Here is a 57,671-nt window from a genome sequence, read left to right as displayed (position 1 = left end):
TGATGGTACGTTAAATGAAAAAGCAGAAATTCTAATCGGCGAAGATCGTTTTATTGCGCGCAAAAAGATTGCGAAGCAATTGGACGAAATTGGTCAGTTGGAAAAAGTAGAAGATTACGTTTCGCAAGTCGGATTTTCTGAGCGTACGGACGCGGCCATCGAACCAAAACTATCCATGCAATGGTGGTTGAAGATGGAGAAATTAGCGAAACCTGCTTTGGATTACGTACAAGATGGCACGATCAAATTGATTCCAGACAAGTTCTTTGCTTCCTACAAGCACTGGATGGAGAACGTGAAGGATTGGTGTATTTCCCGTCAACTTTGGTGGGGACAGCGTATTCCGGCTTGGTACAATGCGCAAAACGAATGGGTTGTTGCGAAAACGCAAGAAGAAGCAATAGCCTCATTTGAAGCAAAAGGTCAATCTTCGGAAGGACTTCGTCAGGAAGATGATGTGTTAGATACCTGGTTTTCATCTGCACTATGGCCGATGTCGGTATTTGATGGCGTTCGCAATCCAGATAACGAAGAATTCAAATACTATTATCCAACGAACGATTTGGTTACCGCTCCTGAAATTTTATTCTTTTGGGTAGCTAGAATGATCATCGCTGGACACGATTACACACAGAAACCTCCGTTCCGCAATGTATATTTAACAGGAATTGTTCGTGACAAATTAGGTCGCAAAATGTCCAAATCATTGGGGAACTCGCCTGATCCGATTGAGCTGATGGAGCAATACGGAACAGACGGCGTTCGCGTGGGGATGTTGTTGTCGTCCCCTGCCGGAAATGATTTGATGTTCGATGTATCGTATTGTGAGCAAGGAAGAAATTTTGCGAATAAGGTTTGGAATGCATTTCGTTTAGTAAAAGGTTGGGAAGTAGTCGACAAACCGGCGACCGATGCGCAGAAAACAGCGGCGGTTTGGTTTGAAAATCGTTTTAACCAAGCCTTAGCGGAAATCGAAGAACATTTCTCGCATTACCGTTTGTCGGATGCGTTGATGACCACCTATAAATTAATTTGGGACGATTTCTGTGCGTGGTATTTGGAGCTGGTGAAACCTACTTACCAAACACCGATCGAAAAAGAAACGCTGGAAACGGTTAAAAATCTATTCCAACGTGTATTGACTTTGGCGCATCCATTTATGCCTTTCCTAACGGAAGAATTGTGGCATGATGAGTTATTTGGCGCACGCACAGCGGAAGATTGCATTATCGTAGCTGATTACCCAGCGTTGGGCGCAATTGATGAGCAATTGATTAAAGATTTTGCAGTGGTTCAACAAGTTATTTCCGAAGTTCGAAATATCCGCAATGCGAAAGGTATTTCTCCAAAAATCGCATTACCGCTAGCGATAAACGCAACGCACGTGAACTTCGAGTCATACAAAGAAAGTATCATCAAACTAGCAAACATCGAAGAGCTGACCTTTGTAAAAGAAAAAGTGAGCGGTGCAGTGAGTTTCCTTGCTGGTAAAGATGAATGCTATGTAGCCTTGGAAAACAATATCGACGTGGACGCGGAACGCGAACGCATCACCAAGGAAATTGCTTATCTGCAAGGTTTCTTAGTTTCGGTAGATAAAAAATTAGGCAACGAGCGCTTTATGCAAAATGCAAAACCGGAAGTGATCCAAAACGAACAAAACAAGAAAGACGACGCGCAAGCGAAGTTGTTAATCTTGGAAGAAAGTTTGGCGAGTTTGGGATAGGAATAAGCTCGGCTAGAAATAGAGAAAGGCTTGCAGGTATGCAGGCCTTTTCTGTTGTTGGTCGTAATAATAACGTTATCAAATTTGTAACCTTTAAAAAAACGTCTTTGTGAACCACGAAGTGCTTACCGAAGGTAACCCGAGGAACAAGGTTTTACACATTATGCGCGGAGGTACGATAACTGCCGAAGGCAGCTTCAAAGAAAACCAATCTAAAATAGCATATTTCTTTTACTAATGATATTGATTGCTAAGCTGGATGTTATTAGCAGTTGATTCACGGCTTTCCATATCGTTTCTCTTTCTAGAGAGAAACAATTATAAATTTATTATAAAGGCTTCGCTTTAAGAATAAGCAGGTACCGAAAGCACCTCTTTATAAACTCATTGCGCGGCTTATATTTTGGTGAAACGAAATTCGCATCCTAGTGTATATTATCGAAATACTTTGTATATTGTTCTCGCTAAAAGTGGTGCTATATTTAAGCGTTAAACCAAAATTCTACAAAATATGAATTCTTTAGACAAATTAATTCAAGCTATTCAACAAAGGAAAATAATCGAATTTGAGTACAACAAACCTGGAAAAACGCTTGGAAAAAGAATTGGAGAACCTTACGCTATTTTTATATTGACTTCAAAAGAAGGTAAAATAAGCACAAAAGTGCACGTAGTTCAAATTGAAGGTGTTTCAGACTCAAAAGATATCAATCCTTTTCCTGAATTTCGAATGTTCAATATTGAAGAACTTTCAAATGTAAATATTACTGACAAGACTTTTACTGAATTAAATCCAAAATATAATCCTGAATGGGAAGGTTACAAAGATGTTATAGAAAAAATTTAAAATGAGCACTCCATATCATCTAGAAATTTTCAGAGGAAATAACAAAAGATTATTTATAAACTATTCTGGTATATCAGAAGGTGTCGCTAATGAGTCGCTTAGATTTAATATTTATGCTACGAATGATTTTGGAACACCAATATTTACGGAACAACTTTCAATCGATGAAATAAGAAAATTATATAATCATCTTAGTGCTATTTCTGTAGTAACTGAGGGAGCAACCAAGTCATCGAAAATAATTGAAACTACAGAAGAAATTAATCTGCTAATTCAAAAATTAGAAGAATCTGACTTGGAAACAATCTCAATTTTATTACATCAATTCAAATCTGATGATAAAATAAAAGGTTTACTTTCCGCATTAGACAAAATTGAGATTGAACATTTACACGGAGCCTTTCATCACAAATATATGAAAGAGGAAATTTCATATCTTAAAAAACTTATTGAACTTGAATTAAACTATAATATAACGACTGAAATTGAAAATCATCCTGAACTAGTAAAATATAAGGCTGGTCAACCAGAAAAAATTTTCCAAAATTGGATAGAAAGCAACTTATGGGTTTTTGGAATTGAATATATTAAGCATCACGATGCTAGAAAAATAGCTCTATTTTCAGAAGGCGATTTACTTATGGAGTCATTAGATGGATATTTAGATTTGATTGAACTAAAACGTCCAAAACACACGCTTCTCAAGTTTGATGACAGTCACAAGTGTCATTATCCTCATAATGAACTTTCGTTAGTTCTTGGTCAATCGTTATTTTATATGCAAAAACTTTCAGAATATAAACTAAATGTTGAGAATGAGTATAAGACAAAAGTTTTGATGCCTCGTGTTAAAATAATCATTGGTAACACATCAGAATACGATGATAGCCAGTTACATTGTTTAAGAATGATAAATTCAGATTTAAACTCAATTCAAATAATAAGTTATTCTGATTTAGTTAAGTATGGTAATTTGCTAATTGAAAGTTACGAAAAATATAATACCTACAAAGAACATCATATTGGCGAAATGTCGGATAAAGTATTTAGTTAAAATTTCTTATTTACTTCCACCGTCCAGTGTAATGGAAACCTGACAGTTTAAAAGAAAATTATCCCCCACAAAAAAGCCTCGCCGATTTCCAATCAGCGAGGCTTTTTACATCAAATCAAGGTAATTACCTCGACGTAAAATACGCCAATAAGGCGACTAAAATACCGCCGATGATGATAATCCATTTGTTAACACCGCCGCCGTGGGCGCCTTCTTGACTTCTATATTTAAAATCTCTTTTATACTTATCTAAATCCATAATTCCCTCCTTTTCTATATGATGCTATAAACGCATCGATTCCATAAATATTATTCGTGATGATACGGTTCGCCGCGCATAATCGAAAATGCACGATATAATTGCTCCACGAAGAACAACCGAATCATTTGGTGGGAGAATGTCATCTTCGAAAGCGACAAAAGTCCGTTTGATCGTTGGTACACCGCATCGCTAAATCCATACGGACCGCCGACCACCAATACCAAATGCTGTATATTACTAACCATATTCTTATCCAATAGTTTGGAAAATTCCACGGACGTGTACTGTTTTCCTTTTTCGTCCAGCAACATCAACCAATCCGGATTCTCCACATGTTTGAGAATAAGCTCTCCCTCCTTCTCTTTCTGCTGATCTTGACTGAGGTTTTTACTATTCTTTATATCCGGGATAACGATGATATTGAATTTGATGTAATGCACCAGCCGTTTAACATACTTGGCAATTCCCTCCTCGATATATTTTTCATCCGTTTTGCCGACGCATATTAGCGTTACCTTCATATATCTAGTTGATCTCGACGGTGTACGGAATTCGCGCTTGAATACCTGTGTTTCGCATCAGCTTTCGCAATTCCTTCACATAATGAACATGCTCGCCCAATTCATCTTCCATAAACCACATCTTCACTTTCTCTTTCGACGAACTGAAAACCGATTCGAAAGGATCTTTTGCACGAGGATATTCGGACACTTTGTATTTATCCAACTTCGCCATCTTCGCTGCGCTCTTCACCGCATCATCCAAACTGGCTATGCGATCCACCAAACCCAACTCAATCGCTTGCGCACCTGTCCAAACGCGCCCTTGGCCAATGCTATCCACCTGCGCAATACTCAATCCACGACCATCCGCCACGCGTTGCATAAATTGCTGATAAATTCTATTTACACCACCTTGAACAATCGTTCTTTCCTGCGCATTCATTGGACGATCTATCCCCATATCGGCAAATTGTCCCGTTTTCACGGCATCAAAATGGATCCCCAATTTATTATTGAATAAATTCTGCAAGTTTGGAATCAAACCAAAGACGCCAATTGATCCGGTTAATGTTCCTGCATCCGCAAAAATCGAATCTGCCGCTGCCGAAATATAATACCCGCCGGAAGCTGCGTAATCGCCCATCGAAACCACCACTGGTTTTACTTTCTTAGCCAGCGTAACTTCGCGCCAAATAAGATCGGAAGCCAATGCAGAACCACCCGGAGAATTTACACGCAAAACAATCGCTTTCACCTTATCATCTTCGCGCAACTTACGCAGTTCGCGAGAAAGAGATTCGCCACCAATCTGATCGATATCCTGCGCATTTCCATCAATGATATCGCCGAAAGCATACAATACCGCTACGCGACTACCGCCGGAAGTTGATCCACTATCCGCAGATTTCTTGTAATCCAACAAGGAAATCGACGGCAAATCCTTCTTCTGATCAACGCCTACTTTTTGCTTTAATTTCGCTAAAAGCTCATCGCGATACAGCAAACTATCCACAAACCTTTCCTTCACGGCATCTTCCGGAAACTGAATAAGATATTCGTCGGCCGCTTGGCGAACGCGCTGTTCATCAATCGAACGCGCCGAAGCAATATCACGGACAAAACCGTCGTATAAACTATTTAAATAAGATTCTACCTGCGTACGATTGGCCGCACTCATTTCGTTCAAAATGAATGGCTCAACAGCACTTTTATAGGTTCCAACCTTTACAACCTGCATTTCTACGCCTAATTTATCCAACGCATCTTTCATAAACATAACCGAGCTCGACAAACCGCGAAAATCGACCGAACCCACCGGGCTGATGTACACCTCGTTGGCAATAGATGCTACGTAATACGCTTTCTGCGTCATCACATCGCTGTATGCAACGATAAATTTTCCGGATTCTTTGAACTCCTTTAACGATTCGCGAATAGCATGCAAAGACGCGAAACCCACATTTACAGCAGATACATTTAAGTAAATTCCCTTAATGTTATCATCCGTTTCGGCTGCCTTTATGCGGGAAATAATATCATTCAATCCCAACGATTTTACCGACGATGCACCCGGAATATTGAGGTCTTCAAAAGGCGAAGGAACGGTCTTCTCGGTGATCGCGTGATCCAGCGTTACTTGCAAAACGGAATTCGGAGAAACCGTGGTTTCCGAACTGGATCCAATCGATGAAATCGAAACCGTGATGATGCCAATTAGCAGAATGACCATCAAAATAGATGATATAATAATTCCCACTACCGTGGCAAATACATATTTAAAAAATTGTTTCATGAGTTATTGCGTCAATATCCTGTAAATCTAACTAGAAAAGCCGAAATTATGAAAGTGAAAATCATGGGGAATATTTTGTGGTCGGCACCAGCAAAATCGAATACTAATTATTTCCTTCTTAACTTTACTGGATTAGCAATTATGAATAGTGTATATATTCTTTTAGGGGCAAATTTAGGAGATCCACATCGGCAGCTGGAAAACGCTGTCGCAGAGATTGAAAAGCAGGTTGGCAAAATCGTCAAACGCTCCAGCATATACGAATCGGAAGCTTGGGGAGTTCGCGATCAACCAACGTTTTTAAATCAAGTTTTGGTGGTGGAAACAGCGCACAAACCACTTGAATGCTTGCACATTTGCCAGGATATCGAACAACGACTGGGTCGCGTTCGCGAACGCAAATGGGGCGCGCGCGTTATTGATATTGATCTTTTGTATTTTAATGATGAGGTGATGCAGAGCGATGAACTGACCATTCCGCATCCTTATATTCAAGAACGGAACTTTACTTTAATTCCCCTAAATGAAATTTCGCCGAATTATGTCCACCCCAAACTAAACCAAACCAATTACGCGCTGTTACAACAGAGTGCGGATCAATCCACCGTAAATATTCACCATGAGTAATCCAATCCACATCAACCTAAATACCATCAGCAAAAATATGCTTGGAAACGAGCAAATGATGAAGAATTTTGTCGGCATGTACCTGCAACACTGTCACACCGATTTTGAGAAATTGCGAGAAGCAGTTTTAGCCGAGAATCACGAAGAAATATCCGCTAAAGCACATCATATTAAACCGACGATGGCATACATTGGCGCAAGCGCGTTGGGTCAACAATTTCAGGATCTAGAAAATGCAGGAGAGGAAAAAGATGCAATTACTTCGATTACCGAAAAGTTTCATTTGTTAGATAGTGATTTCGCTGAAATGCTGGAAGAATTAAAAAGCCTTTACGACTCGTTGAGTTAGGAAACCGATTCACTTTTTTGTTTTGCAAAATGCAAAGCAGAAAACAGCACGTAACTTAGCAATATGATCGGCATAGCCGAAATTTGCCATATCACCAACAAAATTACTGCGGTTAATAAGAACAAGTATTTGTATTGATTGGATTGCCAAGAAAGATTGCTCACTTTCATGGAAAACAGCTTGATTTCTGAGATCAAAAGAAAACTGCTGATCACAGTGATAACCAACAACAGATAACCTTCCGTAAACAGATTCGGAAAGCGTTCAGCAATGTACGGAAGGGAGATAATCACAAACGTATTCATAGGCGTGTTAACACCAATAAAATCCGTATCCTGACGTGTATCGACGTTGAACTTCGCTAATCGCAAAGCAGAAAATGCAGTTACTAAATAGCCGGCATACGGAAGATATTCTGATGAGCTTACATCTTTTAAGAGCATAAACAGAATGGTTCCCGGAAGGAATCCAAAACTAATCACATCCGCCAGCGAATCCAGCTCCTTACCGATATTCGATCGCACATGAAGCAGGCGTGCGGCGGTTCCATCTAAGAAATCGAAAATGCCACAAGCGATCAAGCAATACAAAACCATTTGAAATTCGCCTTGAAAAGCGAAATGAATACCCACGCATCCGCTGAGCAAATTTAGTAAGGTGATTGTATTGGGAATATGTCGTTTCATATGTAAGTGATCTTTTTAAAAGGTCATATGGAATATTCATGTGTGTTTGTCTTTTGTTTAACATGAATATTTCATTGTTGCCTAAAAAATAAAAGCCACCTTCGAAGAACGAAGGTGGCTCAAAATTATGCATTTTAAACTAGCTATTCATGCTAATCAGAAACTCTTCGTTGGATTTTGTACCACGCATTTGGCTCAATAAGAATTCCATAGATTCCTGAGAATTCATATCTGCCAAGTGGTTGCGAAGAACCCATAAACGTTGTAGCTGATCGCGATCTACCAATAGATCGTCGCGACGTGTGCTGGACGCAGTAAGATCGATAGCAGGGAAAACGCGTTTGTTTGACAACTTACGATCAAGCTGCAACTCCATGTTACCCGTACCTTTAAACTCTTCGAAGATAACCTCGTCCATTTTTGAACCAGTATCTGTCAATGCTGTAGCTAAAATCGTCAACGATCCGCCATTCTCAATATTACGAGCCGCACCGAAGAAACGTTTTGGTTTGTGCAACGCATTCGCATCCACACCGCCAGATAAGATTTTACCCGATGCTGGCGCTACAGTATTATAAGCGCGTGCTAAACGAGTAATCGAATCCAATAGAACAACTACATCATGACCACATTCTACCATACGTTTTGCTTTCTCCAAAACAATGTTAGCAATTTTTACGTGGCGATCTGCAGGCTCATCAAAGGTCGACGAAATGACTTCCGCACGCACGCTTCTCGCCATATCAGTTACCTCTTCCGGACGTTCGTCGATCAATAAGATAATCAAATATACTTCCGGATGGTTTTTAGCAATCGCGTTTGCTACTTCCTTCAACAAGTTGGTTTTACCTGTTTTTGGTTGTGCTACGATCAAACCACGTTGGCCTTTACCAATCGGCGTAAACAAATCCATGATGCGGGTAGAATAGTTACCAGCTCCCATGTCTAAGTTCAATTTCTCATCCGGAAACAACGGCGTTAAATAATCGAAAGGAACGCGATCGCGAATCTCCGCAGGATTTTGTCCATTGATGGATTCAACACGAACCAATGGGAAATATTTCTCGCCTTCTTTCGGAGGACGGATAGATCCGCGAATGTTATCTCCCGTTTTCAAACCAAACAATTTGATTTGCGATTGGGAAACATAAATATCGTCAGGTGATGTTAGGTAATTATAATCGGAAGAACGCAAAAATCCGTAACCATCCGGCATAATTTCTAAAACGCCTTCATTAACAATCACGTTATCAAAATCGGTGGATACCGAAGCGGCTGCAGGTTTAGCAGGAGCTTCCGGTGCAGGCGATGCTTTTTCAACAGGTCTTTCTCGCTCGATTTGTGGTATATCGTCGGATGATTTGCGACCTACAGCTATTGGCTCTGGTGCCCCGACGGTTCTTGTGCGTTTACGAGGGCGATGCGCATCTTCATCAGACGCCTCTACTACCTCTTCCTTTTCTGTTTCTTTAGAATCCACAGCAATATCGGAAATCCGATCAATCAGCTCTTGCTTTCTTAATTTTTCTGTATCAGGGACCCCCAATACTTTAGCTATCTCGCGCAGTTCAGACACGAGCTTAGTGTTCAACTCTTTGATCTCCATTAATTTATATGTACAAAATACAGGATTATATTATCGAATTCTATCCTTCTTGATCAATAACACTCTTCAATATCTTTTTTGCTAGAACGTCGGAAAGGATGAAACTGTTTGAAATTTCTTTTTCCGGTAAGGATAAACTTAGAATTGCCACAAAGAAAATCATTCCATTTGAAATTTCAAAATTAAAAAAATTTTTTTTAACGTCCTTAACAACCATCTGTTGTGCAAACCATATTTTATGCATTGCTAAATCGAATAAACGCAATAAAATATCGCAATAACTCAATTTTATGTGTAAGTTTATCGGCGTCAAAAATATATTATGAGCAACAAACCTATACAAACGAACTACCCGGCATTATACACCCTGATCACGGTGTTTTTTTTCTGGGGTTTTATTGCAGCAGGGAACAGCATTTTTATCCCTTTTTGTAAAAATTATTTTCACTTAGATCAATTTCAATCTCAATTGATCGACTTTGCGTATTACACCGCATATTACACCGGCGCATTATTATTATTTATAGTTGGAACTGTAACCGGCAAAGATGTAGTCGGAAAATGGGGTTACAAGCGAAGTATTGTGTACGGCCTGTTATTCTCGGCGTTTGGTGCTGCCGCCATGATTGGAGCTGTTGAAATCAACGTTTATGCCGCGATGTTGATTGGTTTATTTATTGTTGCTTTAGGTTTCTCTTTACAACAAACCGCTGCGAATTCTTTCGCCGTTATTCTTGGTGACCCAAAAACTGGTGCTTCTCGCGTGAATTTGGGTGGTGGTATCAATTCATTAGGTACGACGATCGGACCCCTAATTATCGGCTTTGCCCTCTTCGGAACATTCGAAACCGTTTCTGATGCGGACATCGCTAACCTCCCACTCAGCAAAGTAGTTTATTTGTATATGGGCGTGGGTGCGTTATTTATTCTAGCAGCCGCGTTATTTCATTTCTCTAAAAAAGTTCCGGCGGGCTACAATTTGGAACCAATGGAATCAGCAAACAAAGCCCGAACAACCCTGATCGTGATGACAGCTTTATTATTCTGTGCATTTGCTCCGGTATTCTTAAGCTACAAAAGTGACGCAGCGTTACAAATCGAAAGTCTTCAAGAGCAGTTAAATTTGGAGTCTGTGGTTTCGGCTCAAGAATCGTTAAAAGAACAAATCGCAGCGTTGAGACATCCACTCGAGCTGACACGTATGGGTTGGCTATCTGCAGCACTTGTTGTCATTGTTGGCGGATTATTGTTCGCTTATAATCGTGCTAAGAAAAAGCCCGAAGGCTGGGGTGCGATGCAATATCCTCAACTGGTTTTGGGTATGCTTGCCCTATTTCTTTATGTTGGAATTGAGGTTGCTATTGGTAGTAATTTGGGTGAGTTATTGACACTAGAAGAATTTGGAAGTTTACAATCGTCAGAAATCACGCCTTATATCTCCATGTATTGGGGAAGTATGATGATTGGCCGTTGGGCTGGCGCACTTAGTGCATTCAACTTGTTAGATAATACGCGTAAAATTTTATTGATTATCGTTCCGCTTGTCGCCTTTACATTGATTATCGGTGTGAACAGCTTAGCCGGATTCGACATGTCGGTATTGTATTATTATGTAATTTGTGTATTAATCCAAATTGCTGCATCATTCTTAAGCAAAGACAAACCAATTCGTACACTTGTGATTTTCGGAACGTTCGGACTTACTGCGATGATTGTTGGTTTATTGACTTCAGGAACTGTTGCCATCTACGCATTTTTGACAGGTGGTTTAGCTTGTTCGATCATGTGGGGATCTATTTTCAGTCTTTCGATTGTAGGTTTAGGAAAGTACACCGAGCAGGGTTCAGCATTCTTGGTCATGATGATTTTGGGCGGTGGTATCTTGCCTCCAATTCAAGGTAAATTAGCGGATATCATTGGTATCCACAATTCCTATATTGTTCCGGTTTTCGGATTTCTTTACATTATCGCATTTGCTGTTTTGGTAAAAGGATTCTTAAAAAAACAAGGTATCGATATGGAAAAAATCGAAGTGGAAGGCAGCCACTAAAAACAATTACAAATTGTAAAAAGTACACTAAGTATTTTTTATTACGACATACTGTTAAAATGGCTCTAATGAAATATTTAGAGCCATTTTTTGTTTCTAATCCATTTTGCAAAAATGGATTTCAGCGATTAAATTCCTGAAATAATTACTGATTTAGTGATTAAAAATGTATTTTGCAAAAAACATTTACCTCACTTTACGTAGCGTAAACTCATTTTGTTTAAGATTACTAACACAAATACATAAATCAAAACATCGAAATAATGATTGTTATTGCAGATGGTGGTTCCACCAAGACAAACTGGTGTTTGTTAGACGATTCCAAGAAAAAAATTTACTTTAACACGGAGGGATACAATCCCTACTTCGTAGACAGCTCTTACATCGTTGCATCTTTAAAAAAAGGACTTCCAAACGATATTCCTTTTCAGGAAATTAAGGAAGTTTATTATTATGGCGCAGGCGTGCACAATGCCGAGAAAGCGCAAATTGTTTCCGATGCTATTCAAGTTGTTTTTCCTGGATCGAAAGTAGAAGTCGGTCACGATCTACTTGCGGCAGCACGCGCACTGCTAGGTTCCGAGCCCGGTTTTGCAGCTATCTTGGGCACAGGAACAAACAGCTGTATTTATGATGGAAATGAAATTACGCATAATATCGATTCTGCTGCTTACATTTTGGGCGACGAAGGTAGTGGAAGCTACATTGGTAAAAAACTATTAACTGATTTCATCCGCGGATTGATGCCGAAAGATGTTGCAGAAGTTTTCTTCAACACATACAAATTGACGCCGGACGAAATCATGGATAACGTGTACACAAAACCTTTGGCAAATCGTTTCTGCGCAAGCTTCAGCAAGTTCGTTTATGACAATAACGTTAACATTCAATATACGCGTTCCATTGTCGATGATGCCTTCGAAGCATTTTTCGCGAACTTAGTAAGTCAGTATCCCGATTATCAATCTTATTCTTTCAACTGTATTGGTTCAGTGGGTTACAATTTCCGCAATGTTTTATCGGAAAAGGCAGCGCAATACGGCATGAAAGTAGGTAAGATTTTACGCTCTCCAATTGACGATTTAGTGGATTTCCACATCAACAAAGGATAGTTCTTTCGATTACCTATCGAGGTTCAATAAAAAAGCCGACTTTCATTTTATGAAAGTCGGCTTTTTAGTATAAAGCTTTCTACGATCGAACGTTACTTACAAAAGAATATCTCCGCCAATTAACGGCAAATACAATTTCTTTCCCTGTGCACTAAATATCGCCGACGCAGCTTCCGTATCGATCGATATCGGCGGAAAGGTATTGTAATGCACGCCGATCACGTTTTTACAATTGATGAAGTTTGCCGCTTTAAGTGCATCTTCCACATCCATTGTATAATGTCCACCGATTGGCAAGAAAGCCCAATCCAGCTCCAAATCGGCAAGCAGCTTCATCTCCATCGTCAGCGCCGTATCGCCCGCGAAATAGATTTTTTTATCGCCCACAAAGAATACAAATCCTACTGCTACGCCTGCATAGTTTCCTTCCGGTGTGCTGTTCGTATGCAAAGCATACACCATTTTCACTTTACCAAATGGCAATTCCAAAGTGCCTCCAAAATTGAAATCAATAATTTTGTCTTCCGCAACACCCTGATTTTTCACCCAAGCGGCTGTTTCCACAATTGCAGCTACGGTGGCGTTGCTGTTTTTCTGGATATGCGCCATATCCGCTACATGATCTTGATGTGCATGGCTCAAAAAAATATAATCCGGTTTAATGCGATCAATATCAATTTCCTTAGCTAGCGGATTATAGGATATAAATGGGTCGAGAAGCACCTTCGTACCATTAAAATCAAATTCGACACAAGATTGTCCGTAATATGTTGCTTTCATAATAACAATTTGTGAGCTTAACCTTTACCAAATAGACCGCCCATACCACCCAGGTTACCTAGCACGTCCTGTGTAGCAGCTTGCATTTCGCTTTGGCTGATTTGTTCCGCTTGCGCAATCGCCTTATTTACCGCGACAACCAGCAGTTCTTCCAATTCTTCCCGATCCACAGATTCCATAAAAACCGGATCGATATTGATTTCCTTTACTTCTTTATTGGCAGTAGAAACCACCTTAATTTTTCCGCCTTCAGCTTCGCCAAAAACGGAAATATGATCTAATCTTTCTTTGATTTCTTGGGCCTTCTGTTGCGCCTGAAACAGTTTATCAAACATAGCTCTTCGTATAAAATATGATAGGATGAAATTATCAAATATCGAACCAATCACCAAAGTTATCTGCGATTTTAAAATGGCTTGTGTACCTTTGCCAAAATTCCGAACACGAGATAATATGGATACAAATCGCGAATACCAAAAGTTGCTGAATCATTTGAAGGAAACCAACGCACAAGCGCATGAGCATCTTGAGGAAGAGATTGACATCGTTTTTCATAAATTGAAATTTATTCCTTTGGAGTCGCGCCCTCGCGTAGCTGTGATAAGCAACATCCGTGATTTTAGTCAAGATTTTCGTGTAATTACACAAGAAGCCTTAGATATTGCCGGCGGTGTTTGGTTGAGCATGGAAGATTTGGCACAAGCGGATAAAGTGATCGTTGTTCAGCAAGATGCTTCTTTATACAATGATCTTCCCATCGCATTGCAAAGTTCCTTATTAGGCGAAACAGCAGCTATTTCACAGAACGAGCTATACATTATTCAGCAATCCGCTTTCGAAGGAGGAACAGCAAACGATTTTTTACGACAAGTCGAGATTTTTGCCGAGATCGTGCAACCTAAATATTTTATTTATGGTCACGAAGGCGAAGGATGGGTTCGTTTCGAACTATAATCTTTCAACGCAACCTTAATAAAAGATTCAGCCCGATTTTCAAGTCGAAAATCGGGCTGAATGATTATGAAAACCAATTGCAACTATGAGAATTTGCGTTGCAAAATGTTATATAACTTTTCCACCGTTTGTGGTTTGGTTGCCCAATTGTTTTTCAAAGCATAATTTGCTTGCAAGAATGCATCTGCTTCGGCCATATTATCAAAACGATTCAATAACTCAATCGCTTCTGTATACGCTAAGCTGTATCCATTAAACAGATCTTTAATGAATAGCAACTTGTCATTCAGATTCACAGCCGTTTTTAAATCTACGATCTGCTCGCCTTTGGAAGAAGGAGTTTTAAATTGATTCGCATTCGTCAATCCTTCACGGCGTTGTTGCTGGATCATTTCATTCAAGGTTAGCGGTCTGCTCGGCGCAGCAGGCTCCGCCTGCGTGGCTGGCGCTGGCGCCTGCGGCAGTTCTATCGTACGGCTTTCCTCCACTACAGGCCTCACGATCGCCTCCGGCTCCTTCTCTTCGCTAGCTTCCTCCTGCGTCGTCGTTCTCCACGCGCTCACAGGAATCACCTTCTCCGCTTCTTGCTCAGTTTCCTCTTGCTTTACCTTCGGCGTCGATTCGTCCGCCTCCGGTTTCGCCTGCTCAGCAATCGGCTCTTCCTCTGCTTCTTGATACTCCGATTCGCCCTCGGCTTCTTCTTCGATCGAGGCTTCTTCTTCCGCAACTGCTACCTCCTCTTGCTCATCCTTCGCGACATTTGGCGCTTCCGAAACGGCTTCCTCCAAGTTCTTGGTAGCTGGTTGTTGCACATCCTCAGAAGGCAAGCGGGCGGGGGTAAATACCGTTTCCACTTTCGTAACCGCTGGCGCAGATTCCAATACAGGCGCTGTCGCGAGTTGCGTCAGCAAATCCAAGTGCGCCGATAAATATTTTACTTTAGCGGCCAGCAAACCCAATGGCAACACCTGAAGTTCACCACCTTGCTCCTGCACCGAAGCATATTCCTCATTTACTTCGACGAGCAGCTCGCCAACTTTTGCTAAAACATCGTTCTTAGAATACGACATATTCGATCTATTTTCCTTGCTATTATTATTAAGATACAACCATCAAACACCTGAGTTTGACAAAAAGTTTATGCCAAAATTTAAAAAACTGACGCTGACTTGCTTGCCATCTTCCAACGGTTGTTATAGGTCAAAAATAACATTTAATTTCGATATTAGCACAGGGATAATACTTGTCGCATATCCCCCATATCTCTTACCATAATTACATATTGATCATGATGCTCTTCTCGGAACACAACTTTACACATCGCCATGCTCATCCAGTTGGAAGCATTGAGGTCATTACAGGTTCCATGTTTTCGGGAAAAACGGAGGAACTGATTCGAAGATTGCGTAGAGCACAGTTCGCAAAGCTTCCAGTTGAAATATTTAAACCGGAGATAGATGTTCGTTATGACGAGCAAGAAATTGTCTCGCATAATAGCAATCGTATTCCTTCTACGCCAGTTGGTCATTCATCGGCGATCTTGTTACTAAGTGCAGACACCAAAGTTGTAGGAATCGACGAGGCACAATTTTTTGACGACGAACTACCGAATGTTTGCGTGCAACTAGCGAATCGCGGGATCCGTGTCGTTGTAGCTGGATTGGATATGGATTTTAAAGCACAACCGTTCGGCCCCATCCCCGCCTTAATGGCGATTGCTGAGCATGTGACCAAAGTGCATGCGGTATGCGTTCGCTGCGGAGCACCTGCTGCCTACTCCTATCGTTTGAATGAGCGCGAAGAGCGCGTCATGCTTGGCGAAAAGGAAAGTTACGAACCGAGATGTCGTGCTTGCTACTACAATGGCACCAATGCGTAAAAATTAAGCCAATCATTACCACGCATTTAGAATGTAATTTGGCGTGTTTTGCAAATAATTTAATAAAAACACTTGACAGATAACGTTCGGCGTCCTATCTTTGTGGCACAATAAGAAAATCCTAACTGCGGAAGTGGCGTAATTGGTAGCCGCACCAGACTTAGGATCTGGCGCCGCAAGGCGTGGGGGTTCGAGTCCCTTCTTCCGCACTGGAGATCCTCCCGACCAACATACATCGGGAGGATTTTTTTTTAAATGCGATTTTATAACAACGCTATAAAAAAGAGTATGAATATTTCACACCAGAAAATCGACGAGATCAACGCGAGCATTACTGTTGACTTGGCACCTGAAGATTATAACCCTCAAGTAGATAAAGCCATTAAAGATCAGGCTAAAAAAGCTAAATTACCGGGATTTCGCCCTGGAATGGTTCCTACCAGTCACATCAAACGCACTTACGGAAAATCCATTTTATTTGACGAGGTTAATCGTTTGGTAAGTGAGCAAATCAACAACTACGTTACTGAACAAAAACTAGAAGTGTTAGGTCAACCTCTTCCAAAAGAAGAAAATGATGCCAACTACAACTGGGATTTCAATGATAACTTCTCATTCGAATATGAGATTGGTTTGGCTCCAGCTTTCGACGTGCCATTTTCTGCTGAAACAGAATTCGTAGCGTACGATATTACGGCAGACGATGCGACTTTAGAGGAGCGCGTGAAAAATCTTCGCAGAAGCTACGGAAAAATGATTAATCCGGAAGTTTCGGAAGAAGGCGACGTATTATACGCTGCTTTGAAACAAAACAAGGAAGATGGTATCGAAAAAACAACTTCTGTACGTACAGATTTAGTAGATAACGCATCGATCAAAAAATCTTTCATCGGATTGAAGAAAGATGATACCGTAACATTCGATATTAAAAAAGCATTTAAAGTGGCTGACTTAGCTCGTTTGTTGGGCGTGACGGAAGATGAAGCGAAAGATTTGGATGTAACGGAATTCGAATTGACGGTTAAAAACATCAACCGTTTAGAAGAAGCAGAATTGAATGAAGATTTCTTCAAAAAACTTTTCCCTGATGGCGATGTAACTACTGCAGAGCAATTCCAAGCAAAAGTGAAAGAAGAAGTAGAGAACTTGTTCAAGCAAAATTCTGATCAGAAATTGCGCAACGATATTTACGAGTTCGGTATGGATAAAGTGGAAGCTGCCTTCCCAGAGCCATTCTTGAAACGTTGGTTGAAAGCAACTAATCCAGAGATTTCTCAAGAAGAATTGGAAGAAGGATTCCAAGATTTCTTGAAAAACTTGAAATGGACATTGATCGAAAACCGCATCGTAACCGCTAACAACCTAGAAGTGAAATACGACGAGGTAGTTAACTTGGCAAAAGAGCGCATCTATTCGCAAATCAAGATGTACAACATCAATGAAGAGCCAACTGACGAGCAATTGAATCAATTCGCGATGCAATTATTGCAAGATAGAGAGCAAGCAAACCGTTTGTTCGAAGAATCTAAAGCATTAAAAGTATTCGATTACCTAAAAGGTGTGATCAAATTGAAATCGAAAAAAATCGATTACGCTAAATTTGAAAAATTAGATAAGTAAGCGTTTTCAACATGATTTAGAAAGGTCGGCATGCAAACATGTCGACCTTTTCTTATTTTAGCCGAATACCGCACGTTTAAATCTATTCTTATGAAGATTACCATTCGAAAGGCTAAGAGCGAGGATGCGCCGCACGTTGCTAACATTATGTTGGAAGCAATGCGAGAGATTATTTATACGCTTATTGGTTCAAAAAATGATGATTCAGCTATTCAATTCCTCACGCAATTTATTAGTTCGGAACACAATCAATATTCTTATGAAAACATTTGGGTAGCTATAGAAGATGATAGAATTCTTGGCGAAATTTGCTTGTATGACGGTGCCGACTTAGTGAAATTAAGAACACCTGTTTTATCTTATGTGAATGGCGACGATTCAAAAAGATTTGACTCAATCGAAGATGAAACAGCGTCAGGAGAGTTTTACATTGACACCATTGCGGTATCTCCAGCGGCACGAGGAAAAGGTGTTGGCCAACTATTACTACATCACGTTATCGAAATGTATGTGCTACAACGCAACTTAACTTTGGGCTTGTTGGTTGACAAAGGTAATCCAAAAGCAAAAAGCCTGTACTTACGCACAGGCTTTGTATATCGTGAGGATGTATTCTTTCTAGGTAAAGCGATGGAACATTTACAATTAAGCCCTTTCCAGTAAGGATATTAAAATATGATACAAACCGGAGCTGGTACATCAATGCGTGTTCCAGTGTCCGATAAATCGCCGGATATGGTATCACGTTGAAAAACTACGATCTGATTCGTTTTTTGATTAGCCACCAATACATAACGTCCATCTGGCGTAATATTGAAGTTTCGTGGTCCATCTCCCTGTACACCATATTGGTTTCTCCATTCCAATGTTCCGTTTGCTAAAATATCATATTGAACGATTAAATTGGCATCGCCTCGGTTCGTCGCATAGAGCGTCCTTCCGTCTGGCGAAACTTTCAATTCCGCTGCACCATGCTCTCCTTCAAAACCGTCACCAAAGATGGGAACAATTTGTTTCAATGCCCATTCTTCGCCTTCAAACTTAAAAACAGCAACCTGCCCAGTAATCTCCTGCAAGGAATACAACGTACTGCCGTCGCCTGAAAAAGCAACATGACGCGCTCCACCGCCTTCGAGTGTATACACCACAGTCTTCTCCTCAAGTTGCAATACGCCGTTACGGAGACCCGTACCATCATGGCTAGGCTTATAAACATGAATCTGATCACTTCCTAAATCAGATACGTAAGCCAATCCGTTATTAAAAAAAGCAGAATGAATATGTGATTGTTGTTGGCGATCCGTATTTGGTCCACTACCGTCGAATTCCATAAGATCGTGTAGCACCAAATGCTTTCTGTTATCTACCAAACTAAACAAGCCCAAAGAGCCACCGGAATAATTAGAAACCAACGCGATATTTCCGGCAGGATCCAAAGCAACATGACATGGATGATCGCCCAAAGTGGTCGATTTATCTACCAATGTTAATCCTTTGGGAGTGATCTCGAATAAAGAAATAGTAGCATCCTGACCGCCTCCTTCATTTACCGCTAGCAGACGATTTTCAAACCGAGCCAAAAAAGATGGATTTGGCGAATCCGTAACGGAAACAACCTGCGCTTGCCCAGTACCCGCATTGAACGTATAACGATATATACCCTGACTTTTCGTTCCATCTGTGTACGTGCCCACATACATATCGTAAACCTGACTCGTAGCAATTTGTGGCAACATAAGCGATGCTGTGATGAGGGTAATTAAATAGAAAACAATCTTCATCCTACAAGTAATTTACAGGAGTTTCTCCAATTAAAATTGATAACGAATAGAAAAGCCGAATGTATCGATGATTCGGAAACTATCCATTTGCAAAAAGTCGAAATAGGGCTTAATATCTAGCGATACCGCAAGCGGCGTTGTAGGCACATTGTACTCAATACCGGCAACCCCATCAACGCTTAATGCTAATTCGGAACGGCGAGGATGATGATTGATTGTCCCGTCGACCTGTTGCGAGCTGAACGCTTTGGTAGTGTACGAACCAATACTACCACCATAACCCCAATACCAGCTGAAATCATCGTTAATAGGTTTATGAAATTGATACAATCCCACTAAACGAAAACGGCTTGATGTGGAATTACTCTGTACACTCATTATTCCCTCAATCGCATTCACGTCGGACAGTGCATAACGGTAATTAATTCCCGTAGCACTACCAAACCGGAGACCGGCTGCGTGCTGTGTACGCAATTGTGCGGAAGCAGAGATTGATAAAATCAACCCTACAAATAGACTGAAATAAAATTTTGGGGCAAATGTCATAGTATGTATACTGTTATTATTGTGTTGCGATTATACGAATGTTTATAAACTGAAACGGCAAATTTAACCTTATTTTACATTTGACAGGTGTTAAAATAGGTTATTTCTGACATTATTTGCTAACTTCGGAAACAGTGATAAGCCAATAATTGTTATAAACCACAAACTGATTCTTTATTGTTATGAGCGACTTCAAGCGAATATTCGACATCATTCATTATTATAGGGACGAGCATGCTAAGCCCATTATGGTAGCTGGTAGACATGGAAATTCATGGAAAACATTTTCTACAGAAGAATTCATTGAAAACATGGATTTTGTGAGTAAAGGACTTCTTGCAAAGAACATCAATAAAGGCGATCGCATTGGTTTAATGTCGGGGAATCGTCCGGAATGGAATATGATAGATTTCGCTGTAAACCAAATTGGCGCAGCAATCGTTCCACTTTATCCGACTTTATCGACAAAAGATTTAGGATACATTATAAAGGACTCGGAAATCAAAGTGCTATTCGTCAGCAATAGTGAGCTTTTAGATAAAATTGAGGAAGCCGTCAGTGAGAGCGGATTGGAAATTGTGATTTTCACGATTGATGAAGTGCAAGGCCAAAGTTCGTTGAAGGATTTGATGCAGGTTGGTAAAGAAAATACGAGTGCTGACCTCAAAGCGCTTAACGATGCCGTCGAGGAAGATGATCTGCTGACCTTAATCTATACATCCGGTACAACCGGAACGCCAAAAGGAGTTTATTTATCACATAAAAATGTGATAAGCAATGTGAATGCGAGTAAACACCTGCTGCCGGACGGTTACAATAAATCGATCAGCTTTTTACCGCTGTCGCACATTTTCGAACGCATGGTGGTGTATTTGTGCTTTTCGAAAGGTGTACAGATTTGGTATGCAGAAAATTTGGACAATATCGTAGCAGATATCAACGAGGTAAAACCACAGTTCTTCACTACAGTTCCGCGGGTGTTGGAGAAGGTTTACGATAAGATTGTGGCGAAAGGAAAGGATCTGACTGGAATTAAAAAAGCACTATTCTTCTGGGCGCTTGATTTAGGACATCGTTATAAGGAGCCAAAGAAAAACTCCGCTTGGTACAATCTACAACTTAGCATTGCGCGCAAATTAATATTCTCCAAATGGAAAGAGGCTTTGGGCGGGAAAGTGGGCATCATCGTATCGGGTGGTGCAGCTTTACAGGAGCGTTTGGCACGTGTTTTTTGGGCGGCTGACATCCGTGTTTTGGAAGGATATGGTTTGACAGAAACATCTCCGGTTATCTCGGTTAATGCATCGGACGACGATGGGGTTCGTTTTGGCACCGTTGGTCGGGTTTTAGAGAATCTGGATGTTAAAATTGCCAAAGATGGCGAGATCATGGTAAAAGGTCCAAGCGTTACAAAAGGGTATTATAAAAACGAGGAAGCAACGCGCGAAGTTTTTGATGAGGATGGTTATTTTCACACGGGAGACATTGGCGAGTTATCCGATGACCATTTCTTACGTATTACTGATCGAAAAAAGGAAATGTTTAAAACGGCCGGTGGAAAATATGTCGCTCCGCAAGTTTTGGAAAACAAAATGATGGAGTCGCCGTTTATTGGGCAGGTAATGGTCATTGGCGAGGGAAGACGCTTTCCTAGTGCGCTGATTGTTCCAAATTTCGAAGAACTTGAAAAATGGGCGACGTTCAAAGGAATTTCTTTCAATTCTCGCGAAGATCTAGTTAAGCAACAAGAAGTAATCGAGAAATACGAGCAAATCAACAACACGGCAATGACCAAGTTCGGAAATTGGGAAAAAGTCAAGAAGCTCGTACTACTGGCAAAAGAGTGGACGATTGACAACGGAGAATTGACTCCGAAATTAAGTTTACGACGCAAAGTAATTCTTGATAAGTCCAAAAAGCTAATTGACGAAATCTACGCAGGCGAAGAGTAGCTTTAAAGATAAATTTAACGAACATTATCCAAACGAAAACGATTCAGAAACATACATAAACGTACATGCTACAAAAGATTAAAGATTACTTTCGACTAATATACGATGCGGCGATGGGATTCACTGAGCATGATTGCCTAAAGATGAGCGCTGCCCTCTCCTATTACACTGTATTTTCTATTGGTCCGCTAGTAATGATACTCATTTGGACGTTGGGATTTTTCTACGGGAATCAAATTGGTGGGAACGATGGTGCACAAAATGAAGTGATGGACGAATTGACGGCTTTATTCGGCGCAGATATCGCTGTAATGCTGGAGTCAGCTATTCAGAAAATATCGCAAGATTCCCAATCCAATATTGGTTTTATTATCGGTATCGGTACCTTAGTTTTTGCATCTACGACGATATTCGTAAATATTCAGCAATCCATCAATACTATCTGGAACGTGAAACCGAAGCCGAAAAAGGGCTGGTTGAAAATGATCATCAACCGCTTACTATCTTTTTCCATGATTTTAGGTTTGGCCTTCCTGCTGATGGCATCTTTGATCTTAAGTAGTTTGATCGGTTTGCTTTCCAATGAGATCAGCAGCATGTTTTCGTGGATCAATATTGATTTTATTGATTGGGTAAATACGGCGGTAACATTTGTCGTTATCGGTACGTTGTTCGGGTTTATTTTCGCCGTCCTTCCAGATGCCAAAGTGCGTTTTAAGGATATTTTGGGCGGAGCCATATTTACCGCGTTGCTATTTATGCTGGGCAAATGGGGAATATCCATGTACCTATCGAATAACGCGACTGCCAGCGCATTTGGTGCAGCAGGTTCGATTATCATTTTATTAAGTTGGGTGTATTATACGTCGGCAATTATATTTTTCGGAGCGGAATTCACAAAACAGTATGCGATTCGTTACGGAAATGGTATTCAACCCGCGTCTTTTGCAGTCGTTATTGAACAAACGGAATACGAATACGATCCAGAAACAGGAACCCGAGAAAAGATCGATAAACAAGATGATGCGGAGCATTCCTCAGTCAAAGGCGAGTAAAGCTGTTGCGGAGTGAAGGCGTGAAGTATTTGAAATTTCATCACGAGGAGTTCCGACGAAGCGATCTTTCATTCACGTTTTTAAAATGTGATCGCAAGCTATGAAAACCTAGGTTTAAAGACTTTAATGCTCTGAGATCACTTCACCCTCGTTCCTCGGGTTCCAGGAGAAATCAAATTTTAATCACTTCCCCGACATAACCATCCACTTCTACCAAATCCCCATCGTTTAGATGCGAAAAATTTGCGCTAATTAGACACGGCAAGTCGTTTTGTCGTGCTAATGTACATAGGGGTTGCCAAATACTGCCATTTTGAATAAGAAGGCCACTCGCTTTCTTCAGCTTGTTTTCAAAGCGCAAATCCGCACTCGGTAAAACAATGATATCACCTTCTCGAATTTCTTCCAAAGAATCGGAGTCCCATATTTTAATTACACCTTTCGCCTTACCTGAGCAAGCAATTTCACCACGATAGGTTTTATCGGCAGGTATTGTTTCTTCATTCGCAGGGAAAAAGTCATTACTATGATACGGAATGCCAAACGTATTAATTCTTTCATTTGGAATAGGAAGCTGCTCAAAACGGTCGTATTCCTCTTTCCGCACCGCAACCAACGATTGTAAATCGGTATGAATACTATGCCCTTGAATAAAGTCAAAAATTTCCTCTTTGGTAAGGTAATGAATATCCTCTTTAAACTCCAACAGGCCTTCTTCAGAGAAACGGGTAGCGAACACATGGAAAAGTTGGCGCAAAATACCCCACAATCGCAGATGATCGTAGGCAAAAGTTTCGCGCATTTCGAACAACTTTCGTGTGCGTAGCACTATTTTATTAAACCATTTCTGCTTAATCGGATTACGGCGAAACGCTTTTTTCATGACCTCTTCCGCCGAATTACGGATTTGAAGCTCTACCTCATGCGCATGGGCGAAATCAAATACATTATCCTCTAAATCTTGTTTCAGCGAAGTAATCAGTTGCAGAGGATCCCCTCCTTTTTCTCGCAAATCTATCAATCGGTTAGCTACGCAATTTTGGTCCACCTCCGATAAATAATCTTCAATAATATGTTTGATTTTCATGGTTTCATCACGGTGATCATGCTGGATGAAATACCATATTTGCTTTATGTCCTCTTTCTGAAAAAGCGTTTTTAGTAGTTCCGAACGTTGCACCTTTTCTGCAATTTCCAACCTTCTACGAATAGGATACATGGTGACCAGTCTAGTGGTATCCAACAAGAGCGCTTCCGCCGAAACAAGTGGATTTTCGCTGAAGGGCGCTACATACTGCTTTAGCCAGCGCAGCAAGGTTTCAAAGTAAAAATCGACCTTTTGGGGCACCTTCCAAATCATCGTTCGTTCCACTTTACGATATAATTGCATAAGCTCGACGAGGTCTTTATCCTGCCAATCCTTATTATTAAAGCGAGCGACTACCTTATTGATATGACCCGAAAACTCCGTCGCTTGGCGATCCAAATCGCTATGTTGTCGGTAAAACTTGACCATCAACTTGCAAACACTCCACCAAGCTTGATTTCTAGTTAACGGCAATTCAGCAACTAATTCAACCGGAGCTTTGGCAGGCGATTCCAGATTCATTAATCGAATATCGATTTTGTGGCTTGGCAACATCATCTCCATCGCTTGTTTGGCATGTATGTTTTCATAAATCCGGCCATTCATCAAACCCAAAATATTAGAGAAAATGGATTTATTTCGTTCCACGATTGTATCTGATGCACCTAAAAATTTCACTAGGTATTTAGCATCTGCTTTCTCGAATGTCCGTAAGCAGGAAAAGGTCAATGGTGTGATCACTCCCGAAAATTCGGCTTTAAATCTTCGGCTATCCCATTCACGAGCCACACCAGATTTGTCAATCAGTTCAGCGACTCCTAAAATTGGTACCGCGTTGGTAAGGAAAAGTTCGTTGTTGCTAACAACAAATTCCAATTGAAAAAACTGTTGATATTTTGCGCGAAATCGATCTAATGTTGTAGACAGCGTAAAAATATGTTCGTCGGAAACAGCTTGATCATGTTGATGGATCCGCGCCACATCGGTTCTATACAAATTACCGGCACCCTCCACGTTCCAAATTTGCTTTTCGCGCTTCCGCGCGATTTGCCGATCGATACCTCCAGAAGAAACGATATATCGATCCTGTTCCAAATCATTCGCTTCTCCACTAACACCAAATGTTGCAGATATCCACTTCTGCTTCCGATTTCCACTCTTAGGATGCAACCCAAAAGCTTTTCCAGAAGCATCTGCCTCCACCACTTCCTGAATAATGACCGCTATTCCTAAGCTAGGTGCTAATCGATGTGCCGAACGATATTGCAATACTTCATCGGAAAAAAGCGATCGCCAAACTTGTTTCACGTACGATAAAACTTGTGATTGAGGAACGCAAAGAAAATTATCGAACCGTTCATTTAGGAATGCTTCGTGACCAATCTCAATGCTTGGCGACGCGAGTACTGCCAAATTCGAGTGATTCGGAAATAACATAGCTAATTCTGCTTCCACTGCTGGCGGAAAAACATAGCTATCGATAGCACGAAGCAAATCTTGCTTGTGCGATATCGACGACAAGGTTTTAAAAACTTCCGCAAGATAATCCTCCGGCAATACTGCCCAGCGTGGAACATTCAAATCAAATGCTCGAGCCATAAAAAGACCTTTTGCTTTGGAGCCAATCGCTTCGTGGCTAATGTAGTGCGTTTGATTATCTTGTATGAAGATCATGCGGATTTGAAAATTATAAGCTACCTGCTATTTAACTGGTTTTGAGACAAAAAAGATCACCAAATAACACGCCAAAAGTAATCATTGAATGGCATTTATAACTGATTATTCGATCCATTAATCCGAGCATATTAGAAATCAAACTTTTACATAAACAAATTGTTATCAATCGGTAAACCTATCACATGAAATCGATGAAAAATTTATGCTTTTGGCTTTTCCATATTTTAATAATAAGCAACGTTTCTTTGTTCGCCCAACAAAACAATCTGCAGGGTGCCTATAAAATGAAGCAAGGTGATGTGAATGCTTTATGGCTATTTGCCGATGGATACACTTCAATGATCTATTATCATGATAAGGTTTATATGTACACCACTGGTGGACCGTTCGCGTTAGAAAATAACAGCATTACGATAGAAACTGAGTATCATGACCAAGATTCCACATTGATAGGGCAGTCGGTGCAACATCGCTTTACGGTGGATGACGGGAATTTACGCGACAGCGATGGTAATGAATGGGTTAAGCAAGATGCAAAAGACCAAGGTTTAGATGGTTTATGGCGAATAACTGGAAGAATGCAACAAGGTGAAATGGGACAAATTCAGCGTGGTGATCGCAAAACAATTAAGTTGCTAATTGATGGTTATTTCCAATGGATTGCCATTAATCCAGCGCGGCGCGGGTTTTATGGAACAGGTGGTGGAGAATATACTTTTCAAGACGGAAGGTATGCCGAGCATATTCTATTTTTCTCGCGTGACAATACACGAATCGGCACATCACTTCAATTTGAAGGCGAGGTGAAGGGCAAAGAATGGCATCATACCGGACTCAGTTCGACCGGAAATAAGATTTATGAAATTTGGACGCGTGAGTAAAATGTTTAGTTATCCAACAAATAAATCGGAACTCAAATAGCGGTCACCGCGATCACAAGCGATAAATACAATCACGCCTTCTGCAATTTCGTTCGCCACTTGCAAGGCAGCGTGAAATGCTCCGCCTGTGCTCATCCCCACGAAAATCCCTTCCTTTGCAACCAGCTCCCGCGTGCGCTTCGTAGCATCCGCCTGATCGATATCAATAATTCGATCCACGCGCGACGGATCAAATATCTTTGGCAAATAAGCTTCCGGCCAACGTCGAATTCCAGGAATAGATGATCCTTCGGTAGGTTGACAGCCGACAATTTGAATGCTTTCATTTTGCTTCTTAAAGAAACGTGAGCATCCCATAATCGTACCTGTCGTTCCCATTGCACTAACAAAATGTGTGATTCTCCCCTCGGTATCGCGCCAAATCTCCGGTCCGGTTGTTTGGATGTGCGCTTTGTAGTTATCAGGATTTGCAAACTGATTCAGCAAGAAAAAATTGGGTTGTTGCGCTTTTTGCTCCGCATAATCCCGACTGGCTTCCATGGAATCCAATAACGTTACTTTCGCGCCGAATGCTTCCATCGTTAAAACGCGTTCGCGCGTCGATGTAGACGGCATTACCAATTCAATCGGAACTTTGTACATACTGGCAATCATCGCCAACGCAATGCCCGTATTTCCGCTCGTTGCTTCAATCAATGTGGAGGTTGGCGAAATATCACCGCGTTCTAATGCAGATCGAATCATATTTAACGCGGCGCGATCCTTTACCGACCCCGCCGGATTATTCCCTTCCATCTTCGCATAGATACGAACGTTCGGGTTATCGTGAAAACTCGTTATTTCTACTAACGGCGTATTGCCAATGGTTTCTATAATGTTACCCATTACAAGATCGGTTTTGAGTCAATAAACTTAGTGTTCGGTTGGTGATAAACGGTGGTATATGGCTCCACACTACTTGTCAACCATACGTTACCACCAATAACGGAATGATGCCCAATACGTGTTTCGCCACCCAAGATTGTCGCTCCGGCATAAATGATTACGTGGTCTTCGATGATCGGATGTCGCTGTTTGCCAGCCAAAATTTTCTCAACACTCAGCGCTCCCAGCGTAACGCCTTGATAGAGCTTCACATGATCGCCGATAACGGTAGTTTCACCAATTACAACGCCTGTCCCATGATCGATATGTAAATAACGACCGATTGTCGCTCCAGGATGGATATCAATTCCCGTACGTTCATGCGCATATTCTGTCAACAAACGAGGAATCAATGGCAGATCATTTTTCCAAAGTTGATTGGCCATTCTGTACATGCACATGGCCAAAAAACCGGGATAAGTACGCACCACTTCGCGTAAGCTTTGTGCAGCCGGATCGCCATCCAATATGGCCTGCGCATCGGTCAACATCAGTTCGTACAAACTTGGAAGCACATCGAAGAATTCCGAAACGATGGTTTCATAATCACAGTGACTGCAATATTTACTGCCATGAAGAATATCGAAAAACTCATTTTCCAATTGTTTAAAACTCGCTTTTACTGCATCCACGGAATAAATTTTTCTGGGATTGCGCTCGGGAAACATCAGTCGAAAAATTTCGCGCGCCCATTCCCAAACACGCGTATTGCTAGGCATGTCTTGCGCTTCCTGTTGCTTTAAAAACAAATGCTGGTAAAAATCTTCTGTTCTTTCTTTCCTCATGACATCACAAATATACTAGAAACACGATCAACCTTATAGAACTAAACGTTCAAATAGCTGTTGCAAAGTTTCTGCTGGATCAATACATAATCCAACATGTACCGGAGAGCATTGGATCCAAGTGCTTCTATTTGCCGTAATCCAGCGCACTCGTTCGGGTTGCTCCAATTCTGCCAATTTTCCGCCTTTCCCATTTCCATCGCAAATATTGGACAATGATTCCAAGTAGGCGATCAAAACATCCTCTTCAAAGTCTGACGTAAAAGATTCGCACCGCATTTTATCGACATGCCATTTAATACCAGCAAAACGCTTACGCTTGCAATACAACAGCACGCCAACGTTTACAAATTCTTCGCGTTCTACCCTAGGCACAAAACGAATGACGGCGTACTCATATTCCAGTTTCACGAGCTTTGTCTATTTGATCCAAAAATATCGCCGAATTTTGTGCGCGGCGCGACAAGAACTGTACGTAAACTTCCCGTACCTCATCGGGCGTCGCTTCACGACCATCTTCCTCCAGCCAATCATCAGGTACAGCGGAAAGTATTTTTCTTAGGTTTTCTTCCGTAAATAATGATTTGTAGCGCGCATCAATTTCTCGAACTGCAGAAGCTTGTTTTAACAAAACATGATCTTTAATCTGCACGAACGGCTTCATCACCTGATCTTCCCAATGCTCCCAATTGTGATGAAAATAAAGAGAAGCGCCGTGATCGATCAACCATAATTCGCGATGCCAAATCAACATATTGGTGTTTCGAACCGTGCGGTCGACATTCATAAATAAGGCATCCAACCACACAATTTTGGACGCTTCTTCCGCGTCAATGGATTGCACATTTGGATCGAAAGTAATCGCACCATTTAAATAATGAACGCCCAAGTTTGTTCCGACGCTAAACTTCAACAAATCCTGAATTTCTTCGTCGGGTTCCGTTCTGCCAAATGCTTCATGTAGCTCTGCGAAAACCATTTCCGGCATCCGCAATCCAAGCCAACGCGCTACTTCTCCAGCGATCAATTCGGCCACCAAAACGCGCTTCCCTTGTCCGGCACCACGAAATTTGATCACATAACTAAAATCATCATCCGCATCAACCAATGCCGGCAAAGATCCTCCTTCCCGAAAAGGCATCACATAACGGATAATTTCCACGTGCCGTATCTCCGGCTTTTCTATTTGCATGCTAAATAATAGTTTATGATATATGCTCTTTGCAGGATGTTTCGAAAAACTGACAAGTTTTCCTGGGGAGCATATATACGAAGATAGCTATTTAGGATGATGAATGGGGTTGAGATTGTGGGCGATTTTTCTATCAGGATTCAAATTTCGACTTCCAAAAAATTGAAATATTAAGCTTTAAAAATCGAATTGATATTACCAAAATATTGTTCCTATAACTTTAAACATTCTTTCGTATTTTGTTCATTGAAGTAGTTCCATTCCAGAAGAATCATTCAGTTATTATACACTGCACTTTTGAACAACGCCGTTTCTAAATAAATAATTATCATGACCAATACAACTCGAAAGATTATATACTATTTAATATTATTACCACTTCTTAACGCCTGTCATCAACACGAAAAGACAAATCTTTTTTCGCTTGGCATGAATGAACCTATAGATTCTCTAATTAATTTCGATGATAGCGTTTACATCGGAGTAGAAACCGCTGAATATCCCTATTCCTTATTACTATCTGTTGAAAACGCAAAAAATTACCGCTTTGGTGCACAGAATCTTAAAAATCAACGAATATATTTTCTTGTCAAATCAGAAGTATTAAAAACAGACAGTATTACGCGATTTGGAGGTGCTCACATTGATATGGTAACGCTGCGAGACGGCCAAATGCTCAAGAAGATGCTAACGAATTATCGTGCTGACAACGAAATCTATGGCGTTCGCATTGAAATGAATTCACAGATACTCAAAGAAAACATTTTGAAAGAAATTGAATTGAAACATGGTCAAGGAATAAAAAACCCGAACACCGACAACGGATTATATTGGAAAGTAGAAGATGAAAGTAAATTTATTTTTTATGCACCAGATTATGGAAGGCTTATCATCATAAATTACCGCAACAATTCTGAAAAATGCTATTGGGATAATATGAATGGTTTTATTGACTTTGGAGGATGCGACAAAGAAGCTTATTTTAAGGAACTACTGAAAAATAGTACTAAGCCAGAGGATGTCAGCAATAAGCCTGCAATAACAATTAACAAAGATTGGAATTTCAACGACTTTAAACTTGGAAAGACAAATGAAAATGAGTTTTTAAGATCAAAATATTCTAAAGATTTCGAAAGCCTTAAAGACCTAAATTCAGCCGAAATGATCTACCAAGATCGCTATCATGATATTTACTTCTTTTTCAATGATCTTGAAAACCAAAGCCACAACAGATTAAAAGGATATTCTCTGGGGGATTTTAGAAAAACTAAAATCTCGTTCGAAAACGGACTCAAACCTGGGATGACGATGGAGGATGCTATAAAATTATTCGACAGAAATATCATCAAAAATTACGAAGGTTTGAGTATTTCAGATTACATAGAATTAGTTCATCCACCTTATAAAATAACACTGCAGTTCGGAGATAGTCAATTATTTTCGGGGATGTATGTCACACAAGAGAATTGATGAGAATCACTCATAACCTCCAATTATTTCACCATCACAAAATCTGTAACCACCTGATAGCAATCAACATGAAAAAAGCGCATTACGTATTCATTTCGGCAGAATAAATACTATTTGTATATTGTTCATAATTTTGCAAAGCGCTAGATGCAGACGCAAATACATTATATGGATACAAGCACAGAATACGATCAGGTTATCAATTATTGTCGGACATTATTTCTTAAAAAAACGAAGGATTATGGCACCTCGTGGCGCGTTATGCGTCCGACTTCCATTACCGATCAAATCTTTATCAAGGCGCAGCGCATTCGCACGCTGGAAGTTAAAAAAGTGACCAAAGTTGGTGAAGGAATTAGCGATGAGTACGTTGGCATCATTAATTATTGCGTCATCGCCATGTTGCAGTTGGAATTGGAATCCGATGCAAACTTAGAACTTCCTGTTAGCGAAGCAGAAGCAAAATACGACGAAAAGATCGGGGAAACGCGCGATTTGATGTTAGCGAAAAACCACGATTATGGAGAAGCTTGGCGCGATATGCGCATTTCTTCTTTAACGGATTTGATTCTTACCAAATTGCATCGCGTCAAGCAAATTGAAGATAATGATGGAAAAACGCTTGTTTCCGAAGGCCTGAAAGCCAATTATCAAGACATGCTTAATTACGCAGTTTTCGCATTGATTAAAATGGGCTTAGCGGCTTAAAAGCATCAACACACTATGACATATAACTACAGCTATACGCCAACCGAAACAAAAAAAACAGGTGCTAACATCCTGCTTTGGATTTCACGCCTTTTGGTCGGCTTTCTTTTTGTATTTTCCGGCCTGATTAAGGCAAACGATCCCAAAGGATTTGGATATAAGCTTGAAGAATATTTTAAGGTTTTTCACCTTTCAGCATTGGATGATTACAGTACTTGGATTGCCGTATTTATCTGTGCATTTGAGATTATTCTTGGCACATTGTTATTGCTTGGCTTAGCGCGAAACAAAGTAAGCTGGGGATTATTGATTCTAACCGTATTCTTTACGTTTCTCACTTTTTATTCCGCATTTTTCGAGGTAGTCAGCTCTTGCGGATGTTTCGGTGACGCTATTCCTTTGACACCGTGGCAATCCTTCATCAAAGATTTGGTCTTGCTTGTCTTGATATTGATTATCGTTCGATATCGTCGTGAAATACAACCGCTCATTAAAAGCCGTTTCTCTAACAACTTGCTAGCCTTCTTAGTGATTATTTTGTCGTTTGGAGCCGGAATTTACACGATGAACTTCCTTCCGATAGTAGACTTCCTACCTTATAAAGAAGGAAATAATTTGCTGGAGCAAATGGCCATTCCTGAAGATGCCGAACCCGATCAATACGAACACATTTATACGCTGAAAAATAAATCGACGGGAGAATCCAAAACCGTCAATGATAAGGTGTATATGGATGAAAAAATTTGGGAAGACGAAAATTGGGAAATTGTCGGCGATCCAAAATCAACATTGATTAAGAAAGGATTTGAGCCGGCAATCGCGGATTTAATTATCAGCGATATGGAAGGTCAGGACGTAACGCAAGAATTGTTGAGTAATCCATATTTCAACTTCATCGTCGTAAGTACCGATGTAACGCGCTTATCGTCCGTCGATTTGTTAGCGTTAGATCGAATCAATACAACGATTCGCGAAGTTTCGGAAGATTATCCGATTCGCGCAGTATTATTAACTGCAAGTTCACCACAAAATGTCACGTTCGTTAACGACCAATTGAATTTGGTATTAGAATCTTTCAATGCCGACCTAGTTCCGTTAAAAAGCATGGTTCGATCGAATCCGGGCGTGCTCTTGATGCAAAATGGGACAGTTATCAAGAAGTGGTCGAAACATACATTCCCTTCAAAAGAAGAATTGGAAAAGCAATATATTAACAAACAATTCGCTTCCGAAAAGAATTAGATGGCAACAAAACCGGTCTTTTTAATTGGGTTTATGGGAAGCGGCAAAACCACTTGGGGAAAGAAACTCGCCAATGCGTTGGAGCGACCGTTTGTAGATTTAGATGCTGTGCTAGTGCAGCGCGTTGGCATGAGCATTCCTGAATATTTTAAAGCCTTCGGTGAAGAGCAATTCCGCATATTAGAAAGTGAAGTACTTCGGGAGCAAATAAATCAAAATACGATTGTTTCTACTGGAGGAGGTACGCCTTGTTATTTCGACAATATGGATTGGATTTTGGAGCATGGCATTTCCTTATATTTAGATCACAGCGTGAAGTCGTTATGGAACCGTTTGAATGCATCGGACGTCAATAAACGTCCAGCATTAAAGGGATTCACAGGCGAACAATTGCATCAATTTATCGATGAAAAATTGACGGAACGATTACCGTATTACCAACGCGCACATATTACGGTTGACCAAGTCAACACTTCTATTCAAGAATTAGCGAACATTGTCCGAACCTACCGTTAAGACATTTCCATACTTTCCATCCTACTTTTAACAAAACAATTATTCAATAAAAGAGTTATTCTCCTAATTAGGAGGCAATAGTAAAGTGGCATAGTAGTTGCACTTACGTGAGCAGTAACTAAAATTGAATATTATGAAAAAAGTTTTATTATCAAGTTTATTAGCATTAGGCGTAGCTTTTGGTTCATTTGCGCAAAAACGTATAGAAACTACTCCTCAAATGTCTGAAAGTGTTGGCATGGAGCCAATCCGTCAAGGAAACTGGATGGTTGGTGGTTCCGTAGGTAGCCTTGGTTATAGCTTCGAAGGCGAAAGCTTTAACATCCAGCTGAATCCACGTGCTGGTTATTTTATTTCTGACGGTATTGCTATAGGTGCACAAGCCGCTTTAGGTTTACAAACTGTTAGCGGAGACGCAGACAATGTTTGGAACTATGGTATCGCTCCTTTCGTACGTTATTACTTCCCAGAAGGATCTAGCTCTACAGGTCGTTTCTTCGGTCACGGTAACGTTGGTATTGGTGGATCTTCTGCTGGTAATGGTGCTTCTTTCGAAGCAGGTATCGCTGGTGGTTATGCACACTTTATCACACGTAACGTAGCGTTGGAAACTACTTTAGGTTACAACTACAGCAAAGCTAACTTAAACTCAGGTGGTGGTGCTAATGGCTTAGGTGTTAGTTTGGGTTTCCAAATTTACCTTCCAGGAAATCGTCGTTAATCCGACATCTAAAAAGTATTAGATATGTTAAAGGCCTGCACGCATGCAGGCCTTTTTCTATTTTTAGCTCTCTGAGAATAAGTTTCAATCCTTAACCTTTCTTCATGCTACCTGTTTCTTGGAAACGCAAATGCCAACTGAATGCTTCTTCCAAAATATGCGGCGTATGTCCTCCCCTTTCGCAAGCTCGGTCGAAATAAGATTGCAATTCTGGTCGATAATCTGGATGCGCGCAGTTATCAATAATTTTCTGCGCACGTTCTCGCGGTGCTAATCCACGCAAATCCGCTAAACCAATATCAGTAACCAAAATATCCACATCATGCTCCGTATGATCGGTATGTGATACCATCGGCAATACATGAGAAATCAAATTACCTTTAGACGCAGCCTGCGTCACGAAAATGCTCAAATAGGCATTGCGCGCAAAATCACCCGAGCCACCTATACCGTTCATAATCTTCGTACCACTGATGTGTGTAGAATTTACGTTGCCGTAAATATCAAATTCGATCGCTGTATTGATAGCAATGATTCCTAAACGACGAATTAATCCCGGCGTGTTCGAAATATTTTGCGGACGTAAAACAAACTTATCACGGTATTTCTGCAAGTTACCGAAGACTCGATCGTAACAGGCTTTAGAAACGGTTACCGACGAAGCAGAAGCAAAACTTAGCTTTCCACTATCAATCAGATCAAAGGTACTATCTTGCAAAACTTCGGAAAACATCGTCAGATCGTAGAAATTGCTTTCTTTGAAGCCCATAAGTACGGCATTGGCCACTTTACCAATTCCGGCTTGGATCGGCAACAAACGATCGGTTAGGTAGCCTGTTCGAACTTCATTTTCAAAAAACTCCAAAATATGTTTAGCAATTGCGGTTGTTTTCTCATCAGGATCCGAAATATCTGCCGGACTATCTTGTACATTCGTAAATACGATACCGACCACCTTTTCCGGGTCGAGTGGAATGGTTTTTCTGCCGATTTTATTCCAAGGAGCTACAATTGGAATTACATTTCTATGTGGATAATTTTCAGCCTGATAAATATCGTGAATACCGTAAATATCTTCTGGAACGGCAGTGTTCACTTCCAAAATCACTTTTTTTGCAAGCGTAGCAAAGGCAACCGAATTGCCCACCGATGTGGTCGGAACGATACTACCATCCCGATCCACGTAAGCCACCTCAATTACCGCGACATCCGGACGCAATTGCTGATGCAACAACTCAGCGCTTTCGCTTAAATGTTGATCAATAAATAACACCTCACCGCTATTGATTTTATTACGCAATGTGCGATCTACTTGAAAAGGCATCCGCTTGCTTAGCACGCCCGCATCTGCCAACTTTCCATCTGTATCGTGGCCTAATGAGGCGCCCGTAATTAAGGTTATCTTAAAAGGCTGTTGCTTGGCTTTCTCGGCCAAAGCAGGTAGTACAGCCTTGCTATCGCCGGCTTTAGTAAATCCGCTGCTTCCTACAATCATGCCGTCTTGTATAAATTTCGCAGCATCCTCCGCACTCATTATTTTTTCTCGAAGGCTTTCGAGTTTAATTCTTTCTATCATCGACAAACGTATGTTTATGTTTATAAATCATCTCCGCCAATCCCTTACTTCAAGTTACTGACCTCTAGTATAAATCTACGCATTTAGCAAAGAAATAATATTCCCAAACCGTAAAAGCATACATGCAAATAACACTTTGACCATAATGAATAGCATCAATATTCACTGCCTATGAAATGACGGTATGGACAGAAGAGTTTGATTATATGCTGGAAAATAGGGATATTTAGATCTAATAATTCCCATAATATGACGAATACCTACGTAAATAAATACTACATGACGGAAGTCGATGTAAAACCCGAAAGTATTTATTGTCATCACGCGGTAATGGGGGAAGAATTCATTGAAACGCACGAGCACGTGAAAGGACAGTTTCTTTACACGGAAGGCGGTATGGTTTTCTTGAAAACGGATGAAAAGTCTTATTTTTTACCTGCACGCCACTATATTTGGATTCCGGCAGGTGTGAAGCACAGCATCCATCCGAGTAGTCCCGAAGTGATTATGCGTAATCTTTATTTCCCGAAATTCGATACCGACAATTCCTTTTTCAATCATGTTGGCATCTATCCTGTCAACGATTTGTTGATGGAATTGATTATGTATACCAATCGCTGGAACGGTCATATCTTACCAGAAGATCAAATCAACTTTACGGTAGCAAAATCCTTTAAATTGTTGCTTCCGGAATTATCGCATTCTAATCTATCGCTTTCATTGCCTTATCCGAAAAGCACAAAACTGCGCGATATTGTCAATTATTTGGAAGAACATATTTCTGAATCAGTCAGCTTCAAAGATTTGGCAAATAGATTTCATTTCAGCGAACGCACTTTGGCTCGACTATTTCAAAAAGATTTGGGCATGTCATTCATTCAATATTATACTATACTACGGATGTTGGCAGCATTAAAATTTCTGTTGGATGAAAAAATGAGCGTACAGCAGGTGGCTTCCAAAGTAGGTTATAGCAGTTTGCCGACCTTCAGCAATACTTTTTTCAAAATCGTTGGTGTCCGTCCAAGCGAATATGTAAAAAATAAACAATCAATCATTTAACACATAAAAAACGTATCCTAATATGAAGTTAAACATGAGCGCGATGCTCCTTGCATTATCCGTATTGTTTGCATGCAATAATGCGAATAATGCCAACAAAGAAAATGCAACCGGACAAGATTCTATTCCCACGCCGATCAGCTTATTCAATGGAAAAGATATCAACGATTGGACACCGAAAATCCGTCTACACGAAGTTGGTAACAATTATGCCAATACATTCCGTGTAGAAGATGGCTTGCTGAAAGTTCGTTATGATGGATACGAGGATTTCGATCAGCAATATGGTCATTTGGCATACAACACGCCATACAGCTACTATCTGCTGCGTTTAGAATATCGTTTCGTAGATGAGCAAACTAAAGGCGGTGAAGGTTGGGCATGGAGAAATTCTGGTGCGATGTTGCACGGTCAAAAACCGGAAACAATGCTGAAAGATCAAGATTTCCCAATTTCGATTGAAGGACAGCTTTTAGGCGGTGATGGACAGACCGAACGCACGACATCGAACCTGTGTACGCCTGGAACGAATGTCATTATGGACGGTAAATTATTTACGCCGCACTGCATTAATTCTACGTCAAAAACATATCATGGCGATCAATGGGTTACTGCCGATTTCTTGGTATTAGGAGATTCGTTGATTCAACATATTTTGGATGATCAGGTGGTTCTGTCGTATTCGAAACCTCAAATTGGTGGAGATAACGTATTGGAATACGACTCAAAACAGAAAGAAGATGGTAAAGCGCTGAAGGAAGGCTACATCTATCTACAAAGCGAAAGTCACCCAGTCGATTTTAGAAAAGTAGAACTGTTCGATTTGGCAGCGTATAAAGACGATGCAGCGAAGCTAAATAAAGTAATCGAACGAATTAAGAAGAAATAAACCGATTGGTTGGAAAACCAGAAACAGGAAAAGGGTGTATGAAAATACACCCTTCTTTCGTATCGTAAAAGCTAAAAACTAAGCTAGTTTGTTAACGAATTTCGTCAACTTAGACTTGTTGTTAGATGCTTTTTTCTTGTGAATAACGTTTTTCTTTGCCAAACGATCTAACATAGAAATTACACGTGGCAACAATGTTTTTGCTTCTTCTTGAGAAGTCGTGTTGCGTAATTTTTTGATTGCGTTACGTGTAGTTTTTGCTTGGTAACGGTTTCTCAAGCGCTTCGCAGCGTTTGCTCTAATTCTTTTGATCGCGGATTTATGATTTGCCATCTCTCTTAGCTATAGTATTTTTTATTATTTCTGTACTGAATTCGGAATGCAAAAATAGCATAGTATATTCAATATTCAAAATCTTTTTATCTTTTGTCTAGACTGCGTACTTTTGACCTATGCAAAAACTATCCTTAGAGCAACTTAATCGAGTAGATGTCGACACATTCAAGCAACAAAAAAAGTTACCTGTCGTGTTGGTGCTCGACAGCGTTCGCAGCATGCACAACGTTGGATCGGCATTTCGTACTGCCGACGCACTAAACATTGAACGCATTGTTTTGTGCGGAATTACAGCTACGCCACCGCACCGCGAAATTGAAAAAACCGCTTTGGGTGCAACAAAATCGGTGGAATGGGTGCATGAGAAATCAACGCTGGACGCTGTTCAGCGATTAAAAAATGAGGGCTACACGATTGTATCTGTAGAGCAAGCATCGAACAGCGTGTTCTTGCAAGATTTTAATCCTGACGAATCAAAATCGTACGCATTTGTGTTCGGAAACGAGGTGCATGGCGTAGAGCAAGAGGTTATTTCGACCTCGGAGCAGTGTTTGGAAATTCCTCAATTTGGCACCAAACATTCCTTCAATGTATCGGTTACGATGGGCATCGTGCTTTGGGACTTTATATCTAAGGTAAAATTTGCCAAGAAATAACAAAAATGCAAAGAGCAATGTTTCCAGAAGTCGCGACAAAATAGTAGCTTTGCTAGGCAAAAAAAACGAAAAAATGAGCGTATTAGTCAATAAGGATTCTAAAGTTATCGTACAAGGATTTACCGGTAACGAAGGAACATACCATGCTACTCAAATGATCGAGTACGGAACCAATTTGGTTGGTGGCGTCACTCCTGGTAAAGGCGGACAACAGCATTTAGATCGCCCGGTATTCAATACAGTACAAGATGCTGTTGATGCTACTGGAGCAAATGTATCTATCATTTTCGTACCTCCAGCATTTGCGGCTGATGCGATTATGGAAGCGGCGGCAGCTGGTGTTGGTGTTATCGTATGTATTACAGAAGGTATCCCAACAAAAGATATGATCGAAGTGAAGTCGTACTTAAGTGATAAAAAATCTCGTCTTATCGGACCTAACTGCCCAGGGATTATCACAGCAGAAGAAGCAAAAATTGGTATCATGCCTGGGTTTATCTTCAAAAAAGGTAAAGTAGGTGTGGTTTCAAAATCAGGAACATTGACTTACGAAGCGGTAGATCAAACAGTGAAAGCTGGTTTAGGTATCACAACGGCAATCGGTATCGGTGGTGACCCAATTATTGGAACAACTACAAAGGAAGCGGTTGAATTGTTGATGAACGACCCAGAAACTGAAGGTATCATCATGATTGGTGAAATCGGTGGTGGCATGGAAGCCGAAGCAGCTCGTTGGATTAAAGAACACGGTACTAAACCAGTTGTAGGTTTCATCGCAGGTCAAACAGCGCCTCCGGGACGCCGTATGGGACATGCTGGAGCGATCGTTGGTGGTGCAGACGATACAGCAGCAGCTAAAATGAAAATTATGGCTGAGTGTGGTATCCGCGTTGTTGAATCTCCAGCTGAGATTGGTAAAGCTATCGCTGAAGAATTAGCAAAATAATTCGTCGAACGACGATGAAAACATATCAAAGCCGAGCAATAACGCTCGGCTTTTTTTGATGGAAATAAAAACGCCCATGATCAGAAGAATTATACTTATCCTTGTTATACTTATTATAGCAGAAGTTTACTTTTATCAAGCTATTAAAACGCTCACATCGAACAGTTATATCCTTTCCGGTTATTGGTTATTGAACTTCTTGTTGTTCGCAGGTATTATTGGCGGCGTTCTCTTGACTAGAAGTGGGCGCGTTTCTCAAGCTGCATTAACAAGCTTGTTGACGGTGTTCTTAAGCGTTGCTATCCCGAAGTTAGCTGCATCTCCAATCATGCTCATCGAAGATTTTACACGTCTATTCCGTGGATTTCCTCCGCGAAATATTTACGTTAGCGAATTTGCCATTGCATTCGCGCTTTGCATATTTGCTATTGTTCTATTTGGATTAACACGTGGAAAACATTTTTATCGCATCCGAAAAGAGACCCTTCATTTTCCCGATTTACCAGAAGCTTTCGATGGTTTTACCATTACGCAAATATCAGACATTCATGTCGGCAGTTTCACGGACAAGAAAGGTGTAGAAAAAGGAGTTACGCTGGCAAATGAACAACAGAGCGATCTTTTACTATTTACGGGTGACTTAGTTAATCATAAGGCTTCCGAGATGGACGACTGGATCGAAACCTTCGCTCAACTAAACGCACATTATGGAAAATATTCAGTGCTTGGAAATCACGATTACGGCGACTACATCCGTTGGGAAAATCCTTCTGCAAAAGCAATAAACCTAGAACGCTTGAAAGCAATCCATCGGGAAATGGGATTCCGTTTACTGCTGAATGAAAGCGTTCAATTGGAAAAAGACGGGCAATCTATTGCTTTGATCGGTGTTGAAAATTGGGGAAAAGGAGGATTTCATCAATATGGTGATATCAGAAAAGCGACTTCGGGATTATCATTGGATAGCTTCAAAGTGTTATTATCTCATGATCCATCGCATTGGGACGAAGTGAACACCAACTTCGATCAGCGTATTCATCTTACCCTTGCTGGACACACGCATGGCATGCAACTCGGCGTTGAACTTTTCGGATTCAAATGGAGCCCGATACAATACTTCTATAAGAATTGGGCTGGATTATATAATCAGGAAGGCAAATATCTATATGTCAACCGTGGGTTTGGCTATCACGGATTAAAAGGACGCATCGGCGTTTGGCCGGAAATTACGGTATTGACGTTGAGAAGGAGTGGGTAGATTTTTACCCTCATCAAGTAGCACTCAAGAGATTTTCAAGTAGGTCTTACTTATACCAAAATATGATCTAATACAACCTAAAAATATTTTAATAAATTAGAATGATCTTAATATTTCCCTACATTTAGATTAATATCTAAACATAAAAATGAAAATAGCATTAGCCTCTCCTCTTATTCCAGATTCTCTATCTACAGGTTTAGATTCTCTTCGCGCATTAACGAAAGCAGCATCATCACAACATGCCAAAATCGTATGTTTTCCAGAATCCTTCTTGCCTGGATACCCCGGAATGGGCTATTCAGTAGAAGATCGGACGGAAGAATCACTAAAAAATGCTTTAAACGATGCCTGCATCGCTGCTGCAGAAAACGATATAGCAATAATACTTCCGATGGATTATTACCTAGATGAGGTATTGCATAATTTAGCCTTCGTAATTGACAGCAATGGAGATGTAATAGGCTATCAAACCAAAAACCAGTTAGACCCAAGCGAAGACAACATCTGGACTGCGGGTGAAAATCGCCAGCTATTCGAAATTGATGGGCTAAAATTCGGAATTACAATTTGTCATGAAGGATTTCGATATCCCGAATCGGTCAGATGGGCTGCGTGTAACGATGCACAAATCGTATTTCATCCACATTTCTCTGGAGGCGATGATAATGGATTAGTGTTAGAAAAATTTGGCGACATCTCAAATCCGTATTATGAAAAGGCAATGTTGATGCGAGCTTTAGAGAATACTATATATTTTGCGAGCGTGAATTATGCATCCAAATTCACAGAATCCGCCTCGGCTGTGATTAACCCGGAAGGTTCGCTCTTAGCGCATCAACCCTATGGTGTTGAAGGTGTATTGGTCGTCGACATTGACTTAACTAAAGCAACTGGATTGCTGGCCAAAAGATTTAAACCTCAATTGTTTGTATATTATCTACGTTAGATAAAGATAGCACAACGTAATTCAACTCGCTCAAAACAAAAAAGGAACCCGAAGGTTCCTTTTTCATATCTCTAACAAATTGATAACGGGTTAAAACTCTATTTTACTGCGTCTACAACTGCTTTGAAAGCGTCTGGATTGTTCAATGCTAAGTCAGCAAGAACTTTACGGTTCAAACCGATGTTTTTAGCATTCAACTTTCCAATTAGTTGAGAATACGAAACGCCGTGTTGACGTGCGCCCGCATTAATACGCTGGATCCATAAAGCTCTGAACTCGCGTTTTTTGGTTTTACGGTCGCGGTAAGCGTACTGTAAACCTTTTTCTACTGTATTTTTAGCAATAGTATAAACTTTGCTACGTGAACCGAAATAGCCTTTGGCTAATTTCATGATTCTTTTTCTTCTTCTTCTCGAAGCTACTGCGTTAACCGAACGTGGCATATTGATGAAATTTTATTTGGTTAAAGGCGTTACGTTTTTCAGCAATCTTACAACCTACAACCTGGTTAAAAAATATTATTAAAGGATTTTTGACTTATTTACCGATAGCAAGCATGCGTTTCACATTGCCCATATCAGCGTCATGAACATAACTAGTTTGTGTCAAGTTACGTTTTTGTTTAGTCGTTTTCTTAGTCAAGATGTGGCTTTTGAAGGCACTTTTTCTTGCAATTTTACCTGTTCCAGTAAGCTTAAAACGTTTTTTAGCGCTGGAATTGGTTTTTACTTTTGGCATAATACTATAAATTATATATCAATCTGTTAGATGTTTATTTTTTAGCCGCAACTTTCGGAGCTAGCGTTAAGAACATACGCTTCCCTTCTAATTTAGGAAGCAATTCTACCTTCCCAACATCCTCAAGCGCTTGCGCGAAGCGAAGCAATAAAATTTCGCCTTGCTCCTTGAACACGATCGCACGACCTTTAAAGTGAACATAAGCACGCACCTTTTCGCCACTTTCCAAAAACTTCATGGCATGCTTCAACTTAAATTCAAAATCGTGATCGCTCGTATTTGGTCCGAAACGGATTTCTTTAATAACTGTCTGCTTGGCGTTCGCCTTAATTTCCTTTTGTTTTTTCTTTTGCTCGTAAACGAATTTACTATAGTCAATGATCTTACAAACGGGAGGCGTCGCATTTGGAGAGATCTCCACCAAATCCAACTCCAACTCATCAGCAAGTTCTACCGCTTTACGAGTGGGATAAATCCCAGGTTCAATATTATCACCTACAAGACGTACCTCAGGTACGCGGATGTTTTCATTGATGCGGTGTTCAGGCTCCTTTTTACGGATTGGCCCTCTACCTCTGTTACCAAAATTGCTACTTTTTGCCAAATGCTTATGAAATTTAAACGGTTATTTCTTTAATCAATAATTCTTTGAATGCTTCTGAGCTCATAGAACCCAAATCGACAGACCCATGCTTACGAACAGATACCGTGCCACTTTCGATCTCCTTATCGCCGATAATCAACATATAAGGCAGTTTTTTCATCTCAGCATCACGAATCTTACGTCCGACCTTCTCATCACGTAAGTCAATCAGTCCGCAAATATCGGAATTATTTAGGGAATTTAAAACATTTTGCGCGTATTCCTCATATTTTTCAGACACCGGCAAAATGATAAATTGCTCTGGTGCAAGCCATAACGGGAATTGTCCGGCGCAGTGTTCAATCAATACCGCAACAAAACGCTCCAAGGAACCAAATGGTGCGCGGTGGATCATTACCGGACGATGTTTTTGATTATCGCTACCTGTGTATTCCAACTCAAAACGCTCCGGCAAGTTGTAATCCACCTGAATCGTTCCTAGCTGCCATTTACGACCAAGCGCATCTTTTACCATGAAATCCAACTTCGGACCATAGAACGCTGCTTCGCCATATTCTACAACGGATTTCAATACTTTTTCTTCCGCGGCCTCAATAATGGATTGCTCCGCTAGCGCCCAATTCTCGTCCGTACCGATATATTTCGTTTTGTTTGCCGGATCACGCAAAGAAACTTGAGCTGTGTAATCTTCAAAACCTAATGCGTTAAACACATACAACACTAAATCAATTACTTTCTTAAACTCTTCTTTCACCTGATCAGGACGACAGAATAAATGGGCATCATCCTGCGTAAATCCGCGAACGCGAGTCAATCCGTGCAATTCACCCGATTGTTCGTAACGGTAAACTGTACCGAATTCCGCAAAACGAACCGGCAAATCTTTGTATGAACGCGGTTTTGTTTTGTATATTTCGCAGTGGTGCGGACAGTTCATCGGTTTCAAAAAGAACTCCTCTCCTTCCACCGGCGTTTTGATTGGCTGGAAAGCATCTTCGCCATATTTTTCATAGTGACCGGAAGTCACATACAATTGCTTATGTCCAATATGCGGAGTGATTACAGGCTCGTAACCTGCTTTCAATTGAGCACGTTGCAGGAAATCGGTTAGCTTTTGACGCAAAGCAGCTCCTTTTGGCAACCACAATGGCAATCCCATTCCCACTTTTTCAGAGAAGGTAAACAATTCCAATTCTTTACCCAATTTACGGTGATCACGTTTTTTGGCTTCCTCGATCATTTTCAGATAATCGGTTAATTCAGAAGCTTTCGGAAACGTTACACCATAAATACGTGTTAATTGCTTGCGCGATTCATCACCGCGCCAGTATGCTCCTGCAACGTTGGTTAATTTGATCGCTTTGATCACCCCCGTTTGCGGAATATGCGGACCACGACACAAATCGGTGAATTCACCTTGCGTGTAGAACGTAATTTTTCCGTCTTCCAAATCCATAATTAGATCCAGCTTGTATTCGTCGCCTTTTTCTTCAAAATATGCCAAAGCATCCGCTTTAGAAACTGGCTTGCGTTCGAAAACTTGCTTTTGCTTTGCTAGCTCCAGCATTTTGTCTTCTACTTTCTTGAAATCATCCGAAGAAAACTCTTGATCGCCGAAATCTACATCGTAATAGAAGCCGGTTTGAATAGCCGGACCAATACCGAATTTAATTCCCGGATAAAGCGCTTCTAAAGCTTCTGCCAATAAGTGTGCGGACGAATGCCAAAAGGTTGATTTTCCTTGTTCATCGTTCCACGTCAGCAATTTTACCTGCGCATCGTTTTCAATAGCACGGGATGCATCCCAAACTTCGCCATCTACTTCGGCAGCTAAAACGTTTCTTGCTAAACCTTCGGAAATCGACAAGGCGATCTGCATAGCAGTTACGCCGGATTCGTATGCACGGACAGAGCCGTCTGGAAGTGTAATGTTAATCATAGTACAACTTATGATTTTAGATTATAAATAAATGTTTGACCACGCGCTGGAAGGCACTGCATACTACGCAGGCGAACTTCTTACGCATTTTTAATACCGAGGAAATCTCCATTCCAAAGCGCCACAAATGTCCGAAAAAAAATCAGAAAAGCGAGTATATTTGATGGATATGGATTTAAAATCAATTCCTATTTTTTGATAGCCCGATTAACATGATATTGTCGGCGGACTTATCGCAACGGTTGGCGTGGCGTTTATTTGTTATGCGCCACGCTAACCCGCGTTTGTTGATTATTGCTGTACCTTCCAAAGTGCTTTACCATCTTGTGCCAAGCGAATAAATTCTGATCGATAACCTTCCTCATCTCGACCTTTCGCTTCTTTAGCGCGTTGGATAAGCTTATCAAAATCAGCTTGCTGCTTGTAAGCAGAATTCCTGATCAACATCCCGAATTCAGCAACCGCCGTAGCAAACCGAAAATCTTGTGAAACTTGTGTCAACGCTATTGCGTTGGGAGCGACGATGTGACTAACCAATTTGCTTTTTGCACCATCGGGTTCTTTGTAACGAAATTTTACGGTAGCCAGCTCTTTACTATTACGGTTACCTACTTTATTTTCCGCTTTCTGATATTTCAAGTCATCCACTGAACCACTAAAGTTACTTTCTACGCCGACTGGAACAATTTCATAAAGCGCAGTAACGTTATGGCCAACGCCCATATCTCCACCCAATTTTTCATCATTATTGAAATCTTCTGCTTCCAATAGATTATGCTCATAACCAACCAAACGATAGGATTGCACAAATTGGGGATTGAATTCTACTTGGATTTTCACATCCTTCGCCACCGTAAATAAGCTAGCGCCAAATTCGGTTACAATTGCTTTTCTCGCTTCCGAAATATTATCAATATAGGCGTAGTTTCCGTGGCCTTTATTCGCCAGCAACTCCAATTTGCTATCTTTATAATTTCCCATTCCGTAACCTAGAATGGATAGCGAAATACCATGTTCACGTTCCTTTGAAATCAAACGTTCCATATCTGAATCACTTGATTCTCCGATGTTAAAATCACCATCAGTTGCCAAAATAATGCGATTGTTTCCTTTTTTCACAAAATGATCGCGTGCAATTTGGTATGCTTTAGTCAATCCGGCACCACCAGCCGTTCCGCCAGAAGCTCCCAATCCATCAATAACATCCTTGATTTTCCGTTTCTGCGTTCCTGCTGTACTTTCTAAAGCTACGTTAGCTACCCCAGCATACGTGACTATCGCTACGCGATCCTCATCGCGCAATTGATCCACTAACATTTTATAGGAACTTTTCACCAAAGGCAACTTGTTACTGCTCGACATGGAACCTGAAACATCTATTAAAAACACAAAATTCGCTGCCGGCAAACTTTTTGTCGGAATGTCTTTCGCTTTTAAGGCAATACGCATCAACTGATGGTGGCTATTCCACGGCGCTTGCGTCAATTCCGTGGTTACATGAACTGGATCCGCATTTTTTGGCCCTTCCAAATCGTATGTAAAATAATTAATCATTTCTTCCACACGAACCGCATCAGGCGGAGGCATTTGCCCTTGATTCAAATAACGGCGAACATTGCTGTATGAAGCCCCATCCACGTCCGCAGCGAAGGTAGATAAAGGTGTTTTAGTGACGCGCAGAAAATTATTCTCATTAATTCCCTTGTAGCTTTCCGTCGGTGCAAAATAAACGGCTCGATGGGCAGTGCGAACGTACATCTTCGCATCCGCTCCAACACTTGCAGTCATTGGAACTGTATTATGCATCACCATTTCGCGCGCAATTACACTTTCCGGACGGGAAAGCAGTACATCCATCCGACTGGATTTATCAACCGCCTTTTCTACCGAGTTAAATCCCGATCGCGAAAACACCAGCACTTCTCCTTCTTCCGCTTTAATTTGGTAATAACCCTTTTTGTCTGTCAGCGCTTTTACCGCTTTTCCCTTAATTTGAACCGTTACTTCCGCTATGGGCAAGTTCGAGCCATCTTCGCGAACATATCCACTAATTGGTTTACCCGTTGCTGCTTGTACACCGAAAAAGATCATCAAGATCCACCATGCATTTATCAAATTTGCTTTCATATCGTTTTGTTTTTTGGCAAGGGATGCGGCGGTTGGCATATTTCCATAACTGAATAAAAAAAATTATTTTGTGGCACGGAATGGATCTATTAAAATCAACCAAGCACAGCGATGAAACCGATGAATTTCTATTAGCGCAATACAAAAGCGGTAGAGATTTAGCTATCCTTGGTGATTTATATCAGCGTCACACGGAAATGATCTACTACGTTTGTTTCCGGTATTTTAAGGGCAGCGAACGCTGCAAAGATGCTGTGATGCAAATCTTTGAGGAACTGGTCAAAAAGGTCGATCGACAGGAGATTCAAAATTTTCAAAAATGGATTTATGTCGTTGCAAAAAATCATTGCTTAATGCAATTGCGTTCCGAAAAAGTGCGACAAGTAGATTTATCAGAAAACTTTGTGGAATTTTCAGTTGTTCCGCATCCGGAGGATGATCGGGAAGAAAAGGAACGGCAGTTACAATCGCTGGAGCGATGTATTGAAAAGTTACCCGAAAAACAAAAACAGGCGGTTGAGTTGTTTTTCCTGCAGGAAAAATGTTATAAAGATATTGCCAGCTTGACCGGCTATAGCATGGATGGCGTTAAGAGCTACATCCAGAATGGGAAAAGGAATTTGAAGCTTTGTATAGAAAAGGATCGTGATGAACAGTAAGCCAAACATAGAAGACATACGCCGATACGTACGCGGTGAAATGTCTCCTCGCGAGATGTTTGAGCTGGAGCGCCTCGCTGAGGCGGATGAAATGATCATGGATATTCTACAAGGCGTACAGTCAGAATTCAATCAAGGCATCAATCCGATTGCCGTACAAGAACTTAATCAGAACATTCATCGTCGAACCACAAAGGAAAACGCTCAAGCGGAGCCGATTATTGAGAAAGAAATCCCGCAAACTACGCGAAGAAAATTCCCTTATCGTTGGATAGCTTCGGCAGCTGCTGTTTTGCTAGTTTTCGGCGTAGGAACAACCTATTGGCTCAATCGCGATCCTAATCAGGAAATCGCTTCGATGGAACCTTTAAATATTGGCAAGAAAAAACCATCTGTTGCCACACAAGAACCGAACATAAACGCCGAGCAATATGTCACTAGTGAAGAAAGTTCCTTGCCCAATGTACCAGAAAGCAATCCGCAGCGATTAGCTTACGGCAGCCAACGAAATAAGCCTAAGTCAAAACGCGAAGGTTCAGGAAGATTGACTTCATTGGATACTTTTCCTATTCAAATCATCCCATCCAATGCCGAAGAATTAGTTTCTCAAAGTTTAGGATATGGAAAAAGTGAACAGATTGCTTATCAAGAGATATCTGCTGCTCCACGTACCGCATCGCGAATGGCAAACTCCGCTGTGAGTATGAGTCCGCGAGCGTCCAATTTAGATGTCGCATCGCTCAACGAAATAAAATCTATCACAACGGGTATTGTGTTGGATGGCCAAACGCAAAAACCTATATCCGGTGCGACGATTCGTAGTCTGGATATGGAAAATGCAATCACCACGGATGCTACAGGTAAGTTTATCTTAGGATCGAAAACAGAAAATGCCAATCTATTGGTGCAAGCAGCGGGATTCGAACCCACGCAACGAATTGCCGACGGCGCTATGCGTATTGAACTTATGCCTTTAGTTTCGGCCGTCAAGAAAACGAATGGAGCTAATTCTTCAATCAGAAGTAGTAAGCCAACTATGGATTTATTCGCCTATCAACAACATATCGACAGCGTCGCTCAAGAAAAAAACATGGGACATGGCGAGGTAACGCTTTCTTTTCACATCAATGCTAATGGTAAACCAACGGATATCGCCGTAAAGAAGAGCGCTGGTGCGAAGCTTGATCGCCAAGCGATCCGAATCATCCAGAATGGCCCGGCATGGATTCGCGGCACGAATAAGGAAGCTGCTGAATGGACGATTAGATTTTAGTGGGGTTGATAAGGTTCTTAGGGTTGAGATAGTTTATAAGGTTGATAATGTAAAGTCGTTTAGCTGTGAAATTCTGAGATTGCTTCACCACTCGTCCCTCGGGTTCGCAAAGACGGATTTTTTTTGACAATTGCGCGGAGGTACGACAACCGCCGAAAGCAGCTTCGAAGAAAACCGATCTATCTTTTAATCATGTAGGTTTATTTTCTCTCAAAATTGCGCTCGAGCCACGCTGGCTCGAACATTTATCAAGAAAAGTTTGCGTGTAAACCTATCCTACCGACATGCGTGCTAGCGGAGTAATCTCTTGTCCAACAAAATCGCCTTGCAGGAACTTGTGATACCCAGCAATGGCAATCATAGCCGCATTATCCGTACAATATTCGAACTTCGGGATAAAAACATCCAGCTTTCTCTGTTCGCCCATTTCTTGCAATTGCTTACGCAAACCTGAGTTAGCGGATACACCGCCCGCAATAGCAACCTGACGAACGCCTGTTTGCTTTACTGCTTTTTTCAGCTTATTTAATAAGATAGAAACGATGCGATCTTGAACGGTTGCGCATAGATCAGCCATTCGATGTTCCAAAAACTGTGGATCGGCTTTCATTTCTCGTTGCACCAAATATAGAATAGCTGTTTTTAAGCCGGAAAAACTAAAATTCAAATCTGGAATTTGTGGTTCGGGCAATACAAAAGCTTTTGGATTCCCATCCGCAGCATATTTATCGATTAACGGTCCACCCGGATAAGGCAGATTGAGAATTTTTGCGGTTTTATCGAACGCCTCGCCCGCCGCATCGTCCAATGTTTCGCCGATCAATTCCATGTCGAAATAATCTTTTACCAAAACAATCTGCGTATGTCCACCAGAAACCGTTAAGCATAAAAATGGAAATTGAGGTTTTGGATCTTCGATGAAATGCGCCAAAATATGAGCCTGCATGTGGTTGACTTCCACCAACGGAATGTTGCGTGCTAATGCGAAAGATTTGGCGAAAGATGTGCCAACCAATAAAGAACCCAACAAACCGGGACCACGCGTAAACGCTACCGACGTAATATCTTCTTTTGTTATGCCAGCCTGCTTGATTGCTTCATCCACTGTCGGGATTATATTCTGCTGATGCGCACGAGAGGCCAACTCCGGCACAACGCCTCCGTACTTTGCGTGAACAAGTTGGTTGGCAATAATATTTGACTTAATTTTGCCATCTATACAGATAGATGCAGAAGTCTCGTCACAGGAAGATTCTATACCAAGAATAACAGTCATAGCAGGGTTCGCACTTATTCGATTGCAAAATTATCAAAAAAATAATAAAAATAGCGGCCTACATCCTGCTCACTATTGTGGTGATGCTGGCCATATTTACCTTTTCGCTGCAATTTGCCGTCGTACAAACCTTTGTAGCTAAAAAAGCAACTAACTACCTTTCCAGTGAACTGGATGCGAAAGTTTCACTTTCCGGCATTTACTTTCATCCTTTTTCTGCTTTAGTTGTTCACGATTTCACATTAGATGATCCAAAAGGCGAGCGCTTGATTTCCAGCGATCGTCTATATTTCAGTCTTTCGCTTGGTGGATTGTTACAAAACAGGATTCGTATCAAAGATGTTTATTTGGCGGAAGGTTATGTTAACTATGTTTCGTACAAGGACAGCTCGAACTTCGATTTTCTAATCGATTATTTTTCTCCGAAGAAAAAAACGACAAAGCCATCGAAAAAAAAGATGGAAATTGCGTTGGATCGATTTGAGATATCGAACAGCAAATTGCTATTCACCGATGCTACCAAGAAACATCATGATCGCGGGATCGATTACTCCAAAATGGAGCTTTCGGAATTGTCGGGCATCTTTTCGGATATTTCGCTGGACACAGCTTATCAACATGTATCCATTAAAAATTTACGATTTCGGGAACGATCCGGTTTCGAATTAAAAAATTTGAGTACGTCGGTTTCCTTGCAAAAGAAAACCATGATTTTCGATGATTTAGAGTTACTAACCAATCGCTCGAAGCTGACGAACTTCCTCCGTTTCGACTTTGATAAATTGGATGACTTTGGTGATTTCGTTAAAAAAGTCACCATCAATGCGCGCTTAGAAAATGCCTTTATCGATTCTCGGGATATCGCATTTTTTGCGCCGGATGTTCGATTTGTTCAATTTCAAACAGCTGTTCAAACCGCATTACTTTCGGGAACTATCGCTGAAATCACCGCACGCAATGTTTCGTTAACGACCAAACAACAAACCGCCTTAAAAGGTCGATTCCGCATCAAAGGTTTGCCGGATATCGATAAAACGATTTTCGATTTTTCTGAGGTTTCACTCAAATCACATCCACAGGACATCAACGTTCTCGTTCAAGAGTTAGCTAACGATCCAAAATTTAAACTACCTGAACAGATCGAGTCGTTAGGTCGGCTCGGCTTTCAAGGGAGTTTTGTTGGGTTATATAATGACTTTGATGTTGATGGCGCGTTTCAGACTGAATTGGGGGATATAAAAACAAATACATCCATCGAAATCGGCAAGGAACTGGTTTATGCGGGCGCGCTAACATCACCAAACTTTAATCTTGGAGCGATCGCAAAAAATAATATCGTTGGAAATGCTGGATTGGATTTGAAATTCGACGGCAAAAACACAGATTTATCAAAGCTCGATATCGCTTTAGAAGGAACATTAACGCAGCTGGAATTACAACAGAACACACTGCAAAAAGTACAACTTCAAGCGAATCTAAAAGAGCAAATTCTGCAAACTACCGGACAAATCTCCGATCCATTCGCGGCGCTGACCTACGATGCTCAAATCGATTTATCAGCGCAACAGCCAATTTACAAGCTTTCTGCGAATGTCGATCAGCTTCACCTAAGCGCGTTGCATTTCTTAAAAAAAGATAGCATCGTTGCTAGAAATGTTGATCTGAACGCGGAGTTTGCAGGCACAGATATCAATAATCTGTCGGGTTTTATAGAAACGGACGCCATTGCATTACAAACGCAAGATGGCCTTTTTCAAATTGAAGATTTTAAGTTCGAATCGGCGGGCGATCAAACCAACCGAAAGCTGATTCTGCAATCCAATGTATTGGACGCGGAACTGATCGGCACATTGGATCTGAATACAATTCAAGCATATTTTCAATCTTTGGCAGTACAATATGCCCCAGCGATTGGTCTCGAAAAGCAACCTTTCAATGATCAAAATTTTGATTTAAAAGTAGCTTTGAAATCCTTCGATCCGGTTTCTTCTTTTCTTGATTTACCATTATCGTTGGACGATGGCGCGTTGCTCAACGCAAACTTTTCTTCCGATAATTATATCGGGAACTTTAACTTTTCGAGTCCAAGCTTAAATTATAACGGCGTAAAATTGCATAATCTGCGAATCGATGAGAAAACAGATGCAAAGAACTTTTCTTTACGCTTATTAGCCGATCGGCTTTCTGTTGCTGACAGTATTTTTGTTAATAAGATTTCCGTCGAAAACATTCTTTCCAACGACAGCTTACACTTCGCTATTAAAGCTGCCGAATCGGACTGGCCGGATCGTTTACGTTTGAATGGACATATTCATTTCGAACATAACAAACCGGCATATATACATTTCGAGGAATCGAATATTGTCTTAAATAATGATCCTTGGAAAATCCAAGCTCAAAAAGAAATTCGCGTTTCAAAAGGAAAACTATATTTCGATCAATTTCGATTTACCCGAAATCAGGAAAACGTTGAGTTTAATGGTATTCTTTCGAATGAAGATGATGAATTACAGATCAGCTTTAATCGTTTTGGATTACAATCTTTGGAAGCTATCACCAATCCGCTAGGTATTCATCTTCGTGGAGAAATGAACGGGCAAGTGGCCATCCATTCGGTATTAAAATCGCCTTATTTTAAAGCAAATATTCAAACGACGCCGATTGTTTATAATGCCATTCCGATTGGACAACTTAATTTGGATGCCGATTTTAATCCAGAAAATAAGCTGGTCGATATCAAAGTAAATTTGTTGGACGCGCTGCACCGCGGATTCGAATTGGCAGGAACTTACGATTTGGATGATCCGGAAAACGCCCTTCAATTACGCGGAGAAATTCGCGAAATGGAACTTGTCTTGTTCCAACCCTTCTTGAAAGATTTGGTAAGTGATTTGACTGGAAAAAGCAGCGCGGAACTAAAAATTGGAGGCACGTTTCAAGCTCCGAAAATTTCTGGACAAGCACAGATTCAGCAAGCTTCGTTTACAGTTTTGTATTTGAATACAAACTATAGTCTGAGCGATCAAGCCATTTTGTTCGAAGATAATGTGGTTCGTTTTGCTAATTTACGGTTGAATGATGCGCAACGCCATGAAGCCGCTTCTTCCGGTTATCTGGATTTAAATCAACTGAGTGATCCGGAGATACAGGTGGAAGCGCGTGCAAATAATTTCATGGTGCTAAACACCACCTACAAAGAAAATAACACGTACTACGGAACCGCCTTTGCGACGGGTATTTTCAAATTTTCCGGCCGAACAACCAATTTAAATATCAACATTCAGGCATCTTCGAATCCGAATACCGTGATCACGATTCCATTGGATGCAGCGATGACGATTTCTGAAAGCGACTTTATTTATATGGTGCAACCGGAAGAAAGCAAATCGGTTGCTCAGAATAAAAATTTTCTGCAAGGATTGACCATGAATATGGACATTACGCTGACGCCTGATGCAGAAATGAATATTCATACCGATATTGGTCAGTTACGTGGAACGGGTGACGGTGAAGTCAATTTAAAACTGTCCAATCGCGGAGATTTCGAGATGTTTGGCGATTACAATATCGCTGCCGGAAAGTTCCATTTTGTGGCACAAGATTTCATCAATAAATATTTTGACATTAAGCAAGGCGGAACAATTCGTTGGACGGGTGATCCTACACAAGCCCAATTGGATGTTACGGCGATTTATCAGCAACGAACGGCTTTGGGTGCATTGTATAATTCCGCAGGGCGGCCACAAAACGATGAACGTGTGCTGGCACAAGCAGATATGATTATCGGCGGAACGCTCGGAAATCCGGATATTTCCTTCGATTTAAGTTTTCCGCTGACTCCGTACGTGAAAGATGAATTGCAAGCTTATTTGAGCGATGCAAATAATGTAAATCAGCAAGCATTGAGTTTGATTGTACGCCGAAGTTTTACGGCGACCAATGCAAATAATGAGTTTGGTAGAGAAGTAAACAACACCTTGTTATCAGCAGGAACAGAATTCGCTTTCAATCAGCTAAACGCGATAATTTCTCAATCGTTGAATGTGAATTTTCTAGATTTAAACATTCGCTCGCTAAACGACGCTTCTGCATCCTTGCGTTTGTTCGACGATCGTTTGGTATTGACAGGAGGAATTAGTGATAGAAGAAATTTACAGAATACCGATTTGACTTTTTTGTCTAACCGCGTGGCGACAGATGCAGAACTTACCTACCGCATTCGGAAAGATGGCAGCTTAATGTTTCGTGCTTATAATCGATTGAATACGCGAAATATGCTTTTCACACCAACGGATGAATACATCAATGCGGCAGGATTAATTTATCGACAGGAATTTAACACCTTTCAAGAATTCTTCCGCAGATTGATTACATTTAAGAAAAAAGAAGAAGAAAAGATCGAATTAATCGTTCCAATAGATTCAACCGCAACACCAATTTCAGATAAGAAATAAGTACGGCGATCGGATATTTTAAGGATATCCGATCAGCCATAATACATTTACAAAAACTTCTGCATAAGCGCTTCCCATTCCTGCTCCAATGTGCCCAAATAAGGTTCTTCTTTCGCTCTGCTGTACCAATAATTAGCATTCCATTGATCGCCTTCTACACGATGCAAATATGCGTGAACATGCGCCGAATCTTGATCACTGAGATGATCGACCAATGCGTGAGCTGTATGCCAATCTCCTTTTGCCTCATACCATAACGCCTTTAAGGGCGCCGACCAATTTGCGTTGGGCTCCAATTGCGTTAACGTTTGTTTGAATGCTGCAATGTTCATCGTTCCTCCGCTTTACGGTTATCTAAATTTATTTGCGAGCTGAGCCAGTTTAGCGCTCATATCTTCTGGAGCATCGTGCTTTTTAGCTGGCGGGCGTTGACTTCTTTGCTCCGGTTTTGATTTCGGACGTTTTGCTTCTTTGGTCTTCATGGATAAACTAATGCGATTCCGCTTTTCATCCACCTCAATCACCGTCACTTCGACCTGTTGCTGAACTTTAACCACCTCATTCGGATCCTGTACGAAGCGATTCGCCAACTGGCTTAAATGCACCAATCCATCCTGATGCACGCCTATATCCACAAACGCACCAAAGTTGGTAATGTTTGTGACGATTCCCGGAAGGCGCATGCCGACGCGAAGATCTTTAACCGCATTTACACCATCAGTAAAAGAAAACGCTTCAAACTGCGCTCTGGGATCCAACCCAGGTTTAGCTAACTCTGCAAGAATATCTTGCAAAGTGGGTAAGCCTACTTCCTCGGAAACATAATTCTTAGGATTAATCTGCTGCCGCAATTGCTCATCGCGAAGTAAATCCTGCACATTTGCTTTTAAATCCTTCGCCATTTTCTCCACTAAAGCGTAGCGCTCTGGATGCACGGCGGAAGCGTCCAATGGATGTTTAGCCTGACGAATACGTAAGAAACCAGCCGATTGTTCAAAAGCTTTAGCGCCCAATCTTGGGACTTTCTTCAGCTCAGCTCGCGAAGAAAATGGCCCATTTTCTTTTCGGTAATTGACAATTTGCTGCGCCAATGCCGGACCTAATCCAGAAACATAAGATAAAATTTGTTTCGATGCTGTATTCAGTTCGACACCAACCGCATTTACGCAGGACATTACGGTATCGTCCAACGCTTGCTGAAGTTTATTTTGATCGACATCGTGTTGATACTGACCAACACCAATCGATTTCGGATCGATTTTAACTAATTCGGCTAATGGATCCATCAAGCGACGGCCAATAGAAACGGCGCCACGCACAGTGATATCATGATCAGGGAACTCTTCGCGCGCTACCTCGGAAGCCGAATAAATAGATGCGCCGCTTTCATTTACCATCACCACAGGAATGCTAAAGTTAAGTTTACGAACGAAAGCTTCCGTTTCACGTCCAGCTGTTCCATTTCCAACAGCAATTGCGCCCACATTGTATTTAGAAACTAAATGCTTCACAGTTTTCTGCGCTTCGGCTTCGCCGCCAGCCCCATTGTGCGGAAAAATGGCGGTATTTTCCAATAAGTTGCCTTGCGCATCTAACACCACGGTTTTACATCCTGTCCGGAAGCCAGGGTCGATAGCTAATAAAGCAACCTCGCCAAGCGGAGCAGCCAATAACAGTTGACGAGCGTTTTCGGCAAAAACGCGAATTGCTTCTTCATCCGCTTTTTGACGAGTAAGCACGCGCATCTCGGTTTCCATCGAAGGCTTCAGCAAACGCTTGTAGCTATCTTGAATCGCCAACTCCATGTGTTGCGCCGCAGCGCCCCCACTTTTTACATATCTTTTTTCAATGGAAGGAATTACCGCTTCATCCTCTACTGTAATATCAAGATATAATAGCTCTTCCTTTTCTCCGCGACGCATCGCTAAAACACGATGCGATGGCGCATCAATTAAGGATTCCGACCATTCGAAATAATCGCGATATTTTTGCGCGCTTTCTTCCTTACCCGGCACAACGCGACAAACGAACTTGCCTTTTTTCTCCAAAACTCGGCGCACCGAATTTCTCACCTCAGCATCTTCATTAATCGTTTCTGCAACAATATCTCTTGCTCCAGCTAAGGCTTCTTCCGTGGTGTTTACGCCTTTTTCAGAGTCGATAAAATCTTCCGCTAAAGCATCAACATCTTTTTGATCTTGATTCAATAATGCTTCTGCCAATGGCTGTAAACCTTTATCCCGCGCGATGGATGCCCGAGTTTTCCGCTTTGGCTTGTAAGGCAAATAGATGTCTTCCAAAATAGCCATCGTGGCAGCTTGAAGAATTTGTGCTTCCAATTCCGCAGTGAGTTTACCTTGCTCCGCGACCGATTTCAGAATCGATTCTCGGCGTTTGTCCAAATCGCGCAACTGCTGCAATCGATCACGAATTGCACCAACCTGCACCTCGTCTAAACTTCCCGTAAGTTCTTTGCGATAACGTGAGATAAATGGTATAGTTGCTCCTTCATCCAACAATTGGATGGTAGGAAGCACTTGCTTAG

Annotated in this window: 54 protein-coding genes and 1 tRNA gene (2 of these 55 cut by a window edge); 29 read left to right on the top strand and 26 right to left on the bottom strand. The window is 41.1% G+C overall.

The window, feature by feature from the left end:
* From ACFSQ3_RS00830 to ACFSQ3_RS00820, 3 genes are all read left to right on the top strand, one after another.
* Positions 1 to 1,726, top strand: partial view of a valine--tRNA ligase gene (locus tag ACFSQ3_RS00830; RefSeq protein ID WP_380866666.1) — the 3' portion only. 890 nt of this gene lie to the left of the window's left edge; 1,726 of the gene's 2,616 nt are visible here — the last part of the coding sequence; its start codon lies off the left edge, out of view; its stop codon occupies positions 1,724 to 1,726.
* 511 nt (positions 1,727 to 2,237) lie between these two features.
* Complete coding sequence (locus ACFSQ3_RS00825) at positions 2,238 to 2,573, top strand: hypothetical protein (protein ID WP_380866664.1); 336 nt, start codon at positions 2,238 to 2,240, stop codon at positions 2,571 to 2,573.
* 1 nt (position 2,574) lies between these two features.
* Positions 2,575 to 3,627 carry a Shedu anti-phage system protein SduA domain-containing protein gene (locus ACFSQ3_RS00820; protein WP_380866662.1) on the top strand — a complete coding sequence of 351 codons (1,053 nt, stop codon included), beginning with the start codon at positions 2,575 to 2,577 and terminating at the stop codon, positions 3,625 to 3,627.
* Between the two features lie 124 nt (positions 3,628 to 3,751).
* On the opposite strand, the gene ACFSQ3_RS00815 is transcribed toward ACFSQ3_RS00820, so the two are convergent.
* From ACFSQ3_RS00815 to sppA, 3 genes are read right to left on the bottom strand one after another with little or no spacing between them, the layout of a single operon-like run.
* Entirely contained in the window at positions 3,752 to 3,886 is a 135-nt protein-coding gene (locus ACFSQ3_RS00815; protein ID WP_380866661.1) for a hypothetical protein, read from the bottom strand.
* A gap of 50 nt (positions 3,887 to 3,936) precedes the next feature.
* Complete coding sequence (rlmH, locus tag ACFSQ3_RS00810) at positions 3,937 to 4,410, bottom strand: 23S rRNA (pseudouridine(1915)-N(3))-methyltransferase RlmH (protein ID WP_380866659.1); 474 nt, start codon at positions 4,408 to 4,410, stop codon at positions 3,937 to 3,939.
* Between the two features lie 4 nt (positions 4,411 to 4,414).
* Positions 4,415 to 6,184, bottom strand: coding sequence for a signal peptide peptidase SppA (sppA, locus tag ACFSQ3_RS00805; RefSeq protein WP_380866657.1), 1,770 nt, complete (start codon positions 6,182 to 6,184; stop codon positions 4,415 to 4,417).
* A gap of 48 nt (positions 6,185 to 6,232) precedes the next feature.
* Here sppA and folK point away from each other — a divergent pair, with 48 nt between their 5' ends.
* Positions 6,233 to 6,811, top strand: a complete 579-nt coding sequence (folK, locus tag ACFSQ3_RS00800; RefSeq protein WP_380866655.1) for a 2-amino-4-hydroxy-6-hydroxymethyldihydropteridine diphosphokinase — start codon at positions 6,233 to 6,235, stop codon at positions 6,809 to 6,811.
* The gene (locus ACFSQ3_RS00795) at positions 6,804 to 7,160 is read left to right on the top strand and encodes an Hpt domain-containing protein (RefSeq protein WP_380866654.1); all 357 of its coding nucleotides are present in this window, start codon (positions 6,804 to 6,806) and stop codon (positions 7,158 to 7,160) included. The genes folK and ACFSQ3_RS00795 overlap by 8 nt, the downstream gene beginning before the upstream one ends.
* Here the strand turns inward: ACFSQ3_RS00795 and pssA are convergent.
* From pssA to ACFSQ3_RS00780, 3 genes are all read right to left on the bottom strand, one after another.
* Complete coding sequence (pssA, locus tag ACFSQ3_RS00790; RefSeq protein ID WP_380866652.1) at positions 7,157 to 7,846, bottom strand: CDP-diacylglycerol--serine O-phosphatidyltransferase; 690 nt, start codon at positions 7,844 to 7,846, stop codon at positions 7,157 to 7,159. The genes ACFSQ3_RS00795 and pssA overlap by 4 nt on opposite strands.
* A gap of 139 nt (positions 7,847 to 7,985) precedes the next feature.
* Positions 7,986 to 9,452 (bottom strand): transcription termination factor Rho, encoded by a 1,467-nt coding sequence (rho, locus tag ACFSQ3_RS00785; protein WP_380866650.1) that lies wholly within the window; start codon positions 9,450 to 9,452, stop codon positions 7,986 to 7,988.
* A gap of 40 nt (positions 9,453 to 9,492) precedes the next feature.
* Positions 9,493 to 9,696, bottom strand: a complete 204-nt coding sequence (locus ACFSQ3_RS00780) for a hypothetical protein (protein ID WP_380866649.1) — start codon at positions 9,694 to 9,696, stop codon at positions 9,493 to 9,495.
* A gap of 78 nt (positions 9,697 to 9,774) precedes the next feature.
* On the opposite strand from ACFSQ3_RS00780, the gene ACFSQ3_RS00775 reads away from it, so the two are divergent.
* A complete protein-coding gene (locus tag ACFSQ3_RS00775) occupies positions 9,775 to 11,502 on the top strand; it encodes an MFS transporter (RefSeq protein ID WP_380866647.1) in 1,728 nt (575 codons plus the stop codon).
* A gap of 263 nt (positions 11,503 to 11,765) precedes the next feature.
* The gene (locus tag ACFSQ3_RS00770) at positions 11,766 to 12,614 is read left to right on the top strand and encodes an N-acetylglucosamine kinase (RefSeq protein WP_380866646.1); all 849 of its coding nucleotides are present in this window, start codon (positions 11,766 to 11,768) and stop codon (positions 12,612 to 12,614) included.
* Between the two features lie 96 nt (positions 12,615 to 12,710).
* Here the strand turns inward: ACFSQ3_RS00770 and ACFSQ3_RS00765 are convergent, their stop codons facing one another.
* Positions 12,711 to 13,394: a metal-dependent hydrolase gene (locus ACFSQ3_RS00765; protein ID WP_380866644.1), complete on the bottom strand. Its 684-nt coding sequence runs from the start codon at positions 13,392 to 13,394 to the stop codon at positions 12,711 to 12,713.
* A 17-nt stretch (positions 13,395 to 13,411) separates the two neighbouring features.
* Positions 13,412 to 13,729 carry a YbaB/EbfC family nucleoid-associated protein gene (locus ACFSQ3_RS00760; RefSeq protein ID WP_380866642.1) on the bottom strand — a complete coding sequence of 106 codons (318 nt, stop codon included), beginning with the start codon at positions 13,727 to 13,729 and terminating at the stop codon, positions 13,412 to 13,414.
* A gap of 118 nt (positions 13,730 to 13,847) precedes the next feature.
* Here ACFSQ3_RS00760 and ACFSQ3_RS00755 point away from each other — a divergent pair, with 118 nt between their 5' ends.
* The gene (locus ACFSQ3_RS00755; RefSeq protein ID WP_380866640.1) at positions 13,848 to 14,348 is read left to right on the top strand and encodes an ABC transporter substrate-binding protein; all 501 of its coding nucleotides are present in this window, start codon (positions 13,848 to 13,850) and stop codon (positions 14,346 to 14,348) included.
* A gap of 83 nt (positions 14,349 to 14,431) precedes the next feature.
* Here the strand turns inward: ACFSQ3_RS00755 and ACFSQ3_RS00750 are convergent, their stop codons facing one another.
* Positions 14,432 to 15,418 carry a hypothetical protein gene (locus ACFSQ3_RS00750; RefSeq protein ID WP_380866639.1) on the bottom strand — a complete coding sequence of 329 codons (987 nt, stop codon included), beginning with the start codon at positions 15,416 to 15,418 and terminating at the stop codon, positions 14,432 to 14,434.
* Between the two features lie 221 nt (positions 15,419 to 15,639).
* Between ACFSQ3_RS00750 and ACFSQ3_RS00745 the strand changes: the two genes are divergently transcribed.
* The 4 genes from ACFSQ3_RS00745 to ACFSQ3_RS00730 all read left to right on the top strand — a co-directional run bounded on the left by ACFSQ3_RS00745 (position 15,640) and on the right by ACFSQ3_RS00730 (position 18,510).
* Entirely contained in the window at positions 15,640 to 16,227 is a 588-nt protein-coding gene (locus ACFSQ3_RS00745) for a thymidine kinase (protein ID WP_380866747.1), read from the top strand.
* Positions 16,228 to 16,354: 127 nt separating this feature from the next.
* Positions 16,355 to 16,436 (top strand) — tRNA-Leu (locus ACFSQ3_RS00740).
* 79 nt (positions 16,437 to 16,515) lie between these two features.
* Positions 16,516 to 17,847 carry a trigger factor gene (tig, locus tag ACFSQ3_RS00735; protein ID WP_380866637.1) on the top strand — a complete coding sequence of 444 codons (1,332 nt, stop codon included), beginning with the start codon at positions 16,516 to 16,518 and terminating at the stop codon, positions 17,845 to 17,847.
* 90 nt (positions 17,848 to 17,937) lie between these two features.
* Positions 17,938 to 18,510: a GNAT family N-acetyltransferase gene (locus ACFSQ3_RS00730; RefSeq protein WP_380866635.1), complete on the top strand. Its 573-nt coding sequence runs from the start codon at positions 17,938 to 17,940 to the stop codon at positions 18,508 to 18,510.
* A gap of 5 nt (positions 18,511 to 18,515) precedes the next feature.
* Here ACFSQ3_RS00730 and ACFSQ3_RS00725 read toward each other — a convergent pair whose 3' ends face one another.
* Positions 18,516 to 19,628: a lactonase family protein gene (locus ACFSQ3_RS00725; protein WP_380866633.1), complete on the bottom strand. Its 1,113-nt coding sequence runs from the start codon at positions 19,626 to 19,628 to the stop codon at positions 18,516 to 18,518.
* Between the two features lie 30 nt (positions 19,629 to 19,658).
* The gene (locus ACFSQ3_RS00720; RefSeq protein ID WP_380866632.1) at positions 19,659 to 20,174 is read right to left on the bottom strand and encodes a hypothetical protein; all 516 of its coding nucleotides are present in this window, start codon (positions 20,172 to 20,174) and stop codon (positions 19,659 to 19,661) included.
* 182 nt (positions 20,175 to 20,356) lie between these two features.
* Between ACFSQ3_RS00720 and ACFSQ3_RS00715 the strand changes: the two genes are divergently transcribed.
* Positions 20,357 to 22,126: an AMP-dependent synthetase/ligase gene (locus ACFSQ3_RS00715; RefSeq protein ID WP_380866630.1), complete on the top strand. Its 1,770-nt coding sequence runs from the start codon at positions 20,357 to 20,359 to the stop codon at positions 22,124 to 22,126.
* A gap of 65 nt (positions 22,127 to 22,191) precedes the next feature.
* Entirely contained in the window at positions 22,192 to 23,181 is a 990-nt protein-coding gene (locus tag ACFSQ3_RS00710) for a YihY/virulence factor BrkB family protein (RefSeq protein ID WP_380866628.1), read from the top strand.
* A 172-nt stretch (positions 23,182 to 23,353) separates the two neighbouring features.
* Here ACFSQ3_RS00710 and ACFSQ3_RS00705 read toward each other — a convergent pair whose 3' ends face one another.
* Positions 23,354 to 25,942 (bottom strand): PEP/pyruvate-binding domain-containing protein, encoded by a 2,589-nt coding sequence (locus ACFSQ3_RS00705; protein ID WP_380866626.1) that lies wholly within the window; start codon positions 25,940 to 25,942, stop codon positions 23,354 to 23,356.
* Between the two features lie 194 nt (positions 25,943 to 26,136).
* On the opposite strand from ACFSQ3_RS00705, the gene ACFSQ3_RS00700 reads away from it, so the two are divergent.
* The gene (locus ACFSQ3_RS00700; protein ID WP_380866625.1) at positions 26,137 to 26,826 is read left to right on the top strand and encodes a hypothetical protein; all 690 of its coding nucleotides are present in this window, start codon (positions 26,137 to 26,139) and stop codon (positions 26,824 to 26,826) included.
* Positions 26,827 to 26,835: 9 nt separating this feature from the next.
* Here ACFSQ3_RS00700 and cysM read toward each other — a convergent pair whose 3' ends face one another.
* The 4 genes from cysM to ACFSQ3_RS00680 are packed head-to-tail and all read right to left on the bottom strand — an operon-like array spanning position 26,836 to position 29,727.
* Positions 26,836 to 27,711 (bottom strand): cysteine synthase CysM, encoded by an 876-nt coding sequence (cysM, locus tag ACFSQ3_RS00695; protein WP_380866623.1) that lies wholly within the window; start codon positions 27,709 to 27,711, stop codon positions 26,836 to 26,838.
* Positions 27,711 to 28,535, bottom strand: coding sequence for a serine O-acetyltransferase EpsC (epsC, locus tag ACFSQ3_RS00690; RefSeq protein WP_380866621.1), 825 nt, complete (start codon positions 28,533 to 28,535; stop codon positions 27,711 to 27,713). The genes cysM and epsC overlap by 1 nt, the downstream gene beginning before the upstream one ends.
* Before the next feature lie 33 nt (positions 28,536 to 28,568).
* A complete protein-coding gene (locus ACFSQ3_RS00685) occupies positions 28,569 to 28,946 on the bottom strand; it encodes a DUF3037 domain-containing protein (protein ID WP_380866620.1) in 378 nt (125 codons plus the stop codon).
* The gene (locus ACFSQ3_RS00680; RefSeq protein WP_380866619.1) at positions 28,930 to 29,727 is read right to left on the bottom strand and encodes a HipA family kinase; all 798 of its coding nucleotides are present in this window, start codon (positions 29,725 to 29,727) and stop codon (positions 28,930 to 28,932) included. Before ACFSQ3_RS00680 ends, ACFSQ3_RS00685 begins: the two co-directional genes overlap by 17 nt.
* A gap of 330 nt (positions 29,728 to 30,057) precedes the next feature.
* On the opposite strand from ACFSQ3_RS00680, the gene ACFSQ3_RS00675 reads away from it, so the two are divergent.
* From ACFSQ3_RS00675 to ACFSQ3_RS00655, 5 genes are all read left to right on the top strand, one after another.
* Positions 30,058 to 31,197, top strand: coding sequence for a hypothetical protein (locus ACFSQ3_RS00675; RefSeq protein WP_380866617.1), 1,140 nt, complete (start codon positions 30,058 to 30,060; stop codon positions 31,195 to 31,197).
* A 168-nt stretch (positions 31,198 to 31,365) separates the two neighbouring features.
* Positions 31,366 to 31,905, top strand: a complete 540-nt coding sequence (locus tag ACFSQ3_RS00670) for a DUF1599 domain-containing protein (RefSeq protein ID WP_380866615.1) — start codon at positions 31,366 to 31,368, stop codon at positions 31,903 to 31,905.
* Between the two features lie 15 nt (positions 31,906 to 31,920).
* Positions 31,921 to 33,147, top strand: a complete 1,227-nt coding sequence (locus tag ACFSQ3_RS00665) for a BT_3928 family protein (protein WP_380866614.1) — start codon at positions 31,921 to 31,923, stop codon at positions 33,145 to 33,147.
* Positions 33,148 to 33,663: a shikimate kinase gene (locus ACFSQ3_RS00660; RefSeq protein ID WP_380866612.1), complete on the top strand. Its 516-nt coding sequence runs from the start codon at positions 33,148 to 33,150 to the stop codon at positions 33,661 to 33,663. It abuts the gene before it with no gap.
* Positions 33,664 to 33,796: 133 nt separating this feature from the next.
* On the top strand, positions 33,797 to 34,384 hold the full coding sequence (locus ACFSQ3_RS00655) for a hypothetical protein (RefSeq protein ID WP_380866611.1): 588 nt from the start codon (positions 33,797 to 33,799) through the stop codon (positions 34,382 to 34,384).
* Positions 34,385 to 34,475: 91 nt separating this feature from the next.
* Here ACFSQ3_RS00655 and ACFSQ3_RS00650 read toward each other — a convergent pair whose 3' ends face one another.
* Positions 34,476 to 35,960 carry a succinate CoA transferase gene (locus ACFSQ3_RS00650; RefSeq protein ID WP_380866609.1) on the bottom strand — a complete coding sequence of 495 codons (1,485 nt, stop codon included), beginning with the start codon at positions 35,958 to 35,960 and terminating at the stop codon, positions 34,476 to 34,478.
* Positions 35,961 to 36,209: 249 nt separating this feature from the next.
* On the opposite strand from ACFSQ3_RS00650, the gene ACFSQ3_RS00645 reads away from it, so the two are divergent.
* Both ACFSQ3_RS00645 and ACFSQ3_RS00640 read left to right on the top strand, forming a co-directional pair.
* Positions 36,210 to 37,022 (top strand): helix-turn-helix domain-containing protein, encoded by an 813-nt coding sequence (locus ACFSQ3_RS00645; RefSeq protein WP_380866607.1) that lies wholly within the window; start codon positions 36,210 to 36,212, stop codon positions 37,020 to 37,022.
* A gap of 22 nt (positions 37,023 to 37,044) precedes the next feature.
* Positions 37,045 to 37,911 (top strand): 3-keto-disaccharide hydrolase, encoded by an 867-nt coding sequence (locus tag ACFSQ3_RS00640; RefSeq protein ID WP_380866605.1) that lies wholly within the window; start codon positions 37,045 to 37,047, stop codon positions 37,909 to 37,911.
* A 78-nt stretch (positions 37,912 to 37,989) separates the two neighbouring features.
* On the opposite strand, the gene rpsT is transcribed toward ACFSQ3_RS00640, so the two are convergent.
* Positions 37,990 to 38,244: a 30S ribosomal protein S20 gene (gene rpsT, locus ACFSQ3_RS00635; protein WP_380866604.1), complete on the bottom strand. Its 255-nt coding sequence runs from the start codon at positions 38,242 to 38,244 to the stop codon at positions 37,990 to 37,992.
* 119 nt (positions 38,245 to 38,363) lie between these two features.
* Between rpsT and ACFSQ3_RS00630 the strand changes: the two genes are divergently transcribed.
* From ACFSQ3_RS00630 to ACFSQ3_RS00615, 4 genes are all read left to right on the top strand, one after another.
* A complete protein-coding gene (locus tag ACFSQ3_RS00630; protein WP_380866603.1) occupies positions 38,364 to 38,903 on the top strand; it encodes an RNA methyltransferase in 540 nt (179 codons plus the stop codon).
* A 73-nt stretch (positions 38,904 to 38,976) separates the two neighbouring features.
* The gene (gene sucD / locus ACFSQ3_RS00625; RefSeq protein WP_380866601.1) at positions 38,977 to 39,849 is read left to right on the top strand and encodes a succinate--CoA ligase subunit alpha; all 873 of its coding nucleotides are present in this window, start codon (positions 38,977 to 38,979) and stop codon (positions 39,847 to 39,849) included.
* A gap of 76 nt (positions 39,850 to 39,925) precedes the next feature.
* Positions 39,926 to 41,107 carry a metallophosphoesterase gene (locus tag ACFSQ3_RS00620; protein WP_380866599.1) on the top strand — a complete coding sequence of 394 codons (1,182 nt, stop codon included), beginning with the start codon at positions 39,926 to 39,928 and terminating at the stop codon, positions 41,105 to 41,107.
* Positions 41,108 to 41,255: 148 nt separating this feature from the next.
* On the top strand, positions 41,256 to 42,056 hold the full coding sequence (locus ACFSQ3_RS00615; RefSeq protein WP_380866598.1) for a carbon-nitrogen hydrolase family protein: 801 nt from the start codon (positions 41,256 to 41,258) through the stop codon (positions 42,054 to 42,056).
* 98 nt (positions 42,057 to 42,154) lie between these two features.
* On the opposite strand, the gene rplT is transcribed toward ACFSQ3_RS00615, so the two are convergent.
* The 5 genes from rplT to ACFSQ3_RS00590 form a co-directional block, all read right to left on the bottom strand.
* Positions 42,155 to 42,499: a 50S ribosomal protein L20 gene (gene rplT / locus ACFSQ3_RS00610; RefSeq protein ID WP_380866596.1), complete on the bottom strand. Its 345-nt coding sequence runs from the start codon at positions 42,497 to 42,499 to the stop codon at positions 42,155 to 42,157.
* 94 nt (positions 42,500 to 42,593) lie between these two features.
* A complete protein-coding gene (rpmI, locus tag ACFSQ3_RS00605) occupies positions 42,594 to 42,794 on the bottom strand; it encodes a 50S ribosomal protein L35 (protein ID WP_066752870.1) in 201 nt (66 codons plus the stop codon).
* Between the two features lie 34 nt (positions 42,795 to 42,828).
* Positions 42,829 to 43,398: a translation initiation factor IF-3 gene (gene infC / locus ACFSQ3_RS00600; RefSeq protein ID WP_380866594.1), complete on the bottom strand. Its 570-nt coding sequence runs from the start codon at positions 43,396 to 43,398 to the stop codon at positions 42,829 to 42,831.
* A gap of 13 nt (positions 43,399 to 43,411) precedes the next feature.
* A complete protein-coding gene (gene thrS, locus ACFSQ3_RS00595; RefSeq protein WP_380866592.1) occupies positions 43,412 to 45,337 on the bottom strand; it encodes a threonine--tRNA ligase in 1,926 nt (641 codons plus the stop codon).
* Between the two features lie 291 nt (positions 45,338 to 45,628).
* Complete coding sequence (locus ACFSQ3_RS00590; protein ID WP_380866591.1) at positions 45,629 to 47,464, bottom strand: YfbK domain-containing protein; 1,836 nt, start codon at positions 47,462 to 47,464, stop codon at positions 45,629 to 45,631.
* 80 nt (positions 47,465 to 47,544) lie between these two features.
* Here ACFSQ3_RS00590 and ACFSQ3_RS00585 point away from each other — a divergent pair, with 80 nt between their 5' ends.
* On the top strand, positions 47,545 to 48,123 hold the full coding sequence (locus ACFSQ3_RS00585; protein WP_380866589.1) for an RNA polymerase sigma factor: 579 nt from the start codon (positions 47,545 to 47,547) through the stop codon (positions 48,121 to 48,123).
* Complete coding sequence (locus ACFSQ3_RS00580) at positions 48,113 to 49,396, top strand: TonB family protein (protein ID WP_380866587.1); 1,284 nt, start codon at positions 48,113 to 48,115, stop codon at positions 49,394 to 49,396. The genes ACFSQ3_RS00585 and ACFSQ3_RS00580 overlap by 11 nt, the downstream gene beginning before the upstream one ends.
* 271 nt (positions 49,397 to 49,667) lie before the next feature.
* On the opposite strand, the gene tsaD is transcribed toward ACFSQ3_RS00580, so the two are convergent.
* Positions 49,668 to 50,672: a tRNA (adenosine(37)-N6)-threonylcarbamoyltransferase complex transferase subunit TsaD gene (tsaD, locus tag ACFSQ3_RS00575; protein ID WP_380866585.1), complete on the bottom strand. Its 1,005-nt coding sequence runs from the start codon at positions 50,670 to 50,672 to the stop codon at positions 49,668 to 49,670.
* A 29-nt stretch (positions 50,673 to 50,701) separates the two neighbouring features.
* On the opposite strand from tsaD, the gene ACFSQ3_RS00570 reads away from it, so the two are divergent.
* Positions 50,702 to 55,126, top strand: coding sequence for a translocation/assembly module TamB domain-containing protein (locus ACFSQ3_RS00570; protein ID WP_449329212.1), 4,425 nt, complete (start codon positions 50,702 to 50,704; stop codon positions 55,124 to 55,126).
* Positions 55,127 to 55,173: 47 nt separating this feature from the next.
* On the opposite strand, the gene ACFSQ3_RS00565 is transcribed toward ACFSQ3_RS00570, so the two are convergent.
* Both ACFSQ3_RS00565 and ACFSQ3_RS00560 read right to left on the bottom strand, forming a co-directional pair.
* Positions 55,174 to 55,458: a hypothetical protein gene (locus tag ACFSQ3_RS00565; RefSeq protein ID WP_380866583.1), complete on the bottom strand. Its 285-nt coding sequence runs from the start codon at positions 55,456 to 55,458 to the stop codon at positions 55,174 to 55,176.
* Positions 55,459 to 55,476: 18 nt separating this feature from the next.
* Positions 55,477 to 57,671 carry the 3' portion of a Tex family protein gene (locus tag ACFSQ3_RS00560; RefSeq protein WP_380866581.1) on the bottom strand. The gene runs 43 nt beyond the window's last position, so the window shows 2,195 of its 2,238 coding nt (coding positions 44-2,238); its start codon lies off the right edge, out of view; it ends in the stop codon at positions 55,477 to 55,479.

The organism is Sphingobacterium corticis (assembly GCF_042684745.1).
Lineage (GTDB): Bacteria > Bacteroidota > Bacteroidia > Sphingobacteriales > Sphingobacteriaceae > Sphingobacterium > Sphingobacterium corticis.
This window is presented reverse-complemented; position numbering and strand designations above follow the sequence as displayed.

What these genes read in the sequence shown, in the direction of transcription:
- ACFSQ3_RS00825 (WP_380866664.1), top strand. Translation starts at nt 2,238, where the DNA reads ATGAATTCTTTAGACAAATTAATTCAAGCTATTCAACAAAGGAAAATA.
- ACFSQ3_RS00820 (WP_380866662.1), top strand. Translation starts at nt 2,575, where the DNA reads ATGAGCACTCCATATCATCTAGAAATTTTCAGAGGAAATAACAAAAGA.
- ACFSQ3_RS00815 (WP_380866661.1), bottom strand. Translation starts at nt 3,886, where the DNA reads ATGGATTTAGATAAGTATAAAAGAGATTTTAAATATAGAAGTCAAGAA.
- rlmH (WP_380866659.1), bottom strand. Translation starts at nt 4,410, where the DNA reads ATGAAGGTAACGCTAATATGCGTCGGCAAAACGGATGAAAAATATATC.
- sppA (WP_380866657.1), bottom strand. Translation starts at nt 6,184, where the DNA reads ATGAAACAATTTTTTAAATATGTATTTGCCACGGTAGTGGGAATTATT.
- folK (WP_380866655.1), top strand. Translation starts at nt 6,233, where the DNA reads ATGAAAGTGAAAATCATGGGGAATATTTTGTGGTCGGCACCAGCAAAA.
- ACFSQ3_RS00795 (WP_380866654.1), top strand. Translation starts at nt 6,804, where the DNA reads ATGAGTAATCCAATCCACATCAACCTAAATACCATCAGCAAAAATATG.
- pssA (WP_380866652.1), bottom strand. Translation starts at nt 7,846, where the DNA reads ATGAAACGACATATTCCCAATACAATCACCTTACTAAATTTGCTCAGC.
- rho (WP_380866650.1), bottom strand. Translation starts at nt 9,452, where the DNA reads ATGGAGATCAAAGAGTTGAACACTAAGCTCGTGTCTGAACTGCGCGAG.
- ACFSQ3_RS00780 (WP_380866649.1), bottom strand. Translation starts at nt 9,696, where the DNA reads ATGCATAAAATATGGTTTGCACAACAGATGGTTGTTAAGGACGTTAAA.
- ACFSQ3_RS00775 (WP_380866647.1), top strand. Translation starts at nt 9,775, where the DNA reads ATGAGCAACAAACCTATACAAACGAACTACCCGGCATTATACACCCTG.
- ACFSQ3_RS00770 (WP_380866646.1), top strand. Translation starts at nt 11,766, where the DNA reads ATGATTGTTATTGCAGATGGTGGTTCCACCAAGACAAACTGGTGTTTG.
- ACFSQ3_RS00765 (WP_380866644.1), bottom strand. Translation starts at nt 13,394, where the DNA reads ATGAAAGCAACATATTACGGACAATCTTGTGTCGAATTTGATTTTAAT.
- ACFSQ3_RS00760 (WP_380866642.1), bottom strand. Translation starts at nt 13,729, where the DNA reads ATGTTTGATAAACTGTTTCAGGCGCAACAGAAGGCCCAAGAAATCAAA.
- ACFSQ3_RS00755 (WP_380866640.1), top strand. Translation starts at nt 13,848, where the DNA reads ATGGATACAAATCGCGAATACCAAAAGTTGCTGAATCATTTGAAGGAA.
- ACFSQ3_RS00750 (WP_380866639.1), bottom strand. Translation starts at nt 15,418, where the DNA reads ATGTCGTATTCTAAGAACGATGTTTTAGCAAAAGTTGGCGAGCTGCTC.
- ACFSQ3_RS00745 (WP_380866747.1), top strand. Translation starts at nt 15,640, where the DNA reads ATGCTCTTCTCGGAACACAACTTTACACATCGCCATGCTCATCCAGTT.
- tig (WP_380866637.1), top strand. Translation starts at nt 16,516, where the DNA reads ATGAATATTTCACACCAGAAAATCGACGAGATCAACGCGAGCATTACT.
- ACFSQ3_RS00730 (WP_380866635.1), top strand. Translation starts at nt 17,938, where the DNA reads ATGAAGATTACCATTCGAAAGGCTAAGAGCGAGGATGCGCCGCACGTT.
- ACFSQ3_RS00725 (WP_380866633.1), bottom strand. Translation starts at nt 19,628, where the DNA reads ATGAAGATTGTTTTCTATTTAATTACCCTCATCACAGCATCGCTTATG.
- ACFSQ3_RS00720 (WP_380866632.1), bottom strand. Translation starts at nt 20,174, where the DNA reads ATGACATTTGCCCCAAAATTTTATTTCAGTCTATTTGTAGGGTTGATT.
- ACFSQ3_RS00715 (WP_380866630.1), top strand. Translation starts at nt 20,357, where the DNA reads ATGAGCGACTTCAAGCGAATATTCGACATCATTCATTATTATAGGGAC.
- ACFSQ3_RS00710 (WP_380866628.1), top strand. Translation starts at nt 22,192, where the DNA reads ATGCTACAAAAGATTAAAGATTACTTTCGACTAATATACGATGCGGCG.
- ACFSQ3_RS00705 (WP_380866626.1), bottom strand. Translation starts at nt 25,942, where the DNA reads ATGATCTTCATACAAGATAATCAAACGCACTACATTAGCCACGAAGCG.
- ACFSQ3_RS00700 (WP_380866625.1), top strand. Translation starts at nt 26,137, where the DNA reads ATGAAAAATTTATGCTTTTGGCTTTTCCATATTTTAATAATAAGCAAC.
- cysM (WP_380866623.1), bottom strand. Translation starts at nt 27,711, where the DNA reads ATGGGTAACATTATAGAAACCATTGGCAATACGCCGTTAGTAGAAATA.
- epsC (WP_380866621.1), bottom strand. Translation starts at nt 28,535, where the DNA reads ATGAGGAAAGAAAGAACAGAAGATTTTTACCAGCATTTGTTTTTAAAG.
- ACFSQ3_RS00680 (WP_380866619.1), bottom strand. Translation starts at nt 29,727, where the DNA reads ATGCAAATAGAAAAGCCGGAGATACGGCACGTGGAAATTATCCGTTAT.
- ACFSQ3_RS00675 (WP_380866617.1), top strand. Translation starts at nt 30,058, where the DNA reads ATGACCAATACAACTCGAAAGATTATATACTATTTAATATTATTACCA.
- ACFSQ3_RS00670 (WP_380866615.1), top strand. Translation starts at nt 31,366, where the DNA reads ATGGATACAAGCACAGAATACGATCAGGTTATCAATTATTGTCGGACA.
- ACFSQ3_RS00665 (WP_380866614.1), top strand. Translation starts at nt 31,921, where the DNA reads ATGACATATAACTACAGCTATACGCCAACCGAAACAAAAAAAACAGGT.
- ACFSQ3_RS00660 (WP_380866612.1), top strand. Translation starts at nt 33,148, where the DNA reads ATGGCAACAAAACCGGTCTTTTTAATTGGGTTTATGGGAAGCGGCAAA.
- ACFSQ3_RS00655 (WP_380866611.1), top strand. Translation starts at nt 33,797, where the DNA reads ATGAAAAAAGTTTTATTATCAAGTTTATTAGCATTAGGCGTAGCTTTT.
- ACFSQ3_RS00650 (WP_380866609.1), bottom strand. Translation starts at nt 35,960, where the DNA reads ATGATAGAAAGAATTAAACTCGAAAGCCTTCGAGAAAAAATAATGAGT.
- ACFSQ3_RS00645 (WP_380866607.1), top strand. Translation starts at nt 36,210, where the DNA reads ATGACGAATACCTACGTAAATAAATACTACATGACGGAAGTCGATGTA.
- ACFSQ3_RS00640 (WP_380866605.1), top strand. Translation starts at nt 37,045, where the DNA reads ATGAAGTTAAACATGAGCGCGATGCTCCTTGCATTATCCGTATTGTTT.
- rpsT (WP_380866604.1), bottom strand. Translation starts at nt 38,244, where the DNA reads ATGGCAAATCATAAATCCGCGATCAAAAGAATTAGAGCAAACGCTGCG.
- ACFSQ3_RS00630 (WP_380866603.1), top strand. Translation starts at nt 38,364, where the DNA reads ATGCAAAAACTATCCTTAGAGCAACTTAATCGAGTAGATGTCGACACA.
- sucD (WP_380866601.1), top strand. Translation starts at nt 38,977, where the DNA reads ATGAGCGTATTAGTCAATAAGGATTCTAAAGTTATCGTACAAGGATTT.
- ACFSQ3_RS00620 (WP_380866599.1), top strand. Translation starts at nt 39,926, where the DNA reads ATGATCAGAAGAATTATACTTATCCTTGTTATACTTATTATAGCAGAA.
- ACFSQ3_RS00615 (WP_380866598.1), top strand. Translation starts at nt 41,256, where the DNA reads ATGAAAATAGCATTAGCCTCTCCTCTTATTCCAGATTCTCTATCTACA.
- rplT (WP_380866596.1), bottom strand. Translation starts at nt 42,499, where the DNA reads ATGCCACGTTCGGTTAACGCAGTAGCTTCGAGAAGAAGAAGAAAAAGA.
- rpmI (WP_066752870.1), bottom strand. Translation starts at nt 42,794, where the DNA reads ATGCCAAAAGTAAAAACCAATTCCAGCGCTAAAAAACGTTTTAAGCTT.
- thrS (WP_380866592.1), bottom strand. Translation starts at nt 45,337, where the DNA reads ATGATTAACATTACACTTCCAGACGGCTCTGTCCGTGCATACGAATCC.
- ACFSQ3_RS00590 (WP_380866591.1), bottom strand. Translation starts at nt 47,464, where the DNA reads ATGAAAGCAAATTTGATAAATGCATGGTGGATCTTGATGATCTTTTTC.
- ACFSQ3_RS00585 (WP_380866589.1), top strand. Translation starts at nt 47,545, where the DNA reads ATGGATCTATTAAAATCAACCAAGCACAGCGATGAAACCGATGAATTT.
- ACFSQ3_RS00580 (WP_380866587.1), top strand. Translation starts at nt 48,113, where the DNA reads ATGAACAGTAAGCCAAACATAGAAGACATACGCCGATACGTACGCGGT.
- tsaD (WP_380866585.1), bottom strand. Translation starts at nt 50,672, where the DNA reads ATGACTGTTATTCTTGGTATAGAATCTTCCTGTGACGAGACTTCTGCA.
- ACFSQ3_RS00565 (WP_380866583.1), bottom strand. Translation starts at nt 55,458, where the DNA reads ATGAACATTGCAGCATTCAAACAAACGTTAACGCAATTGGAGCCCAAC.